This is a genomic window from Planktothricoides raciborskii GIHE-MW2 (assembly GCF_040564635.1).
In the GTDB taxonomy this organism is placed as follows: domain Bacteria; phylum Cyanobacteriota; class Cyanobacteriia; order Cyanobacteriales; family Laspinemataceae; genus Planktothricoides; species Planktothricoides raciborskii.
Window position 1 is genome coordinate 4,730,878 of record NZ_CP159837.1, and the last position, 57,671, is coordinate 4,788,548.

General features: G+C 43.5%; 52 protein-coding genes and 1 pseudogene (2 of these 53 only partly in view). 32 read left to right on the forward strand and 21 right to left on the reverse strand.

Going from position 1 to position 57,671, the window contains the following annotated elements; translation table 11 throughout:
* Together ABWT76_RS20360 and ABWT76_RS20365 are read right to left on the reverse strand one after the other, a co-directional pair.
* Positions 1–671, reverse strand: the beginning of a protein-coding gene (locus ABWT76_RS20360; protein ID WP_354634872.1) for an Ig-like domain-containing protein. It extends 1,489 nt beyond the left edge of the window; 671 of the gene's 2,160 nt are visible here — the first part of the coding sequence; the start codon lies at positions 669–671; its stop codon lies beyond the left edge, outside the window.
* A 231-nt stretch (positions 672–902) separates the two neighbouring features.
* Positions 903–1,040: pseudogene (locus tag ABWT76_RS20365) on the reverse strand (FG-GAP repeat domain-containing protein); the annotation flags it as partial.
* A 370-nt stretch (positions 1,041–1,410) separates the two neighbouring features.
* Here ABWT76_RS20365 and ABWT76_RS20370 point away from each other — a divergent pair.
* Positions 1,411–2,328: an IS4 family transposase gene (locus ABWT76_RS20370; RefSeq protein WP_054470481.1), complete on the forward strand. Its 918-nt coding sequence runs from the start codon at positions 1,411–1,413 to the stop codon at positions 2,326–2,328.
* Between the two features lie 10 nt (positions 2,329–2,338).
* Positions 2,339–2,629 (forward strand): hypothetical protein, encoded by a 291-nt coding sequence (locus tag ABWT76_RS20375; protein ID WP_054470484.1) that lies wholly within the window; start codon positions 2,339–2,341, stop codon positions 2,627–2,629.
* A 10-nt stretch (positions 2,630–2,639) separates the two neighbouring features.
* On the opposite strand, the gene ABWT76_RS20380 is transcribed toward ABWT76_RS20375, so the two are convergent.
* Positions 2,640–4,211 carry an FG-GAP-like repeat-containing protein gene (locus tag ABWT76_RS20380; RefSeq protein WP_354634873.1) on the reverse strand — a complete coding sequence of 524 codons (1,572 nt, stop codon included), beginning with the start codon at positions 4,209–4,211 and terminating at the stop codon, positions 2,640–2,642.
* An 895-nt stretch (positions 4,212–5,106) separates the two neighbouring features.
* Between ABWT76_RS20380 and ABWT76_RS20385 the strand changes: the two genes are divergently transcribed.
* Positions 5,107–5,283, forward strand: a complete 177-nt coding sequence (locus ABWT76_RS20385; RefSeq protein WP_156331648.1) for a hypothetical protein — start codon at positions 5,107–5,109, stop codon at positions 5,281–5,283.
* Positions 5,284–5,285: 2 nt separating this feature from the next.
* On the opposite strand, the gene ABWT76_RS20390 is transcribed toward ABWT76_RS20385, so the two are convergent.
* The 4 genes from ABWT76_RS20390 to ABWT76_RS20405 form a co-directional block, all read right to left on the reverse strand.
* Positions 5,286–7,115 carry an ABC transporter ATP-binding protein gene (locus ABWT76_RS20390; RefSeq protein WP_231636716.1) on the reverse strand — a complete coding sequence of 610 codons (1,830 nt, stop codon included), beginning with the start codon at positions 7,113–7,115 and terminating at the stop codon, positions 5,286–5,288.
* Between the two features lie 90 nt (positions 7,116–7,205).
* Complete coding sequence (locus tag ABWT76_RS20395; RefSeq protein ID WP_054465816.1) at positions 7,206–7,910, reverse strand: Uma2 family endonuclease; 705 nt, start codon at positions 7,908–7,910, stop codon at positions 7,206–7,208.
* A gap of 178 nt (positions 7,911–8,088) precedes the next feature.
* Positions 8,089–8,262: a hypothetical protein gene (locus tag ABWT76_RS20400; protein WP_190879895.1), complete on the reverse strand. Its 174-nt coding sequence runs from the start codon at positions 8,260–8,262 to the stop codon at positions 8,089–8,091.
* Between the two features lie 693 nt (positions 8,263–8,955).
* Complete coding sequence (locus ABWT76_RS20405; protein ID WP_054465814.1) at positions 8,956–9,972, reverse strand: ABC transporter substrate-binding protein; 1,017 nt, start codon at positions 9,970–9,972, stop codon at positions 8,956–8,958.
* A 285-nt stretch (positions 9,973–10,257) separates the two neighbouring features.
* Between ABWT76_RS20405 and ABWT76_RS20410 the strand changes: the two genes are divergently transcribed.
* From ABWT76_RS20410 to ABWT76_RS20430, 5 genes are all read left to right on the forward strand, one after another.
* The gene (locus ABWT76_RS20410) at positions 10,258–10,404 is read left to right on the forward strand and encodes a hypothetical protein (protein ID WP_354634874.1); all 147 of its coding nucleotides are present in this window, start codon (positions 10,258–10,260) and stop codon (positions 10,402–10,404) included.
* Between the two features lie 87 nt (positions 10,405–10,491).
* Entirely contained in the window at positions 10,492–11,004 is a 513-nt protein-coding gene (locus ABWT76_RS20415; protein WP_354634875.1) for a sensor histidine kinase, read from the forward strand.
* Between the two features lie 13 nt (positions 11,005–11,017).
* Positions 11,018–11,395, forward strand: a complete 378-nt coding sequence (locus ABWT76_RS20420) for a response regulator transcription factor (RefSeq protein WP_054465812.1) — start codon at positions 11,018–11,020, stop codon at positions 11,393–11,395.
* 477 nt (positions 11,396–11,872) lie between these two features.
* A complete protein-coding gene (locus ABWT76_RS20425) occupies positions 11,873–13,015 on the forward strand; it encodes a response regulator (protein ID WP_054465811.1) in 1,143 nt (380 codons plus the stop codon).
* 540 nt (positions 13,016–13,555) lie between these two features.
* Positions 13,556–14,191, forward strand: a complete 636-nt coding sequence (locus ABWT76_RS20430) for an HAD hydrolase-like protein (RefSeq protein WP_054465810.1) — start codon at positions 13,556–13,558, stop codon at positions 14,189–14,191.
* A gap of 132 nt (positions 14,192–14,323) precedes the next feature.
* Here the strand turns inward: ABWT76_RS20430 and ABWT76_RS20435 are convergent, their stop codons facing one another.
* The 6 genes from ABWT76_RS20435 to ABWT76_RS20460 all read right to left on the reverse strand — a co-directional run bounded on the left by ABWT76_RS20435 (position 14,324) and on the right by ABWT76_RS20460 (position 20,008).
* A complete protein-coding gene (locus ABWT76_RS20435; protein ID WP_354634876.1) occupies positions 14,324–15,058 on the reverse strand; it encodes a metallophosphoesterase family protein in 735 nt (244 codons plus the stop codon).
* A 126-nt stretch (positions 15,059–15,184) separates the two neighbouring features.
* A complete protein-coding gene (locus ABWT76_RS20440) occupies positions 15,185–15,922 on the reverse strand; it encodes a DUF1995 family protein (RefSeq protein ID WP_054465808.1) in 738 nt (245 codons plus the stop codon).
* A 64-nt stretch (positions 15,923–15,986) separates the two neighbouring features.
* On the reverse strand, positions 15,987–16,544 hold the full coding sequence (locus ABWT76_RS20445) for a hypothetical protein (RefSeq protein ID WP_054465807.1): 558 nt from the start codon (positions 16,542–16,544) through the stop codon (positions 15,987–15,989).
* A complete protein-coding gene (locus ABWT76_RS20450; RefSeq protein ID WP_354634877.1) occupies positions 16,541–17,872 on the reverse strand; it encodes a hypothetical protein in 1,332 nt (443 codons plus the stop codon). Before ABWT76_RS20450 ends, ABWT76_RS20445 begins: the two co-directional genes overlap by 4 nt.
* A 179-nt stretch (positions 17,873–18,051) precedes the next feature.
* On the reverse strand, positions 18,052–19,257 hold the full coding sequence (locus tag ABWT76_RS20455) for a cysteine desulfurase family protein (RefSeq protein ID WP_054465805.1): 1,206 nt from the start codon (positions 19,255–19,257) through the stop codon (positions 18,052–18,054).
* Between the two features lie 349 nt (positions 19,258–19,606).
* The gene (locus tag ABWT76_RS20460; RefSeq protein WP_054465804.1) at positions 19,607–20,008 is read right to left on the reverse strand and encodes a hypothetical protein; all 402 of its coding nucleotides are present in this window, start codon (positions 20,006–20,008) and stop codon (positions 19,607–19,609) included.
* A 659-nt stretch (positions 20,009–20,667) separates the two neighbouring features.
* Between ABWT76_RS20460 and ABWT76_RS20465 the strand changes: the two genes are divergently transcribed.
* The 3 genes from ABWT76_RS20465 (at position 20,668) to ABWT76_RS20475 (ending at position 23,626) form a co-directional block, all read left to right on the forward strand.
* Positions 20,668–22,344, forward strand: coding sequence for a phospholipase D-like domain-containing protein (locus tag ABWT76_RS20465; RefSeq protein ID WP_322096577.1), 1,677 nt, complete (start codon positions 20,668–20,670; stop codon positions 22,342–22,344).
* 512 nt (positions 22,345–22,856) lie between these two features.
* Complete coding sequence (locus ABWT76_RS20470; protein ID WP_354634878.1) at positions 22,857–23,177, forward strand: hypothetical protein; 321 nt, start codon at positions 22,857–22,859, stop codon at positions 23,175–23,177.
* Positions 23,178–23,380: 203 nt separating this feature from the next.
* Positions 23,381–23,626 (forward strand): hypothetical protein, encoded by a 246-nt coding sequence (locus ABWT76_RS20475; protein ID WP_354634879.1) that lies wholly within the window; start codon positions 23,381–23,383, stop codon positions 23,624–23,626.
* 524 nt (positions 23,627–24,150) lie between these two features.
* Here ABWT76_RS20475 and ABWT76_RS20480 read toward each other — a convergent pair.
* Positions 24,151–24,546 (reverse strand): hypothetical protein, encoded by a 396-nt coding sequence (locus ABWT76_RS20480; protein WP_354634880.1) that lies wholly within the window; start codon positions 24,544–24,546, stop codon positions 24,151–24,153.
* A 109-nt stretch (positions 24,547–24,655) separates the two neighbouring features.
* On the opposite strand from ABWT76_RS20480, the gene ABWT76_RS20485 reads away from it, so the two are divergent.
* Positions 24,656–25,105, forward strand: coding sequence for a hypothetical protein (locus ABWT76_RS20485; protein ID WP_354634881.1), 450 nt, complete (start codon positions 24,656–24,658; stop codon positions 25,103–25,105).
* Positions 25,099–25,410: a hypothetical protein gene (locus ABWT76_RS20490; RefSeq protein ID WP_354634882.1), complete on the forward strand. Its 312-nt coding sequence runs from the start codon at positions 25,099–25,101 to the stop codon at positions 25,408–25,410. The genes ABWT76_RS20485 and ABWT76_RS20490 overlap by 7 nt, the downstream gene beginning before the upstream one ends.
* A gap of 208 nt (positions 25,411–25,618) precedes the next feature.
* Here the strand turns inward: ABWT76_RS20490 and ABWT76_RS20495 are convergent, their stop codons facing one another.
* Positions 25,619–26,542: a cation diffusion facilitator family transporter gene (locus ABWT76_RS20495; protein ID WP_354634883.1), complete on the reverse strand. Its 924-nt coding sequence runs from the start codon at positions 26,540–26,542 to the stop codon at positions 25,619–25,621.
* 190 nt (positions 26,543–26,732) lie between these two features.
* On the opposite strand from ABWT76_RS20495, the gene ABWT76_RS20500 reads away from it, so the two are divergent.
* The 6 genes from ABWT76_RS20500 to ABWT76_RS20525 all read left to right on the forward strand — a co-directional run bounded on the left by ABWT76_RS20500 (position 26,733) and on the right by ABWT76_RS20525 (position 32,327).
* Positions 26,733–27,092 carry a hypothetical protein gene (locus tag ABWT76_RS20500; RefSeq protein ID WP_054465799.1) on the forward strand — a complete coding sequence of 120 codons (360 nt, stop codon included), beginning with the start codon at positions 26,733–26,735 and terminating at the stop codon, positions 27,090–27,092.
* 191 nt (positions 27,093–27,283) lie between these two features.
* A complete protein-coding gene (locus ABWT76_RS20505; protein ID WP_054465798.1) occupies positions 27,284–27,706 on the forward strand; it encodes a DUF29 domain-containing protein in 423 nt (140 codons plus the stop codon).
* Positions 27,707–27,877: 171 nt separating this feature from the next.
* Positions 27,878–28,885 (forward strand): UDP-N-acetylglucosamine 4,6-dehydratase (inverting), encoded by a 1,008-nt coding sequence (gene pseB / locus ABWT76_RS20510; protein ID WP_354634884.1) that lies wholly within the window; start codon positions 27,878–27,880, stop codon positions 28,883–28,885.
* Between the two features lie 10 nt (positions 28,886–28,895).
* Entirely contained in the window at positions 28,896–30,086 is a 1,191-nt protein-coding gene (gene pseC, locus ABWT76_RS20515; protein ID WP_354634885.1) for a UDP-4-amino-4,6-dideoxy-N-acetyl-beta-L-altrosamine transaminase, read from the forward strand.
* 225 nt (positions 30,087–30,311) lie between these two features.
* Positions 30,312–31,067, forward strand: coding sequence for a glycosyltransferase family protein (locus ABWT76_RS20520; protein WP_354634886.1), 756 nt, complete (start codon positions 30,312–30,314; stop codon positions 31,065–31,067).
* A 483-nt stretch (positions 31,068–31,550) separates the two neighbouring features.
* Complete coding sequence (locus ABWT76_RS20525) at positions 31,551–32,327, forward strand: hypothetical protein (RefSeq protein WP_054465794.1); 777 nt, start codon at positions 31,551–31,553, stop codon at positions 32,325–32,327.
* Positions 32,328–32,484: 157 nt separating this feature from the next.
* On the opposite strand, the gene ABWT76_RS20530 is transcribed toward ABWT76_RS20525, so the two are convergent.
* Entirely contained in the window at positions 32,485–32,970 is a 486-nt protein-coding gene (locus ABWT76_RS20530; RefSeq protein WP_054465793.1) for a DUF29 domain-containing protein, read from the reverse strand.
* 42 nt (positions 32,971–33,012) lie between these two features.
* Here ABWT76_RS20530 and pseG point away from each other — a divergent pair, with 42 nt between their 5' ends.
* From pseG to ABWT76_RS20565, 7 genes are all read left to right on the forward strand, one after another.
* Positions 33,013–34,059 carry a UDP-2,4-diacetamido-2,4,6-trideoxy-beta-L-altropyranose hydrolase gene (gene pseG, locus ABWT76_RS20535; RefSeq protein WP_354634887.1) on the forward strand — a complete coding sequence of 349 codons (1,047 nt, stop codon included), beginning with the start codon at positions 33,013–33,015 and terminating at the stop codon, positions 34,057–34,059.
* A gap of 30 nt (positions 34,060–34,089) precedes the next feature.
* A complete protein-coding gene (locus tag ABWT76_RS20540) occupies positions 34,090–34,284 on the forward strand; it encodes a hypothetical protein (RefSeq protein ID WP_197285254.1) in 195 nt (64 codons plus the stop codon).
* On the forward strand, positions 34,281–34,787 hold the full coding sequence (locus ABWT76_RS20545; RefSeq protein WP_354634888.1) for a GNAT family N-acetyltransferase: 507 nt from the start codon (positions 34,281–34,283) through the stop codon (positions 34,785–34,787). The genes ABWT76_RS20540 and ABWT76_RS20545 overlap by 4 nt, the downstream gene beginning before the upstream one ends.
* Before the next feature lie 102 nt (positions 34,788–34,889).
* Positions 34,890–35,942 (forward strand): pseudaminic acid synthase, encoded by a 1,053-nt coding sequence (gene pseI, locus ABWT76_RS20550; protein ID WP_354634889.1) that lies wholly within the window; start codon positions 34,890–34,892, stop codon positions 35,940–35,942.
* On the forward strand, positions 35,942–38,797 hold the full coding sequence (locus ABWT76_RS20555; RefSeq protein WP_354634890.1) for a TylF/MycF/NovP-related O-methyltransferase: 2,856 nt from the start codon (positions 35,942–35,944) through the stop codon (positions 38,795–38,797). The genes pseI and ABWT76_RS20555 overlap by 1 nt, the downstream gene beginning before the upstream one ends.
* A 57-nt stretch (positions 38,798–38,854) precedes the next feature.
* On the forward strand, positions 38,855–42,682 hold the full coding sequence (locus tag ABWT76_RS20560) for a glycosyltransferase (protein WP_354634891.1): 3,828 nt from the start codon (positions 38,855–38,857) through the stop codon (positions 42,680–42,682).
* Positions 42,683–43,153: 471 nt separating this feature from the next.
* On the forward strand, positions 43,154–43,654 hold the full coding sequence (locus ABWT76_RS20565) for a DNA-binding protein (protein ID WP_354634892.1): 501 nt from the start codon (positions 43,154–43,156) through the stop codon (positions 43,652–43,654).
* 16 nt (positions 43,655–43,670) lie between these two features.
* On the opposite strand, the gene ABWT76_RS20570 is transcribed toward ABWT76_RS20565, so the two are convergent.
* On the reverse strand, positions 43,671–44,903 hold the full coding sequence (locus ABWT76_RS20570; RefSeq protein ID WP_354636427.1) for a DUF4336 domain-containing protein: 1,233 nt from the start codon (positions 44,901–44,903) through the stop codon (positions 43,671–43,673).
* A gap of 489 nt (positions 44,904–45,392) precedes the next feature.
* On the opposite strand from ABWT76_RS20570, the gene ABWT76_RS20575 reads away from it, so the two are divergent.
* Both ABWT76_RS20575 and ABWT76_RS20580 read left to right on the forward strand, forming a co-directional pair.
* Positions 45,393–46,148 carry an HIRAN domain-containing protein gene (locus tag ABWT76_RS20575; protein ID WP_354634893.1) on the forward strand — a complete coding sequence of 252 codons (756 nt, stop codon included), beginning with the start codon at positions 45,393–45,395 and terminating at the stop codon, positions 46,146–46,148.
* A 265-nt stretch (positions 46,149–46,413) separates the two neighbouring features.
* Positions 46,414–46,575, forward strand: a complete 162-nt coding sequence (locus tag ABWT76_RS20580) for a UPF0175 family protein (protein ID WP_255353173.1) — start codon at positions 46,414–46,416, stop codon at positions 46,573–46,575.
* A 60-nt stretch (positions 46,576–46,635) separates the two neighbouring features.
* Here ABWT76_RS20580 and ABWT76_RS20585 read toward each other — a convergent pair whose 3' ends face one another.
* The 4 genes from ABWT76_RS20585 to acsF form a co-directional block, all read right to left on the reverse strand.
* A complete protein-coding gene (locus tag ABWT76_RS20585) occupies positions 46,636–46,881 on the reverse strand; it encodes a hypothetical protein (RefSeq protein ID WP_354634894.1) in 246 nt (81 codons plus the stop codon).
* A 21-nt stretch (positions 46,882–46,902) separates the two neighbouring features.
* A complete protein-coding gene (locus ABWT76_RS20590; protein ID WP_354634895.1) occupies positions 46,903–47,106 on the reverse strand; it encodes a hypothetical protein in 204 nt (67 codons plus the stop codon).
* A 166-nt stretch (positions 47,107–47,272) separates the two neighbouring features.
* Positions 47,273–47,977 (reverse strand): hypothetical protein, encoded by a 705-nt coding sequence (locus ABWT76_RS20595; protein WP_354634896.1) that lies wholly within the window; start codon positions 47,975–47,977, stop codon positions 47,273–47,275.
* A gap of 291 nt (positions 47,978–48,268) precedes the next feature.
* Positions 48,269–49,348: a magnesium-protoporphyrin IX monomethyl ester (oxidative) cyclase gene (gene acsF / locus ABWT76_RS20600; protein ID WP_054465781.1), complete on the reverse strand. Its 1,080-nt coding sequence runs from the start codon at positions 49,346–49,348 to the stop codon at positions 48,269–48,271.
* Positions 49,349–49,850: 502 nt separating this feature from the next.
* Between acsF and groL the strand changes: the two genes are divergently transcribed.
* The 4 genes from groL to ABWT76_RS20620 form a co-directional block, all read left to right on the forward strand.
* Positions 49,851–51,530 (forward strand): chaperonin GroEL, encoded by a 1,680-nt coding sequence (gene groL / locus ABWT76_RS20605; protein WP_190879863.1) that lies wholly within the window; start codon positions 49,851–49,853, stop codon positions 51,528–51,530.
* An 877-nt stretch (positions 51,531–52,407) separates the two neighbouring features.
* A complete protein-coding gene (locus ABWT76_RS20610) occupies positions 52,408–52,644 on the forward strand; it encodes a NifU family protein (RefSeq protein ID WP_054465779.1) in 237 nt (78 codons plus the stop codon).
* 584 nt (positions 52,645–53,228) lie between these two features.
* Complete coding sequence (locus ABWT76_RS20615) at positions 53,229–55,523, forward strand: glycoside hydrolase (RefSeq protein ID WP_054465778.1); 2,295 nt, start codon at positions 53,229–53,231, stop codon at positions 55,521–55,523.
* 118 nt (positions 55,524–55,641) lie between these two features.
* Positions 55,642–57,671 carry the 5' portion of an ATP-binding protein gene (locus ABWT76_RS20620; protein ID WP_190878522.1) on the forward strand. 40 nt of this gene lie beyond the right edge of the window, so the window shows 2,030 of its 2,070 coding nt (coding positions 1–2,030); it begins with the start codon at positions 55,642–55,644; its stop codon lies off the right edge, out of view.

The following is a 57,671-nucleotide window of genomic DNA, read 5'->3' on the forward strand; positions in this document are numbered from 1 at the left end:
CCATCAGCAGCGGGAGTAACATCAAAGGTGTAAGTAGTGGCGTTAACTGCCATAAAGTTACTGGCAGTTCCGTTGCCAACTGTGATATCTGAGATATCAAAACCGGTGACATTTTCACTGAAAGTGGCAGTAACCGTAAATAACCCGTTAACAGGAGTTGCAGCAGTGGAAGTTAAAGCAACAGTTGGGGCAGTTTGATCAAAAGTGACACTACTGGAGTTGGTAGTAGCCGTTACCGCCGTTCCCGCATTGCCCGCAGCATTCGTAAAGGTAATATTAATCGGTAAATTTCCTTCGGTATCTGCGGCTTGCAGAGTATAAGTGGCGGTGTAGTTGTTCCCGCTATTCGTCACTGTGGCAGTTTGACCACCAATGGTGACAGTGGGTGTACCACCGAGGGTTTCACTGGCGGTAAAAGCAACTGTCACTGCATCCCCAACTTTGGCTAATGCGGTGTTGGCATTATTGGATGCAATGGTGACTGGGGTTAAGGTGGGGGCAACTGTATCAATAACTATGGCTTTGCTGCCACCGAGGGAGTTGTCAGAACCTAAGGCAGGGAGGGTTAAGATGGCATCTACAGTTAAATTATCTTTAATCGTCCCCCCATTTAGCTCTAGGGCAGTGGTGCTGAAATATTCTAAGTCCGCAGAACTATCCCCAACTTGCACTACATAGTTAAAGGTGAGGATATTACCGCCATTACCACTATCATAAGTAGCATATTGGTCAGTGGTGCCGGTTTCTAGTTGCAGGCGGGGGGTGCCACCTGTTGTATCAACCGTGACAGCCGCATCAAAGGTAACGGTAATAGCAATGGTGTCACCGGCTTTGTAACTACCATTAGCAGTGGTGGCGGTGACTGAGGTAATTTTGGGGGGATTGTTTAGCAGGACTGAGACGTTGTTGTTGCCACCGTTCGCTACCGCTAAGTCCTGTTTGCCATCGCCGTCAAAGTCTCCTACGGTAACGGAAAACGAATATCTTCCCGCAGCAAAGGTGGTTTGGGTGCTGAAGCCGCCACTGCCGTCCCCTAACAGCTAATCTTGTAGGGGTTTGCTCAACACACTCACGGTCTTAAGCAAACCTCTGCGTGTAGATCCGCGATTGATCCGATATAGCAGTCCTATATCAGTTGTGGAATTGTAGGGGTAACAGGTTTGGCAAGCGTGAGCTTACCCCTAAACGCGCAGGGGCTTGCCACCGCGCAAAAGGATTTGCCCCGACAAAAATATTACGATTGAAATAGGATTGCTATATCAGCTAAGATGAAAATTCCCGGAGTGCTTGAGGCAATCATCCCATGACAGAGTTTATCACCCAAGGAAAATTTCGACCCCAGGTAAAAAAAGTCTAGAAAAAGCATACAACTTGGCGATTAACAAGCCGAATCTATCTTTTTCCCAGTGTATGGGTAACAGTTTTCGTCAAACAGTAGCGGGTATATTTGCTCATCCAGAAATGAATCAAGAGATCATGTTGTCAGGACACATTCAGGCAACGATGGAACGAGCCGAAGCAACGGTTGGGGAATATGTGATCGCCGCGCAAGACACAACTTATTACAACTACTCAGGACATAAAAAAATGTCTGGGTTAGGGGTAATACAAGGGAATGTCCGAGGATTGATGCAACATAATGTACTACTGCTCAATGAACAAGGTTTACCCCTAGGACTCTTAGGACAACAATACTGGACTCGAGACGGAGGTTTAGACCTGCCAGAAGGAGAAAAAGAAAGTAGTAAATGGCTCAAGGGGTTGAATGCCATCAATCAGCAAGCCAGTCAATCGAGCAAACGCTTTGTGACCGTAGAAGATAGAGAAGGAGATGTTTTTAGTTTTTTTAAAGCCGAACGAAAGACAAATGTAGATCTGCTCGTCAGGGTATATCAAGCTCGTAATTTGGAAATCGTCAGCAGTAATATAGTCTGCCAATTGCCCGATGTGTCGTCTCACTTGCCCGACTATGGAACCCAACGAGTACGCATTTATCGTCAAAACCGGGAAGTAGAACTGATTCTTCGCTTACGGGCAGGGGCAGTCAATGTTTATCCAGATAAAAATTTGAGTGCCAACAAGCATAAAACCCAAGGTTTATCTTTGGTGGTCGCCCAAGAGATCGGTTGTATCGATCCCAAAACAAACGAAGATATCTTCTGTTCAGAAGATGCAGCCACATGGTATTTACTGACCAGTCTTCCGATTGCCACTACCAGTAATGTCCAAAGGGTGACTCGATTTTATGCCCTGCGATGGCGGGTAGAACGCTTTCATTACACTCTTAAGTCTGGTGCTTTACAGGTGGAAAAATTACAAGCAAGATGATATTCAGACATTGATTAACTCCTTGGCTTTTTATTCGGTCGTGGCTTGGCAGATTCTCGCTCTTACTTATGCCGTCAGAGAAAACCCAGACCAAAGTGCCAGTATTCTGTTTGATGAGTCTGAGGTGATTCTGTTAGAAAAAGTATCTTCTAAAAAAATCATCTCTATACGTGATGCTGTCTTAGCTGTGGCCAAAATTGTCGGCTTTGCACCTACCAAAAAGCAACCATACCCTGGGGTTAAAGTCCTAGCTACTGCAATCGAAAGATTTTTCTTTATTAAGCTTGGTTCTACTGCATGAATCAAAACCCCTACAAGATTAGCCCTAACAGGACTGAGACGTTGTCGTCGCTAACGTTCGTTACCGCCAAGTCCTGTTTGCCATCGCCGTTAAAGTCTCCTACGGTGACGGAAAACGAATCTCCTCCCGCAGCAAAGGTGGTTTGGGTGCTGAAGCCGCCACTGCCGTCCCCTAACAGGACTGAGACGTTGTCGTCGCTAACGTTCGTTACCGCCAAGTCCTGTTTTTTATCGCCGTTAAAGTCTCCTACGGTGACGGACTGCGGATCGTCTCCCACGGCAAAGGTGGTTTGGGCGCTGAAACCGCCACTGCCGTCCCTTAACAGGACTGAGACGTTGTCGCTGAAACGGTTCGCTACCGCTAAGTCCTGTTTTTCATCGCCGTTAAAGTCTCCTACGGTGACGGAAACCGGATTGGCTCCCACGGCAAAGGTGGTTTGGGCGCTGAAGCCGCCACTGCCGTCCCCTAACAGGACTGAGACGTTGTCGCTGCCACCGTTCGCTACCGCCAAGTCCTGATTGTTATCGTTGTTAAAGTCTCCTACGGTGACGAACAGCGGATTGGCTCCCACGGCAAAGGTGGTTTGGGCGCTGAAGCCGCCACTGCCGTCCCCTAACAGGACTGAGACGTTGGCGCTGCCAAAGTTCGCTACCGCCAAGTCCTGATTTTTATCGCCGTTAAAGTCTCCTACGGTGACGGAAACCGGAAGGGCTCCCACGGCAAAGGTGGTTTGGGGGCTGAAGCCGCCACTGCCGTCCCCTAACAGGACTGAGACGTTGTTGTTAATGAGGTTTGTTACCGCCAAGTCCTGTTTTTTATCGCCGTTAAAGTCTCCTACGGTGACGGACTGCGGACTGTCTCCCACAGCAAAGGTGGTTTGGGCGCTGAAGCCGAGGGTGTGGGGGTAGGTGGTGAGGGTGTGGGGGGAGAGGGGGGAGGGGGAGCCGCCATCGAGCAGGGGAGCAGCGGTTCGGCTTCGCTCACCGACCGGGGGGCAGGGGTGAATTTGTTGCAGTTCCCAGGTGCCGCCTAATGCGGTGTTGCCGGTGAGGTGGGGGTTGGCGTAGATTGAGGTTTGGGTGATGTGATGTAGTTTTTGCAGGAATTCTGCCCCGGCATCACCGGCTGCTACCTCACATCCATATATATATAGATGGGCGATATGCCATTTTTCCAGTTGGGAGCGATATTTTTCTAGGTTGCCCAGTTCTAGGGTGCTGTTGCCTAGGTAGAGGGTTCCCGGTGACCCGTGGGAGATTAGGTGCAGAGAAAGAGGAGAGAGAGAAGAGGGGGAAGAGGAGGGATGAGGGGGAAGAGAAAAGATACTCTCTTTTCTCTCTCCTCTCCCCTCTTTTCTCTCTTCAAGGATTTCATTGATTTGCTCGACACCATTCCGGTTGGGGTCAAGGATATGGACAAAGGTGGCCGGTTTGACTCCGGCGGCGAGGATTTGCCATTGGTCAACGTTGGGGTCAATGATGACCAATTCGCGCCGCTGCCCACTAAGGTGGGCAGCGGCGCCCGGGCCGCCATATTTTTCCTGGGGTGAGTTGGGGTTGGTGATGTGATTGATTGTAGACATGACTGATGTATCTTTAACTAATTTGAACGCGCCTTGTGAGGCATAAAAGCCATAAATTTATTTACCCAAGACACACCCTGATATATATATAAGGAGTTTGTTGTATGTCAATTTATTTGACAAAGCTCCTCTGGAATAAGCTGTTTAAATTTATAGCAGGTTTTTCTGATTACATCAAGAATCTTTGATAATTTTTTTTTCATCCAGTATCGCGGTTCGTTCAAAAGTATCTCAGCGGCTTATATTGACTTGTCAGGAGGAGCAAAAGTCTTTATTTACAAAGCGTTATAGCTATTTATAGCTTAATATTTATTAAGTTTTATTTTTCGCTTTTAGGTGATTTTACGATGAATTTTGTTCACTTCGAGGGACGGTGAAGCACCAGTATTTAGGAGAGGAAACAATAGGTTACAATAGGGAACAATATGGATCATTAGAGGTGACAATAGAGGGAACTATAGGGAGCATTAGAGAGAACAATAGGGATTATTAGAGGTGACAATAGAAAACAATAGGGATTATTAGAGGTGACAATAGGGAATAGAAAAGATAAAAAAGAACTGTCCGGTTTTTATGGCTTATTTTAATTAGATTGGCAACGGGCTGGCAGGGGTATTGGTGACTATTTTATGTATGATATGTTGTCAATACGTTATATATTCTAAATAAGAAACCCGGTTTCTGGGTGGTCTGCGGGGAATAAGAAACCCGGTTTCTGGGTGGTCTGCGGGGACTAAGAAACCGGGTTTCTTTTTTGGATTCCACAGATAACTGTGATATGCCGAAAAGAAACCCGGTTTCTGGGTTAGCTGCGGGGATTAAGAAACCCGGTTTCTGGGTTAGCTGCGGGGATTAAGAAACCCGGTTTCTTGTTGGGATTTAACAGTAGGGGCGAATGGCCATTCGCCCCTACATTTTCACCAAAGAAACCCGGTTTCTAGGTTATCTGCGAGGACGAAGAAACCGGGTTTCTTGTTTGCTTAAAACAGATAACTGTGATATGCCGAAAAGAAACCCGGTTTCTAGCTGGTCTGCGGGGAATAAGAAACCGGGTTTCTTTTTTGCATCCTAAAGTTATTTATGAGATTCCGAAAAGAAACCCGGTTTCTGGGTTGCTTTTACTCCGGTTTGAACTCCCCACAATTTAGCGTAGATACCCTGAATCTGTAGGAGTTCTTCGTGTTTGCCTTGTTCGACTAATTGGCCGTTTTCCATGACATAAATACAGTCCGCATTGCGAATGGTGGAAAGACGATGCGCGATCGCGATTGTGGTGCGATTTTTGGTGATTTTTTCTAATGAACGAGCGATCGCTGCTTCGGTTTCATTGTCCACTGCGGAAGTGGCTTCATCGAGAATTAAAATCGGTGGATTTTTCAAAATTGCGCGGGCGATCGCTAACCGTTGCCGCTGACCACCGGACAACTTTTGGCCCCGTTCCCCGACAATGGTATTATAGCCATCTGGTAACTGCATAATAAATTCATGGGCTTCGGCGATCGTGGCAGCGGCGACAATTTCTGCAAATTTAGACTCAAAACTACCATAAGCAATATTATCCGCTACGGTGCCATGAAATAAAAACACATCTTGACTGACTAAACCAATAGCTTGACGTAAGGATTTTAAATGAATTTCTTGTAAAGGAATGCCATCGAGGGTAATAGTTCCCGAATTCACTTCATAAAGTCGCAATAACAATTTAACCAAGGTACTTTTTCCCGACCCGGTAGCACCGACAATGCCAATAGTTTGGCCAGCGGGAATATGCAGGGAAAGATTTTGCAGTACGGGCAGCCGATTTTTATAGGCAAAGTTGACATTTTCAAATGCTAATTCACCGCGAACCGAGTCTACGGGTAAATAGCGATCGCCGGAGTGAATTTGCATCGGCGTATCTAATAAATTCATTACCCGATTTGTAGACGCCATTGCCCGTTGATACTGGTCAAGAGTTTGACCTAATCGGGTTAAAGGCCAAAGTAACCGTTGGGTTAAAAAGACCAAAACACTATAAGTACCTACGGATAAATTGCCCTTAATGGCTTCCATGCCCCCGCCGAGTAAAATTCCCGTAAATCCAATTAAAATCAGGATTCTAATTAAGGGAATAAACGCCGCACTGAGCGCGATCGCCCGCCGATTACTTTGTTGATATCCCTCACTTTCTTTAGTAATTCGGCGAATTTCATAATCTTCAGCGGTAAAGCTTTTAATCGTCGTAATTCCTGAGATATTATTCGCCAATTGACTATTGAGCAAACTGACTTTTTCCCGGACAGTGGCATAACGAGGGGCTAGTAATTTCTGAAAGGCGATCGCCCCCCAAATAATCAAAGGAATCGGTAAAATCGTCATCCATGCCACCGTCGGCGCCAGGGCAACAAATGCCCCGCCAATCACCACCACCGTAGTCATTACTTGGATAATTTCATTAGCGCCAATATCCAAAAATCGCTCTAATTGATTAATATCATCACTGACAATAGATAGCAAAGCGCCGGTACTGCTTTCTTCAAAAAAAGCTAATTCTAAATCCTGCAAATGACGATAAGCATCCTGACGTAAATCATGCTGGATTTGCTGGGCTAAATTCCGCCACCATGTGGCATAAGCATATTCAAACAGAGACTCTAATAGCCAAACAATAATTGTAATTAAACTTAAAACTAAAAACTGGCTAAAAATATCGGTAATTCCTAACTGTGCGATCGCCGATTTTTCTTTTTGCACCACCACATCAACTGCGGCGCCAATTAATGCGGGTGGTGCCAAATCTAAGAGTTTATTTGAAATCGAGTAAAGACTAGCCAGCCAAATCTTTTGGCGATATTTTTCGGTATAGTCTAATAACCGTTGTAACGGATGAGTTTCAGCCATAGATTTCGCCATAGATTTCGCCATAGATTTCGCCATGTTTTATAGAATAAAAATTAAATGCCGTTGGGGGATCATCCCAATCAGGGATGCTGATTGGGATGATCTAATTCCATTTTAGGTATCAAGTTCTTCGGGATTGATGCCGAGACTTTTTAGCTTTTCTGCCAATTTAGCGGCCTTTTCTTGGGCGATTAAAGCTTCTTGCTTCGCCGCTAAAATTTGCTCCTCTGGAGTTAAATATCTTTGTCCTTGGGCATCATACCAATATAACCATTCTCTAGTAATTCCTTGGTAGGTTCCCTCACTGCGACCGATACCTAAATTTATTTCGGCTAACCAGACAGGTTCACCGCTTAATAATTGATAACCCCCTGGTTCTAGTTTATACACCTCTAACCGGGCTTTTCTCTTTCTCAGGGGGTTATAAATTACATAATATAAAATCCCCAGTTCGGCGTATTCTTTTTTCTTGTATGTATATTCTCCCCGACGGGTTTGGGAGACTACTTCTAGCACCAGAATCGGTCTTTTTTGTTCTTCCCACAAGACATAAGATAACCGTAAATCTGAGTCAATAATCCGGGGGACTCCGATAGAAAGAAATCCATCGGGGACGATCGCTGGTTGATTCGGATCGGAATAAATCCCCATATCGACCCCAAAAAACCAGTCCATTCTTTCTGACCAAATTAACGCGAGAATGGCTTTGAGCAGTCCAGGAATTAAGTTTTGTAGTTCGTTATCCACAGGTGTATCGTCAGAATCAGGTAAATCTTCAGCGGAGGGCAAGCAATCTCTAGGATTATATTCTAGTAGCATAGCCGGTAAAAGAGTTTAGGTAATTTTTTTATTTTAGCACAGGACTTATTGGGGTTGGATGGGTGCAAAAAAAAACAACTTGACAATATTGCCAAGTTGAGAAGGAACTTATATAGTCAGGAGCAGAGGAAAAAAACGGTAATTTTTTATATATTAAAAGGATATTGAAATGCGGGGTTTAAGGTTGAGGGATGACAGAAGGTTGATCGAGAAGATTATAAGTCATAATCCGATAGCTGAAGTTAAATTCTTCAGGCTGAATCTGTTTTTGGCCGACATGAAGTTGATAAATCAGGCCACCATGTCTACCATGAGTTTTTGGTGAATCATTAAAATTTCCTTGATGGTTCACGATTGACTCCCCCATGATGTGCAAGCTTTATGATTTTTTGCTTGCAGTTTTCTTTATATTTTTATTCTCAGCTATCTTTGGGGAAAAATCTGTGATTTCAATCCGCAAAATCTGTGAATTTGATCGCTGAAATCCGATGATTTAGGTCATACTTAAGTATGACTTAAATCTCCGCTCGTTTATGCCTGATATTACCAAAGTGTAGTGATTTCGCTCACCAATAAGTAATTTATTGCTTATTGGTTATTATTTATAATATGGCGATTGGCTACTTGATGGGGAAAGTCTGGGTTAATGATGGGTGACGGGTAAGTAGGGAGCGGGGGAGCGGGGGAAGAGAGGGTATAGGGTGTAGGGTGTAGGGTGTAGGGGGAAGAGGATGTAGGGTTTAGGGTGTAGGGTGTAGGGGGAAGAGGGTGTAGGGTTTAGGGTGTAGGGTGTAGGGGGAAGAGGGTGTAGGGTGTAGGGAAAAGTGAATGGTGAATAGTGATATTTCTTTTGTACGGGCGTCCTTGCGAAGCATAATCCGTCAGGCTATATGGCCATTCGGCTTTTGTACGGGCGAATGGCCATTCGGCTTTTGTACGGGCGAATGGGCATTCGGCTTTTGTACGGGCGAATGGCCATTCGCCCCTACGACTTTTCACTTTTCCTACCCAACAACCAACAACCAACAACCAACAAAATTCAGGCTTAGGATTGAATCGCTCGCAGGAATTTAGGCTCAATTAATGTCTCTAAATCAGGGATTTGTTGAATTTGGTTGCGTTCTTTGAGGAATTCAGCCAGAGATTTCATGGATTTTAATAAAGACTCGCTACTGTTATGGTCGGTGAGAATTTGTAGGTTTTTAGCTAGGTTGGGGAGTTCAATGCCTTGGATATCTTTGGCTAGTTCTTCTGGACTAACTCCGATCGCACTAGCTGCGATCGCCATTCCTTCTTCTTTGTTGTTGTTGTAAAATTCCAATCCATCGAGAATGCCTCGAATAAAGGCATCGACTGTTTGGGGACGGTCTTGAATGAACTGGGGGGAAAAAACATAGAGGTCGGCGATCGCACCGGGCAAATCAGAAGAGGTAAAAATAATCCGGCCATCCGGTTGGGCTTGATCCGCTTTGGCTAAATAAGGAGAATATGTCACCGCAATGTCAATTTGCCCCGATTGATAGGCAGCAGCAGCGGCATCCGGTGGCGTATTGACTAGGGTAAAATCACCGGCTTTTAATTTAACTGTTTCTAGGGCTTTTAACAAAAAGAAATGGCTGACGCTATCTTCTTCTACGGCAATTTTTTTACCTTTAAAGTCTGCCAGATTCTTAATACTATTCCGGGCTAAAATTCCATCAGCCCCGTTAGAAATATCCTGGACTAAGACAATTCTAAATTCCGAAACTACCCCGCCCTTTGCTGCCAGGGCTACGGCTTCCGATGTCACTGGAGACCAGCTATCTAACCGACCGGAGATATAGGCGGAGTTGGCGTCGCCGGTGCCGCTAAATATTTTAACTTCTAAGTTTAAACCTCGCTTTTGAAAAAAACCTTTTTCTTTGGCAATATGCAACGGGGTACTGCCCACCCAAGGATTTAAACCGATCGCGGCGGTGTTTTGATTCTTCTGGTTGCCAAAGGTACAAGCGTGCAAAACTAAGCTACCAGTCATCCCGGTGAGCATCCAGAGAGTTTGACGACGAGTCCAAAGTTGATTCATTCTATTTATACCTAGTCCTACCTAGGAGCAAAATTTGATCGTAGCGCATTCACGATCGCGATCGCCTCTAGGTGTGGCAAAGTAATGTCTAGTAAGGAAATTTACGCTTAATGGCGGATTGTATGTTGTTTAATCTAGAAGTTAAATCTAAAAGGAAATAAGCCTGATCCCACCGACAACATCCCACCGATAACATTTTACCTAAAACATCCCACCGACAACGTTTTACCTACAATATCCCACCGATAACATCCCACCCACAACATTTTACCTACAACATTTTTTATGTCAGTTTTTCCTAATTCACCGATTCTCTTGTCATTAGAAACGGCCATTGATTACCACCCGGTGACGGTGACGCCACAAACTCTTCTATTAGAAGCGATCGCCACCCATGAATTTCGCACCCCTTTAACCAGTATTTTAGGCTGAAGTAGACTGCTGGAAAACTATGGGGATAATTTATCCGAAAGCCAAAAAAGTAAGCATTTTCAACGAATTCAAAGAGCCGTGAAGGAAATGAATTATTTACTCGAAGATATCCTGATGTTGGAAAATGCAGAATATCAGAAAATTTACTGTCATCGTAAAACCATAGAAATGGTAAAGTTTTGTGAACAAATTTTAGAAGAACTAGAGGTGATGTATCCGGGTAGAACCGTTTATTTACAACATGATTATCCCATGATGAACGCGGAATTAGATCCAATTATTTTGCGACATATCTTGCTCAACTTGCTGTCCAATGCTTTAAAATATTCTCAACCAGATAGTCCAGTCTATTTTCAGCTTGATTTAACCAATGAATCCGTTATTTTCAAAATTCAGGATCAAGGCATCGGCATTCCTAGTGAAGACTTAGAAAATTTGTTTAACTCATTTTATCGAGGAAAAAATGTCGGCAAAATTCCCGGAACCGGACTAGGACTTTCGATTGTGAAAAACTTTATTCAACTTCATCGGGGTCAGATTGAATTTCATAGTGTAGTTAACTCAGGCACCACTGTAACGGTGACTTTACCTTTAGAATAGGAGATATTCATCTATGCTAAGAATCTTAACTATTGAAGATGAAGAAAATATTCGGGATACGATCGTGGAAACTTTGAGTATGGAAGGGTTTGAAGTCATTCAGGCGGAAAATGGTAAAGTTGGACTTAAATTAGCCCAAAAGCATTTACCGGATTTAATTCTTTGTGATGTACTCATGCCCGAATTAGATGGCTATGATGTGCTTAGGCAACTCAATCAGAATCGACAGACTCAGGGAATACCGTTTATTTTCCTCACCGCTAAAGATACTAGCGATGATTTTCGCTATGGGATGAACTTGGGGGCGAATGATTATCTAATGAAGCCATTTACTACTCAAGAGTTAGTGATGGCCGTGAAGAGTCGATTACAAAGATATAGAATGGAGTAAACGTGAAACGTGAAACGTGAAACGTGAAACGTGAAACGTGAAACGTGAAACGTGAAACGTGAAACGTGAAAGTGCCGCCATCGGATAACTCAGAAACCGGGTTTCTTTTCTGGATATGACAGTTATCTGTTTTAAGCAAATAAGAAACCCGGTTTCTCGGTGCGCTTTCGGTGCGATCGGTCTATGGCAAGGGGTCTCTCCCCTAGCATCCAGGGATTGACTCAGATATGCTAAGGAATTGATTCAAATTTCCTAAATGACTTTTTTAGATCGCATTTGATCTATTAGATCGCTAAAAAGCCCCATGATCGCCTGGGAGGGAATTGACCACCTTCCCTGATATCAAGAGAGTACCTTCCGGGGACTGATGTACGTCTTGGAAGATTTAAGTGCTATCCAGGTTTTACAGTTTAATTGTATGCTATGGATTATCGATCAATTTCGCAGTCATTCTGAAGATGTATCAAACCAGTAACAATGAGTAAAATTTTAATCATAGAAGACGAAGACGACATTCGCGATATTATTATTCAACTACTGACCGCCCACAATTATCAAGTGATTGATGCAAAAGATGGGGAAACCGGAATCAAATTGGCGATCGCCCATCATCCGGATCTGATTATTTGTGACATTATGATGCCTGGAGTTGATGGTTATGAGGTGTTAAGGCAATTACATAACCATCCCTCAACTCAGATGATTCCTTTTATATTTTTAACCGCTAAAGCGACGAAAGAAGATATTCGTCAAGGAATGGAACTGGGGGCGGACGACTATTTAAGCAAACCATTTACGAGATCGGAATTACTCGGTGCCGTGAAAATTCGCTTAGAAAAAAAAGTGCTTTTGCAGCAACAGTCGGAGAAAAAACTAGATGATTTACGCAAAAATTTAACGCGATCGCTGCCCCACGAACTACTCACCCCGTTAAATGGAATTCTGGGTTTTGCCAAACTTCTGGGGGATCATGCGACAGAAATCACACCGGATGAGATCAAAGAAATGTCAGAAATGATCGAAACTTCAGCGTGGCGATTGCATCGCACGATTCAAAACTTTTTACTCCATGCACAACTAGAAATTATCCGTCAAGATCCGCAACGACTCCAATCTTTTTTGATGGGAGAAACCGGCTCGACTCAGTTTATTTTGCAAGTTTTAGCCCAAAAGAAAGCCCAGGAATTCAACCGCACCGAAGATTTACATTTAGACATGGAAGATACCCCATTGCCCGTTGCGGAAAACTGGTTGAGCAAAATTGCCAAAGAACTGATTGATAATGCGTTTAAATTTTCTCAACCGGGCAGTATTGTAGAGGTGAAAACTCTAATCAATGCACCAGAATTTATCTTGACTGTTTGCGATCGCGGTCGGGGAATGACTGCCCAACAAATTGCTAATGTAGGAGCTTACGTCCAATTTGAACGTAAGCTTTATGAGCAACAAGGCTCCGGTTTAGGTTTAGTAATTGCCCAAGAACTCACCGAATTGTATGGGGGTCGTATCTCGATCAAGAGTTCTCCAGAACAAGGCACTACAGTTAGCGCCATATTTCCCCTAACTAAAAACCAAGAATTAATCAACAAGTCTAATTACTATGAAACTTTTTTTAATTGATGGTTTTATCGATGGTTTTCTCTGACCAAACCATCCGAATCGAATAACCCATTTATTATGCGATATTAAAAGTAATTGTCAAAGTAACCGTCAAAGTAATCGTGAAATTAATTATTGCCAGTAATTATTGCAATTGCTGAAAATACATTTATAGGACTTATTAGAGTTATTAAATACCAAAAAACCTGTCATTGCCGCGCCCTCTATAGCAATCCTATTTAAGTTGTAATATGTTTTGAAATGTCACCCTGTAGGGGCAATTTATGAATTTCCCCTACCACAACCCCTAAACCGATTGCTATAGAATTCAGAAAAACTCTGTAATTCTGACAATAACCGCTATATTTAGGGCTGATCTATATTTTTGCTATAACTTGCTATAACTTGCTATAACTTGCTATAACTTGCTATAACTTGCTATAACTTGCTATAACTTGCTATAACTTGCTATAACTATAACTTGCTATAACTATAACTTGCTATAACTATAACTTGCTATAACTATAACTTGCTATAATATATTGCTTGAATAGGATTAAAATGTCTAAAAAAATTCTCATTTTTGATTTTGATGGAACTTTAGCCAATACTCTAGATGCTATTATCGAAATTACTAATCGATTTTCTGATGAATTTGGCTATAAAAAAATCACGGATGAAGAAATAACAACGCTGCAAAATTTAACTTCTAGAGACATTATTAAAAACTCAAAAATACCCTTAATCAAAATACCCATTTTAATTCATTTAATCAAAAATGAATTAAATCATAATCTGCCAAAAGTGCAGCCCATAGAAGGAATTGATTCAGTATTAAAAAATCTTAACTTAATGGGATATGACCTGGGAATTGTCAGTTCTAACTCCTCAGAAAATATTCATCAGTTTATTCAGATAAATAATTGGAACCACCTGTTTAAAATCATATGTTGTGGGGCGACGATTTTTGGTAAAGCTAAAGTGCTGCATAAACTCCTACACACCCAAAACTTATCCCCGAAACAGATAGTTTATTTTGGCGACGAAACCCGCGATATTGATGCAGCTAAAAAGGTAAATATTCCCGTGGTTGGGGTGAGTTGGGGGTTTAATTCTCGTTCAGTTTTAGCGGCACATCATCCAGATTTTTTAATCGATCGCCCCGCCGAAATTTTGGATGTCATTTCCCAGTTATAAAGCCGCAGAATATGATATTAATAATAATAATGATAATATTAATGATAATAGCCTGATGGTTCCGCATCGGGGAAAAGGGGGAGATCGGTCTCCCGACTCTTCTCATTTGATGCTTAAAGCTTGTGCATATTTTTAACGATGAACCGCAATGCGATCGCCTTGAATTTTTTTCACTGCCTGAGCCAGAGGTAAAGCGCGAATGCACCTTTGAAAAACATTGACTTGGTAAACTTTGCGTTGAGTAATATCTAGGGCAGTTAACCAACCACTATTAGAATTGTACACGCCCGTATCAATGCCAATCCATCCTTGACCGAGTGCAAGTTGTCCCGGTTCTATGCCCTTGAAAGTAAAGGTCATTGTATGACCAATGACAATTAATTTATCAGGGAAATACGGCTTAGACATTTGATGAAATTCGCTGCGAATCCAACAGAAATCTTCCGGTCCTTGGGCTTTAATGGGCAGTTCCGGGTGAACTCCCGCATGAACCAACCAAATATCCCCTAAATCAATATAAGCCGGCAGAGTTCGCATCCATTCAATATCTTCCAGGATTTGTTGGGGGTTGCCATAACTCGCTACCGTGGTATGTCCACCACTGTAAAGCCAAGATTGGAATGCGGCTTTATTAATTTTATTTTGACGCAAACTCTCCAGGAGGAGTTGTTCGTGGTTTCCTAATACGCATTGATAGGAACTTTCTTTGATAAATTTGACCACTTGGGCGCTCTTGGGTCCGCGATCGATTAAATCGCCGACAAAGTAAATTTGATCGCTTCGATCAGGGGCGATCGCCTCTAGTAACTTCATCAAACCGTCATAGTGGCCATGCACGTCACCAATAAAAATACGTCGATCAGTCATATTAATAAATTCTGCCTCCTAGATCGCCATCATCGGTAGTTGCACCAACAGTTTCACCACCGCATCCCAACTTATCCGGGAAAAATTTAGCACCTGAATCGCACTCATATTTTTATTATGGCGCGATCACTGGCTCAAAGCACGCAAAAACCGCTGAAGATTGGTTAGCAAACCGGGTTTTTTCCGTTGGGGTGTAGCTACTGGGGTCGCTTCAGTTTGATCCACCGATGGGGAAGTGCCTTTTTGTAATATCTCTTCTAAGACTTCTCCCACTGGTTTTTGGGTCGTTTCGGAAATCAGTTCATAGCCTTCTTCTTTTTCCAGCCAAACTTGCCAGGGGTTAGGGTAACAGCGAAATAGGGCCGCCCCTTCCAGAGGACGGATATAGTAGCAAGATTCAAAAGTGCTGATGAAGCGCTCCCGCAGTTGTCGGGCTGCGTAGCCAATGCCAATGGTGGTAATACTTTCTAGTTTAGGGATGAATAGCACCACGGGGCGATCGCCTGCTTGCTCACACATCTTTTCCAAATCATTCACTTCCACCGCAGACGGTTCAATAAAGAAAAATAGGCGATCGTCCGGTTGAATTTTGCCTTTGGGTTCCGTCATCCCCCGCACCACATAAGGGGTTTCACCCCAATCCCGTCGAGCCAAAGCCGCCGCCCCCGGATCGGGAAAATACACTTTCAGGTGCGAACCGTACTCTTCAAAGATGGGAATAAATTGATGAGCCGGATCCTGAACTTTCAACTCTGGAATCAGGATTTCTACTTGCAGACGGTGCAAGCCATCTTTGAGAGCGGCAGTGGTCGCCGTCTTTGCTTGATCTAATGCCTCTTCAATACTGTTAGGGAGTGTCACCATAATTTTACTTTATTTATTTTTAACTTTTAACTTGGCTTGGTTGGGTTTTGTGGGTTTTGAGACTTCAAGGACTAATTCTATATTGATTTCTTCTCTGCTTCAACCAAGCCTGCAAATCTACCCCAGTGGCTTGTTGAATATATTCATAAGTTTTTGCCCCGGTTTTAACCGTCCACCCTCCCTGAACACAAGCGGCGATCGCGTTCGGTAAATTATCCTCCCGAAGAATCAGCATGATCGGTTCATATCCTTTCTCTTGCAGCCTTGAGGCATAGTTCTTGAATTTCTTTAACGTGCCTGAATCACCAGAACCAATTCTATACTTGGTATCAATGGCATGATTGCCAATTACTAAATCACATATCTCATCTTTTCCTTCTCGGATCCCCTCGGCAAAGTTCTCACACTTTTGCTGACACAATTCTTTAACCAAACGTTGCCAGCACATTCCCAACTCTCTGCCCCAATATTGTTTATTTTCCGCCTTCATCTCTTGAGTCAATCCGAAGACTAGCATCAAATCATCTTCCTCGGCAGATTCCTCCCCAAAGAGTTTGGCCGAAAATGACTGTTGGTATTCTTGTAAAATCGCCTCTAAAGATTTTGATTTAGGATCATTCATCGATTAGGCTTCTCCAAAACTACGATAGTGTCATGTTTGATACTCCCAGCCCATTCTAGATTTCTCGGTAAATTTAATTGCCGATTTTTCAAAATTAAATGAAATTTAAATTTTTCCTTAAATCCTACTTCATTCGCTAGATCAGTTAACAGAGAAGCTACGGGGATTTCTACGCCACAAATTTTACTGACATCTCCCATTGAAAAACAGTAGTAACCTCCGGGACGTAACCGCAAAAAACTACTTTGAAAATGCTGGATCATATCCATAAAATACTGATAAACAACTCTAGCCCTGAGTTGATTTTGACCTTTACTTGCTTGATATTTTTTGCCCGTGTAAATATCCTCGATCAACCGATCTAAATTAGGATGTCCTGTTTCACCCAGTTCTTGACATTGTTTTTTAGGAATTCGTTCTGTGCCAATTTCTCTAGCATACAAATCTAATCTTTCTGTATTATTTTTCACCAATCCTAGCCAGTGTAATTCAAATTTTGCCGCCCAGACATAATCGATCGCATTAATATAAGGAGGAGAAGTCACGATCGCAGACGCACGAAAATCGCCGGTTAAATTTCTGGCATCATGCAAAGGTAATTCTTTTGCGGTCCCTTTTGATTCTTTGAAAATTGGTTGCCATTCTGCTACCGCATCAATGGCTTTATCTAAGTAAAACTGAAAATATCTAAAAACATCTTCTCTCGATCGCTGGGGAATTTCTGCAATATGAGTCCGACGGGCAGCCAGCAGCATTCCATCATTCATATTGGAAGTTTTTCTCACCGTGGAGGCGAAAGCTAACCAAAATAACGGTTGATTTTTTACATTAGATTTTGAAATCAAAGATTTGAGAATTTCTAAACCGGCTTGGACTGACGGTTGAAACCAAAAATCTTTATTGCTAAAATTAACCGTATTCGGGGCAAATTTCTCCGCGATCGCTTCTCTCATCATCCTTGCCGCTTCTTCCCGCACTTCTGCCACCGCAAAATCACTTGTTTTAACCTGACAAATTAGCCGACTTAAAGGTTGATAATCCAACCAATAAACTGAGCAATCGTGTTTCAATGATTCAATAATTGTTGTCCCAGAACCGGCAAATGGATCGAGAATATTCATTGAATTTTGAGCATACTTTTGTAAGAACCAACGAGGTATTTCGGGAATCGATTTGGCAGGTTGAAAACCTAAAGAGTAAATTTTTAATGGTTGATTTCTCGTCAACGAAATAAACGTATCATTTTCTAAGTCTATGGGGATATCCCCTTGAAAATGTTGGTAGGAAATAAACTGTGGTTCTACCTGAGTTACTCTGGTCTGGATCATAAGTTTTAAATAAGTTTAAAATTTAGGCAAAGTAAGTAATTTTATTGGTCAAAAGGTTGTCGTTCAAAAGGTCGTCAGGCCATTTGAATCACCAATAATTATAACCATAACCATAACCAACAACAACCAAAGAATCCCTACCCAACAACCAACAACAACCAACAACCAACCAACAACCATTAACGAGCGATGCCGTGCAGCGGATCCCTTACGGGAATCGCGCATTCTGGCCTTAACCGTTGTAAAACTTGCTTAAATACCATTGCGGTCCAGTCAATATCCTCCACGGTGGTATGACGGCCTAAAGTCATGCGAATGGCGGCAGTGGCGGCTTGCGGCGAATATCCCATCGCCAACAAGACGGGACTGGGATTTAGTTGACCACTGCTGCAAGCGGATCCCGAACTAATGGCAATGCCCGCTAAATTCATTTGCCGAACTAAGGTTCTACCACTGACCGCACCTGTTTCGGCTTGATAGGGCGAATTTTCTTGGAGGCAAAAGCTGACATGGTGGGGTAAACGGTGCAGCCGATCGCCTGTGGGGGTTAAACCGGGAATATCCGCCAATTGGTCAAACAGGCGATCGCGCAAACTGCGTAACCGGGGGGTTTCCGCAGCCATGTCTGTCCTTGCCAACTCTGCCGCTACCCCAAAACCAGCGATCGCTGCCACTGCCTGAGTTCCCGATCGCCAGCCTCCTTCCTGACCGCCCCCACAAAGCCAGGGGACCAACTCCACCCCAGGGCGAACATAAAGCGCCCCAGCCCCTTGGGGACCATAAAATTTATGACTGGACAAAGACAGCAAATCCACCGGCAACTGTTCTAAGTCCAAAGGCAAGCGACCCGCCACTTGTACCGCATCCGTATGAAATAAAACCCCGTGCGATCGGGCAATTTCCGCCAAAGCTTGAATCGGTTGTAGGGTTCCTACCTCACTTTGGCCATAAATAATCGACACCAATACCGTATTTTCTTGAATCGCTGCGGTTAAATCTGCGGGATTAACTCGTCCCTGAGCATTCACCGGCAACCGAGTCACTTGCCACCCGGACTTTTCCAACCATTCCACCGGCTTACTCACTGCCGAATGTTCCACCTGAGAAATAATTAGATGTTGCGGTTGGGCATAACGTCGGGCCACCCCCATAATCGCCAAATTATCCGACTCCGTGCCCCCAGAAGTAAACACGATCGCCTCTGGCACCACATTCAACAATGACGCCACCTGCATTCGGGCGACTTCCACCAAAGTGCTGGAACGTCCACCCCACTCGTGAATACTGGAGGGATTGCCCCACTGGTCAAGTAACGCGGTTTGCATAGCGGCGATCGCTTCCGCACGGGGGGGAGTTGTGGCGCTGTAATCTAAATAAATCTGCATCTTTTTCCTGGTTATCCGTTATCGGTTATTCGTTATTCGTTATTTGTTATTTAGCTGCAAATAACAAATAACAAACAACCAATAACAAACAACCATTAATTTAGATCGTCTAACTAAATCGTCCAGATTGGACCTGGACTAATGAACCTTAAAAGTCTATACAGACTTTGTTGCCTGACTCTATGGAATCGATCGCAATTCCTATCAATAGAGTGCAAGAGTAAGCTCCTCTGGATAAAAATCTCGACAATTTGAGAGAAAAACCTCTGAGAAATCATCCGGACTGAGAGAGTTTGAGCGGCATTGATCATGGTTAATTGCTTGTTCATAATTCTGACACTTATTGTTTCTATCCACCGGGTTTGCACACATTGTAATCCTCATGGGATAACACTGCTTGAGGAATCGCGATCGATCCATTATCGTGGCAAATCATCCGATAGTTGCGGGTCACGGGAATACTAATAATTTGACGATTATGGCGCAAACGCTTACCGCCGAAATCTCGATAATTTCGTTGATCGTTAAGACCCGCGATAATATTTCGAGCTTTCAAAACCACGTATTCCGGTAACTCTCTTAAATCAATGGGATCCGCTTCAAAGCTAGTTTCCCATTCGAGTTTTTGCTGTCTTTTTTCCGCTAGGGATCGAATGGCTTCCTCTTGTGCCGCTTTTAACTGGGCACAACGATGGCATATTTGACCATATCCCTTATGACCGCATGTAAATGTTTTTTTTCTTCTCGGCATAAGTTTCACCAATCAACTCAACAAGTCATTCTGATTGAGAATTAACACTTCTTAACAGGGAATCAGTCAAGCAGGACTTTTTGATTAAGTTTGTTATAGATTCATTGCGTTATGTAAAGTAAGGATTAGGAATCAACCACAATCCTCAACCGGACAATATTTCCGCATTGTTGAATCTAGACCGCCCTAAACAGGGCGAAATAACCTAACTTAATTCTCAATAAGATTCCAGAGGTAATGAGTAATTACTCTTAATATACCTCTGTATATTTGGCGTAATGCCTAACCTAATCCTGTTTGACGAGCGCTGAGAGCGACACTTTACAGGTGGAAAGAATCAGCATTCTTTGTGCCGTAGCCGCAAGTCAGCAAGATACAAATATTATCGTACTCTAATTTCTGCACAAAGCAAGATTTTTTCGGTGGTTTTTGTGTTAATCTCAGACAGTCGGTGGTGCTTGATTTTCTCAGGCGGCTTTCTCAGTCAGGCGATAAACCATCCACCCTGAAGAAAAGTGAGCCCAAGGTGCCGATTCCGAAAAAGTGCTGACCTGCCGAGGATCTTGATTTAATATCCTTAGCTGTGCCGGTAATTTTTCCAGCCAACCGATGATTCCAGCGGTTAACTTTTTCCCGATTTAAAGATATCTCCTTTGTTTGTGATCTCACGGATTTATCGGCGTATTTTCTGGACTGCCTTTCTGACAGTCACCGTCACAGGTTGTCAACGGTGTCAGGCACCAATTAGCCAGCCAAAGCCCCTTAGCCAGCTAAAGACTGCCCCACTGCCCCAAGACCCCTTTGTCCAGGTCTATTTTAATCAGCATCAAGGGGCTGAGTATCAGGAACCCTTCAGACCCCAGCAGCGTTTTGGGGATGATTTGGAACAAGTGATGGTGGAGGCGATCGCCGCTGCCAATTCCACCGTCGAGGTAGCAGTGCAAGAGTTACGCTTGCCGAAAATTGCCGCTGCTTTGGTGGAACGTCATCAAGCGGGGGTGCAGGTGCGGGTGATTTTGGAAAATAACTATAGTCGTCCTTTTAGTGATTTTACCCCTGGAGAGGTGCAAGCCCTGGATGAGCGATCGCGCCAACGTTATGAAGAATTTCGCCAGTTAGTAGATCGGAATGGGGACGGAAAACTTAGCCCCGATGAAATTGCCCAAGGAGATGCCCTGGTCATTTTGCGGCAAGGGGGAGTTGCGGCGATCGATGACACCGCTGATGGGAGTAAGGGCAGTGGTTTAATGCATCATAAATTTGTGGTGGTGGATGGATCGACGGTAATTGTCACTTCCGCAAATTTCACCACCAGTGATATTCACGGGGATTTTCAGTCTCCGAGTAGTCGCGGTAATCCGAATAATTTATTGAAAATCAACAGTCCTGAACTCGCTACCAGGTTTCAGGAAGAGTTTAATCTGATGTGGGGTGATGGTCCGGGAGGTAAAACCGATAGTCGGTTTGGGGTGAAAAAACCGCCGCGTCAGATCGATCCTTTGCAGGTGGGCAATAATCAGATTACGTTGCAATTTTCCCCCTCTGGGGCAAAAGTTCCTTGGGCCGAAAGTGCCAATGGTTTGATTGGCCAAACTTTGGCTACCGCAGCCACTTCCGTCGATCTAGCCTTGTTTGTTTTTGCGGAACAAAGGCTGGTGGATCTGCTGGAAACGCGCTATAGACAAGGGGTGATGGTGCGATCGCTCATCGATGCGAGTTTTGCCTATCGTGACTACAGCGAAGGTCTGGATATGTTAGGGGTAGCCTTGCCGGATCAAAAGTGTCGCTATCCCATCGATAACCAGCCCTGGCAAAATCCCATTACCACGGTAGGCATTCCCCAACTGCCACCGGGAGATTTATTGCATCACAAATTTGCCGTTATCGACGGTGAAACCATCATTGCTGGTTCTCATAATTGGTCAGCTAGTGCCAACTATAATAATGATGAAACTCTCTTAGTTATTACTAATCCCACGGTGGCGGCGCATTTTGTCCGAGAATTCGATCGCCTCTACGAAGGGGCAACCCTGGGAATTTCACCGAGTCTTCAGGAAAAAATTGACGAAGCAGCAAAAGATTGTCCCGCCCCGGTTTCACGGAATCAAGCGGAAGATACCGGGTTATCAACCGGGTTATCAAGCAGTGCAAAAGTGAATGTAAATACGGCTACCCAGGAAGAATTAGAGACTTTACCAGGGGTCGGCCCAGTGTTAGCCCAACGAATTATTGCTGCGAGAAATAATCAACAGTTTAGTTCTTTGGCGGATTTGGATCGAGTGCCGGGAGTTGGGCCAAAGATGTTGGAAAATTTGCGCGATCGCGTCACATTTTAAGTTTATCATATTAATAATTATTCAATATTTATTAAAACCAAATTAAACCAATTTTGCGATAATTACAATGGTGATTTTACTGCAAAAAATGCGATCGCAACCCGAAGCGTTTCTACTGGAAAATTTTTGTAAATATTATTATATAATTATCAATTTCAAAATAATCCAGAGTCGGTTTTAACCGACTTGCTTGCGCTATTAGCCGGAGGTTTTAACCTCCGGCGGTTTATGTACCCCTGCAATTAACCGACGATTGCGGGGATTAAAGTTCGGCGGGGATTAAAGTTCGGCGGGGATTAAAGTTCGGCGGGGATTAAAATCCCCGTAGGGGTCAACGGCCGTTGACCCCTACGGTCGGTTTTAACCGACTATTTTACCAATTTGAAAAACTACTGCTACAATTTCAAGGTTTACTTTGATGCAAAAATTGCGATCGCAATGCTTGTGATCGCAACCCGAAGCGCCCCTGCTGTTGAATTTCTGTAAACAATATTTGTAAACAATATTATTTTATGGAAAAAATCTGGATTTGGGCTTTAGTATTATTCTGTGGTGGTTTGTTCACCTTTTGCGACTCTTTAAGCGCCAATTGGGGAAAAACCGGAGATTGGAAAAGCATGGCCGTGGTTTGTCTGCTTTCGCCCACAACTTATTTAATTTTTGGCATATTAAATCAGAAAATAGACCTGGGAATTGCCGGTTCTCTGGTAAATCTTCTGATTATGATTGGCACCGTTTTAGTGGGGATATTTTATTTTCACGAAGTTTTGACATCTACCCAACTTCTAGGGCTATTTTTGGCTTGTCTGGCCATTGTTTTACTTAACACTTAAACCCGGAAATGCGATCGCTTCCTGCCGCCCCCTGCCGAACCCAGCCGCCCCTATTCCGGCAAAACCGGGAGACAGAAAAACTTATAGAAATATCAAGGATATTATATGGCTTGTATCGAGATCGGTATAAAAGCACTCTTGTCTAATCCCTAGATTAAACTAGAAATAGATTGAATGCCTATTCAACAACTCCATCACCGACTATGAAAGCAATTGAAACCACAGCCACTATTAACGAGAGAGGAGAACTCACCCTCGATCGCACCCTAGATGTCACCAAACCTCAGCGAGTCCGCGTTGTCGTCTTAATGATGGAAGAAGACGAGGAAGACCCGGATGAGACACCTACCGAAATCGCCATAGAAGGCATTCGGCAAGGGTTACAGCAAGCCTTAACCGGACAGACTATCCCCCTGGCACAAATGTGGGAGGGCATTGATGCAGAGTGAACCCTCACCCATCCAAATCGCCTTAACTCCGCGCTTTAAACGGGACTTGCGAGAACTTGCTAAACGCTATCGGTCAATTCGTAGCGATATCCAACCTTTAACCCTTACAACTACAAGCTGGTCAAACTCCCGGCGATAGAATAGCAGGTGTCAAATATCAGGTCTTTAAAGTTCGTCTCCAAAATAGCAACATTCAAAAAGGAAAAAGTGGCGGCTACCGAGTCATCTATTATCTAAAAAACGAACAAAATATTATCCTAGCCACCATTTATTCCAAATCCGATTTGTCAGATATTAGCCTTCAAGTGATTTCTGAGGTAATTTATCAATACGACCAACAAAGTCAAATAGAAGAAGATTCCGAATAATCCTGATTCTGACCTAACCTTTGTACTATAGCAATCCTATTTCAATCGTAATATTTTTGTAGGGGCAATCCCAATTGGAATTGCCCCTATAATTACCACAACTCCTGCACGAATTGCTAGATCAAGTATTCCCTTGGAATGATTTATTTTGATAGCTTAGTAGTAACGAAATTCCAGAACTTCCTGATTGAGAATCATCGAATTGATGCCGCCAGACGTAAGCTCTCTAATTTGCAACCTAATTTCTCCGTTAGGCAGAGAAAGAATATGATATTTATAGTTCCCGTTATTAGCAGCGTAACCCGTCACTCCCTGATTTTGGATACGGCTGGCATCCAGAACAGTGCGGAATTCTCTATCTTCCCGTGAGAAACCAACATAAAATAGCCCTTTACCATCTTCGCAGATATTGACAATAAAATCGCTGGTTTGATAGCTGGCTATGGGTCGAGAACTATACTCTGATTCGCATAAATTCGGAACTTCGGCTTTAGCAATACCAGTTCTTAGTAAGATATAACTCGCTAAAGTGGTCATAAGTATTTTTTTCATAACTATTTGCCCTATTTGGCTGCTATGAGTGTTAATATCTTAGCTTGCGACTTATTCAGTGGGAATACTCGTTGACAGTTATCTGCCGGTCAGTAACGAGATCGCAACTATGCCCAAACTTCCCAAATGCAACTCCTGTCAATATTATGCCCACCATTACGCGCTAGTCTGTGCGCTGCCTCCATTGGGTATTGAGGGCGAGAATTGCCAAGACTGCGATCTAGACCTCAACTTACAAAGCCCTCAATTTCAAAACTTGCTGGGACTGGGTGAACCCTTTGAGACTAAGGCGACAATCAACAATCCCTACAGCGATGATTCCGAAAATTTCCACCACAGAAACCCGGTTTCTGGGGTATTTACGGGAATCGCCTCGTGTCAAAGTATATTAAATAGCTGTAAATTTACTAATCTAAATTCGATGTTAGATGAAACATATCCTTGTCCGGTTTGTCGCTACGGCGAAATATCCGGCTTAACCTTAATGAATGCCTTTGGCTGTCATTTTTGCCAGCATATTTTTACCGCCGATCTCAGCAAAACTGCATCACAATGGTAGACGGAGAACAACCCCTTACCTGGTATTGGAATGGCCGAGGCTGGCAAGGCATTGGGGCAGAGGTAGAATTTGGCTGGGGACTTTGGCTGGGGGCAGGCTTGCTGGTTTTGCTGCCACCGGCAATGATTTGGCTGACTTCCCGGATTTTTCCCCCGTTACCGGATAGTCCCTGGGCTTGGTTCCCGGATTTTTGGGCAGTTTCCGCTTTTTTCGGCCATATGACTTTGGTAATCTGGTTGTGGATCAAGGCGGTAGAATTCCCGGTACTTGCTTTTATCAAGGCTTGGGGCAGGAGAATTAGATAATTTTTGTTGTTGGTTGGTGGTTGTTAGTTGTTAGTTCTTTGTTGTTTGTTGTTTGTTGTTTGTGGGTATGTCAACCAAACAAAAAACAACCTCCCCCTACCCCCCCTTTCAAAGGGGGGCAACCAACAACAAACAACGAACAACAACCAACAACCCCCCCAACCCCCCGTCAACGGGGGGCAAACAACCACCAACAAACAACAAACATCTAATGCAGATAAGTATCGAATGTGATCTGATCCGATTGATAACCGGGGGGTTCAATGTGAATTAAGATGCGGGCGGGGGCTAGTTTGGCTTGTAAACGGGCTTCTACTTCTTCGGTGATGCGGTGGGCGGTTTCCACGTCTTTGGCATTGACAATCATGTGCATTTCAATAAAGACTTGGCGACCCAAGACCCCACGGGAGGCGATGTCGTGACAGTTGAGCACTCCAGGAACTTGCATGGCGATCGCCTGTATTGCTTCTGGTGCCACAGCCATTTCATCCACTAACCAAGGCAAATTTTCCGTCAGCACTTCCCAACCACTTTTAAACACTAATAAGGCGACGGGAAATGCCAGCACCACATCCAGCCATTGCAACTGGGGCAAGTTCCACATATTCCCTTGCCAAACGCCGATTAATCCGGCAATCACTAACATCGTCACCCAAACATCGCTCATGGTATGTTTGGCGTCTGCTACCAAAATACTGCTACCAATGCGAGTGCCTACTGCCCGTTCATAAAAGGCGACAAAAATATTTATCCCCAAAACGATTAGCAGCAGCCAAAGTTCGTTAGGGGCAATTTTTACCTGATCGCCCCCATTCAGCAGGCGATCGACCGCCCCACGCAAAATTTCAAAGCAAGCAACCCCCAAGAAAGCGGCAATCCCTAGGGCGCCCACCGCATCAAATTTTTGGTGTCCATAGGGGTGGTGGCGATCGGGTTCGGGGGAAGCCAGACGATTGGTAATTAATCCTAAAACATTGTTGGCGCTGTCGGTGACACTATGTAGCGCATCCGCAAGTAAACTCAGGGAACCCGTCCAAGTTCCCACCACCACTTTAATCATCATCACCAGTACATTCAATCCTAGGGTGATGAGTAATACTTTGCGGACTTCTGTCCGATTATCGGTAGTCACAGATTTTTCCTTAAAACCTATATATTATTTTATGACAATTTATTAACTGGGGGACGGGCGCTACGTCCAAGCACCCATATCGAGGATGGGGGGTCGCGATCGCGGATGGAAAGAAATTTGCTTGCGAAAGTAAAGAGCGTTTCCGTTCACCATTACTATAGAGTAGCAAGGCTATTAGGATAGAGCATCCATGTCCGAAACTCAACTTACCCTCAATCTCTTACAGGGCTCAGTGAGCTTTCGCTTCACCCCCGAATCCGCAAAACAGCTACAAAAACACATTGCTGAATTGATGGAGAAATTAAAAGCGGTGGCCGCCAAATCTACACCTGGGGCAGCGCCAGGAAAACCGAGTCCCCAAAAACCGATGGAATATCAATATACCGGGGATGTGTTTCTGGAAATTTTCTGTAATCCCAATATTTATCCCAGTCCTTTTGCGGCTAAAGTGCTGATTACCCTGCGAGACGATCGCATTCGCCTAAGTAGCGAAGCCGAATTGACTCGCTTAATAGAAGATATTAACCAATATCTCGAACAATTTGGTTAAGATTAGTTAAATTTATATCGGGGCAACCACCCGCGATCGATTGCCCCTAATAACTTCAATTAAATCACTCAGCGGAAATTCTAGAAAAGTCTAATTATAATTGTGCTATAATCACACTGGATTCATCCGCTGATACTTATCACAAAATTATCACAAAGTTATCACAAAATTATCAGAAAAATTAAGCAATTATGAGTCAATGGAAAGATTTAGCAATGACTTCTCATTACCAAACCGCGATCGCGATTAAAAATGAACTAGCATCAAATCATATCGAATCTGCCCAATCCGGAATAGAGGAGTTAATTGAAGCCTTGAGCCGTGCAGACAAAAGAGCCTTAAAAAGTCAAATAACTCGCTTAATAATGCATATTATTAAATGGAAAACTCAGCCGGAAAAACGCACGCCCAGTTGGGTTTACTCCATTGAAAGTGCGCGAATGGAAATCCAGGATTTACTGGCCGATGAACCCAGCTTAAAATCTTATCTGGAGACTTTGCCCGATGAATTATTTGCCAAAGCTAAGAAATTAGCCGAAGCGGAAATGAATGTGAAATCTGATATTGCCAATATTACAGAAGTTGAATTATTTGAAATGGAATATAAACTGTAAAAATTAGATTTAGATTAACATATAAAAATATACAGCACTTTGCGGAGTTATGAAGTACAAAAAAACTGTCATTCCCGCGCAGGCGGGAATCTATAAAACCTCTGTACTTCATCCTATAAAAACCGCTATAATCAAAATATTTATCAAAAAAATATTAAACAAATATTTTCTATGAATCAAAAAACAATTTTAATCACTGGCGGTACTGGGTCATTTGGCAAAGAATGTATTCGACATATTCTCCAATCATATCAACCGAAAAAAGTCATTGTTTACTCGCGGGACGAACTCAAACAATATGAAATGGCTCAAGAGTTTAACTCCCCAGTCATGCGATATTTTATTGGTGATGTGCGAGATGATCCCCGACTGCAACGAGCCATGCATGGAGTGGATTATGTGATTCATGCTGCCGCGCTCAAGCACGTTCCGATCGCCGAATATAATCCAATGGAATGCATCAAAACCAATATTCACGGATCGAACAACGTTATTGATGCAGCCATTGAAAATCAAGTAGAAAAAGTCATTGCCCTATCCACCGATAAAGCAGCAAATCCGATTAATCTTTACGGTGCCACTAAATTAGCTGCTGATAAATTGTTCGTGGCTGCTAATAATATTGTCGGTCGTCCAAAACCTCGCTTTTCTGTGGTTCGTTATGGAAATGTGGTGGGTTCTAGAGGCTCCGTGGTGCCATTTTTTCAAAAATTGATTCGGGAAGGGGCGAAGGAATTACCAATTACCGACCCCCGGATGACGCGGTTTTGGATTACCCTTCCCCAAGGAGTAGATTTTGTGCTCAAATGCTTTGAGCGAATGCAGGGGGGAGAAATTTTTGTGCCGAAAATTCCGTCGATGAAAATTAGCGATTTAGCCGCCGCTTTAGCCCCAGGAATGCCTACTAAAATTATTGGCATCAGACCAGGAGAAAAACTGCACGAAGTTTTATGTCCTGGGGATGATTCCCATTTGACGGTAGAATTTGCGGATCATTATGTGATTAAGCCCACGATTCAGTTTACACAGCCGGTAGATTTTACTCATAATCCTTTGGGTGAAATCGGGTCATCGGTGGGCGAGGGATTTCAATACAGTTCCGATCAAAATACCCAATGGCTCAGTGCCAGTCAACTGTTAAATATTTTGAACCAATCAGTCGAAGCAATCAGTCAATGAGTGATTTTCAATGAGTGATTTAATGAGTGATTTTATTCCTTACGGACGACAAGATGTTAACCAGCAAGATATCGATGCGGTGATTTCTGTTTTGCGCGGAGATTGGATTACCCAAGGGCCGACCATAGAACGATTTGAGCAGGCAGTCGCGGCGTATTGTGGGGTTAATTATGCGGTGGCGGTTTCTAGTGCTACCGCAGCTTTGCACCTTGCTTGTTTAGCCCTGGGACTGGGGGCGGGTGATATCTTGTGGACTTCGCCGAATACTTTTGTCGCTTCGGCAAATTGTGGTTTGTATTGTGGTGCAGATGTGGATTTTGTGGATATTGACCCCCAGACCTACAATCTGAGTGTTACTGCCCTGGAACAGAAACTCTCCCAGGCTGAACGAGACGGTAAACTGCCCAAGGTGGTTGTACCCGTTCATTTGGCAGGACAGTCTTGCCAGATGGATAAGATTGCCGCTTTGTCTGAAAAGTACGGTTTTACAGTTTTGGAAGATGCCTCTCATGCTATTGGTGCGAAATATCAGGGCAGTCCGGTAGGAAATTGTCAGTTTTCAGATATGGCGGTATTCAGCTTTCATCCGGTGAAGATTATTACCACTGGAGAAGGGGGTATGGTGGTGACAAATCGTGCCGATTTGTGGGAAAAGCTGATGCGGTTGCGGACTCACGGCATTACCCGCAATCCTGAGTTAATGCAGGGTGAGTCTCATGGGTTGTGGTATTACCAGCAGTTAGAGTTGGGGTTTAACTACCGGATGACTGATATTCAAGCGGCATTGGGTGCAAGTCAGATGAAACGTTTGGATGAATTTGTGTCCCGTCGTCGATTTTTAGCCGAACGCTACAATCAATTGTTGTCAGATTTTCCCCTGGTTTTACCTTGGCAACATCCTGATACTGAATCTAGCTGGCATCTTTATATTATTCGGCTGAAACTGGATCAAATTGCTCAAACTCATCGCCAAGTCTTTGAGGATTTACGACAGGCTGGGATTGGAGTAAATTTGCACTATATCCCGGTTCATACTCAACCTTATTATCAAAAACTAGGGTTTGCTTCGGGGGATTTTCCTGAAGCTGAAGCATATTATCAAGAGGCGATTAGTCTTCCTTTGTATTATGGTTTAAGTGAAGAAAATCAAAACCGAGTTGTGGCAGTTTTGCGGGATATTATTGAATGTTGTGATTTCTGATGTTTTTAAATGATGTTTTTCAATATAGAGGTAAGGGCGAAGCATTCGCGCATCAAGATGCCCGGTTAACCGACAGATTATCTCCGCGAATGCTTCGCCCCTACAGGAAATTTTGATATGATGTTTCTCAATATAGAGGTAAGGGCGAAGCATTCGCGCATCAAGATGCCCGGTTAACCGACAGATTATCTCCGCGAATGCTTCGCCCCTACAGGAAATTTTGATATGAAAATTGCGATTATTGTTCAAGCCAGAATGACTTCTAACCGCTTACCGGGGAAAGTTCTTAAGCCAGTATTGGGAAAACCTTTGCTGGCATATCAAATTGAAAGATTGCAAAGGGTAAAATTAGCGGATGAAATTGTTATTGCTACCACGACTAATCACAGTGATGAACCTATTGTTGAGTTATGTAATAGTCTTTCTGTGGCCTATTTTAGGGGTTGTGAAACTGATGTTTTAGCTAGATATTATCAGGCTGCCAGAATACATAAAGCCGATGTGGTGGTTCGGGTGACTTCTGATTGTCCTTTCATTGACCCGGATGTGATTTCATCAGCGATCGCTTATTATTTGCAAAAACCGGATGCTTTAAACCAACCCGGTTTTTATGATTATGTGTCTAACTGTTTAGAACGCAGTTATCCCAGAGGGATGGATACGGAAGTGTTTTCTTTTTCCGTATTGCAAGAGGCTTTTTTAGAAGCCACAGCACAACCAGACCGCGAGCACGTTACCCCCTTTATTTATCGACAACCAGAACGATATCGTTTAGGTTCTATGGTTTATGCGGAAGATTGTAGTCACCATCGTTGGACGGTAGATACTCCCGAAGATTTTGATTTAATTGAGAAAATCCTGACAATAATTTATCCAGAAAAACCGCATTTTACTTTAGCCGATTGCTTGAGTATAATAAAAAAGTATCCTGAGTGGTATTTTATTAATAGTCATATAGAACAGAAAAAATATGGGCAGTAAATCAATCAATCCCCACAATAATCTAGTGCGATAATCTAGTGCGATAATCTAGTGCGATAATCTAGTGCGATCGCCGCTTTTGTACTTCATAACCATGACAATTGCTATATTTGATTTTACAGTTGATGGAAATACATCTGTTTTATGAATATGCCTGACTAAGTAATTTTCCTTATTTGCAAGAATTGAGTCGGCGCTCTTCTGTGAGCCATTGGCGCTAAGATTTTCTGCCAGAGACTCTTGTTGAGTCAAATGTAAAGTTTTATGTCCACATTCCACACTGCTGTGATATTGCATATTAAAATAAAATGAGTTTGATTGCTGTATAGATGCTGTTGGGTTTCGTTTTCAGATTAGCGACCGACAAATCTGGAGAAGGTTCTCAGCAAAATTGTCTTAAATTGAGTAATAGTAAGGTTTTTCAAACCTAAATTACTCAGTTATCCAAAATGAAAATCACCGTTTTATTGAGGTAAAGCAAACATGACTGTTGACAAGTCAACTAAGAATGATGCCCTAAACTATGCTTTTAGTTTGACGTTTAATCCAGAAATTCTTAGAATTATTTCCTATGTGTCATTGATTATCATACTGCTTGTCGGAGCGATTTTGACTAAAACATTGGTTGACGTTGATCCTCATACCACTGCAATCTATAAATTGTTTGGGTTTAATCACTCCTGTAATTGGTTGGATCATGAACCCAGTAGAACGGTTTCGGCGATGCTTCTACCCTTGTGGGAAGTTCCTTTTCTCTTTTATCTAATTTTCAATTTTTTGAGAATTCAAGATGCTTATAAGGAAAACAAAGCTCCACGATATGCCTATGTCGTATCGGGAATTTTCTTGCCCATTGAAATTCTCTTGACTGTCTGGTTCAGAATTGTGTTTGTCTGGAGTCCAGAAGTCAACTTCTTGTATCATTATCTCCCCTATATCGGCTTTCAGTTTCTTCTGTTTTTGGTAGCCTTCGAGAATGCCCTGTATTTCTATGCGATGAAGGCACTACCCTTTAAAAATAGCCGACTCATGGCCATTGGCTATCTTGTGGTGTTATTCTTAGTAACAGTAGCCTATACGGTCATTGGACTATCAAGTGCCTTTGGACATCCTATTCTCGATCTTATCCACGATCCCGGACAACGCTTATTCTTCAGATCCCTAACCAATTTCTATACGGTTTTAGTTCTTCCTGTTCCTATCATCCTATCTATATTGGAATTGAAGCGATCGCCCAATCATAAACTATCCTTTGAGTAAGCCCTTCAGCAATGCCAATTTTGTCAGGTGTGTTAATCTACATAACACACCTTTTTATTTTAGGATTGTAGGTGTAGGGTGGGCAAAATGCAAGCCCCCCCTACGAATGTTATAACTAATGGGGTCTGTGGTGCATTTATTTCTGCCCGTAAACTTATTATTCCCAATCTTGGCTGGTATCGCACAGAAAACTATCTGCGATCGCGAAGCGGCGCGGATGCGCCATCGCGTCCTCAAACTTATAGGGACATTTTTCTGGAAAAGTTTTTAATGGCAAGTTTGTTTCTCGTAAAGCCAAATCAACTCCTGCTTCAAAGCCATCTTCTAAAGCGTCAAAGATGCGAGACTTTAAGCTAGGATTGCGATAAAAATGGCGATTAATTGCCCGCCGTTGTTCTCGTATAGTCAAAAACAAACTGCGAGAACGGTTTTCTGGTTGATACTCCCACTTGAGAAGATGCCCTAACAAGACAGTAAGACGACTGACTAATTCTCGGTATTCCTGTCTCCCCAAAGCTTCTAACTCCTCCTGTAAATTTTGCCAATCTAACTCTGATACTTGTCTTTTTGCGAGTACCTCTACTTGCCACTGTGTCCAGCCATAAAAATCTTGTTCGTATTGTGAAACTGTTTTAGAATTCATTATGATTAAGGATTTGAACAATAATAAGTTGTACTATTTGCTATGATATCCAAAAATATCATCATCCGCGTAGATGCGTCCACTAAGATCGGTTCAGGTCATCTGATGCGCTGCTTGGCACTTGCTCAAACATGGCAAGATACCCAAGGACAGCCTATTTTTATCATGGCAAATTATGTCCCAGCCTTGGAGGAACGCCTCCAGTCAGAAGGAATGAAATTTGGCCAATTGACCACAGAACCAGGAAGTTTAGCAGATGCCCAGGAAACTGCGGCATTAGCGCATCAGTTTGAGGCGAATTGGGTTGTGCTTGATGGGTATCATTTCGGGGGAAAATATCAGCAAATCCTTAAGCAATCTAAATTAAATTTATTATTTATCGATGATTATGGACACGCGGAACACTATTATGCTGATTTGATCCTGAATCAAAATATATCGGCTGACGAGCAATGGTATCAGCATCGCGAACCTTATACTCAGCTATTACTTGGCACTGGTTACGCCCTATTACGGCGGGAGTTTTGGCCTTGGCAGCAATGGCAGCGAACGGTATCACCAGTAGCTAAAAAAGTTTTGGTGACATTGGGAGGATCGGATCCAGATAATGTGACGTTAAAAGTGATTCAGGCTTTGCAGCTTTTGGCAGTTGAGGAACTAGAGGTAGTAGTGGTGGTGGGGGGAAGTAACCCCCATTATAACTCTTTAGAAATAGCGGTACAAAATTCACTAATTCCTATTCGTTTGCAGCGGAATGTCACTAATATGCCAGAGTTAATGGCTTGGGCAGATATAGCAATTTCCGCTGGGGGTAGCACTTGCTGGGAATTAGCGTTTATGGGTTTGCCGAGTATTGTGTTAGTTTTGGCGGAAAATCAGCGGGCGATCGCGGCTGAATTAGATAGTCAAGGTGTAATTATTAATCTGGGTTGGCATCAGGATGTGACTATCGATAAAATTGGTTTGGCATTGCAAGAATTGCTATGGGAAGGTCTCAAGGTTGAAACCATGAGGAAAAAAGGACAAACGTTAGTTGATGGCAATGGCGCAAGGCAAGTTGTCTTAGAAATTGTCAATATGTTAGTCTAGTTTTGAATCGGGTTTTATGGGGTCTAAATTATGACAACTTCCCTAAGATACTCACTTTTTGATGTTACTTATCCTGATAGCGATGGTTTGCCAATGGCTGAGAGTGATGCAACTAGAGATTACTTGATTTATGGTGTGGAAAAGTTTGTTCGCGAAGCGTTGTGGACGCAACACGAAAGCGATCGCGTGATTCCAATGATGCAAACCAATGATGCAAACCAATGATGCAAACCCAAATGTTACGCTTAATAACAGTGCAAGAAAGTGATGCTCAATTACTCTGGGAATGGGCTAATGACCCCCAAGTGCGTGCGGCTTCTTTTTCATCAGAGCCTATTCCTTGGGAACAGCACATTCAATGGTTTGATGCTCAAGTCAAAAATCCAAATTGCATCATTTACATTGCAATAAATTTAGACAATATTCCCATAGGGCAAATTCGTTATAAAATTCAGGATAATCAAGCGGTAATCTCTATCAGTATTGCCAGTGATTATCGCCATCAAGGTTATGGCAGTGAGTTAATCAAACTAGCCTGCGATCGCCTATTTCAAGAATTGAAAATTTCCCAAATTCATGCTTATATTAAACCAGACAATCAGTCATCCATCCGGTCTTTTATCAAAGCCGGTTTTGCAGAAATCGGTACAATCAATTGGCCGCAATCAACGGGAAATAACCAACTAGCCATGCATTTAGTCAAAAACATCCGCGCAACAACTACTTGATATAATCGCTCCCCCCAAACCCCATTAAAAACGTGGGTAACGAATCTTGGATTTTTTTATAATTAAATGATATAATTGCCTGATATATTTACAGGATAATTTATGAAAAATATCGTTATATATGAGAAAAATATCGGAGTCAGTCATCCACCGTTTATCATTGCCGAAATGTCCGGCAACCACAATCAATCTTTAGACCGAGCATTAGAAATTGTAGAAGCAGCAGCTACAGCGGGGGTACAGGCGATTAAACTGCAAACTTACACCGCCGATACGATGACTTTAGATATTAAGAAAGGGGAGTTTTTTATTGATGACCCAAACAGCTTATGGGCAGGTTATTCTCTCTATGAACTCTATCAACAAGCTTATACTCCGTGGGAATGGCACAAACCGATTTTTGATCGCTGTAAAGAACTGAATATCATTGGATTTAGCACTCCCTTTGATGAGACTGCGGTGGATTTTCTCGAATCTTTAAATGTCCCTTGTTATAAAATTGCCTCGTTTGAAAATACGGATTTACCATTAATTCGTAAAGTCGCGAGTACCGGCAAACCGATGATTATTTCTACCGGCATGGCAACCGTAGCCGAATTGGATGAAACAGTTCGCACCGCGAGGGAAGCAGGTTGTCAGGATATCATTTTACTCAAATGTACCAGCACCTATCCGGCCACCCCAGAAAATAGCAATATTTTGACGATTCCCCATTTACGAGATTTATTTAATGTCCAAGTGGGATTATCCGATCACACGATGGGAATTGGGGTCGCGATCGCCAGTATTGCCCTGGGTGCAACGGTGATTGAAAAACACTTTACTTTGCGTCGTGCTGATGGGGGTGTGGATGCAGCTTTTTCTATGGAACCCGAAGAAATGGCGCAATTAGTTGTAGAATCACAAAGAGCTTGTCAGAGTTTGGGAAAAATCCAATATGGGCCAACCAGGGCAGAAGAAAAATCTTTAATTTTTCGGCGATCGCTCTACATTTCCCAAGACATGAAAGCTGGGGAAATTCTCACCCCAGAGAATCTGAGAATTGTTCGCCCCGGATTGGGTTTACCCGCTAAATATTACGATATTCTGTTGGGGAAAACGATTAAACAGGATGTTAAAATCGGCACGCCAGTCACCTGGAATCTATTAACTTAATGTCAGTAAAAAAACAAATGCTCACCTTAGAACAAACCCTGGAACAGCAAAAAAATCTGACTCAACTCTGTGCAGATAGACCTCAAAAAACTTCGGAATTTTTTGCCGGTAATGCTTTCTATGGCATCGATCTAATTATCAAGCAATATGCGAATCTATCCCCGAACTATCCCCTAAAAGCGATCGTGCCTCACGGGGTTAACTTAAGTGATGATAAAGTTTGGGAAGCGGAGTTACAATCACTCCTACCCACAATCTGGGCTTACCCACCTTATCGAGTTAAAAGTTATCTAAAACAACTGCCTAATGACTATCCTCGGAAACAAGTTATCCCGGCGGCTTCTCCATTTTTATATTTAATAGAATTATTAAAAAATCAGCCAAAACCCAAGCGCCAGGGAACGATTTTTTTCCCTTTTCACTCTACCCATCACATCATCGTGAAAATGGATGATGAATCTCTGGCCGAAAAGCTAGAACAACTGCCTGATACTCTCAAGCCGATTACCGTCTGTATTTACTGGAAAGATTATCATTTAGGCCGGCACATTCCTTTTGAAAAAAGAGGGATGCGAGTTGTATCTGCCGGTCATATATATGACCCGGATTTTTTATTTCGCTTTTATCACTTGTGTTCTCTGCATCAATATGCCTCTAGCAATGGGTTAGGCTCTCATTTATTTTACGCGGTTAAGGCAGGGTGTGCTTATTTTCACTTGAATCAAGCGCCGGATTATGAACTACAAGGAGATGATAAGTTTTTAAGACATTTCGCCCCACCTCCGGCGATGAGAGAAGAACAATTAAAGAAGTTGTTTACCAATGTTCATCCTGAAACAAACCTAGAACAAATGGCCATAGTCGATGAATATTTAGGAGCAAAATTTTTGCTATCTCCAGAACAAATGCGTTCTCAACTATTAGCCGCCGAAACTGAATATAATTATTTCCTGGTTCAGTCAGCAGTCAAATACTTGAATCAGGGTAAAAATGTCGAAAATTTAAAAGTTCTGGAAATGGCGATCGCCGCTTTACCGAATGAACCGGGACTGCACTATGGCAAGGCGATCGCCTTAGCGCGAATGGGGCAAAATCAGGCAGCCATAGAAAGCTTAAATATCTTATTAGCGGCTATTCCAGAACATCCAAAAGCCCGACAGTTACTCATGGAAATTCAGCCCAGTTCTGCACAAGGCATTTCTGCCGCCAATTTAGTTGAACAAGCAACCGAAGCCATAAATACGCAAAATCATACCCAAGCATTTGACTTATTAAACCAAGCCAAAAAACTGCAAAACACAACGCAAAAATACACGCAAAACATCGATTATTTGCGAGGAATTTGTTTTCTCAATCAACATCAACCAGGCGCTGCCCTCCAAGCGTTACAAGAAGAACTCCGCTATTTTCCCCAAAATACCGCAGCGCAAACCCTGAAAAATCAACTAATAGATCAATATCCGCAGCTAATCACCAAGAAAATTAACGATCCAGAATTTCAACAATTACTGGAAATTGTTCGCCCATACACCATGTTAAGCGAAGCTCGTTTATATTCATTATTTTCTTTGGTCAAGCAAATTTGTCAAAAAAATATTCCAGGGAATATTGTTGAATGTGGCGTTGCTGGAGGGGGTTCCACCGCATTAATGGCCGCAGTGATTAAAAACTACAGTAAACAACCCCGTTGGTTATATGCCTTTGATTCTTTTAGTGGAATGCCAGCCCCCACAGAAAAAGATCGACATCAGGGAATTCCTGCGGATCAAACCGGCTGGGGAACCGGCACCTGTGCCGCACCAGAAACTACTGTTCAAGAAATTTGTTCTAAGTTAAAAGTGCGGCAAATTGTTAAAACCGTTAAAGGTTATTTTCAAGAAACTTTGCCCAAAATGCGAAATATGGTGGGCATGATTTCTCTGTTGCACGTCGATGGTGATTGGTATGAATCAACCCAGGTAATTTTTCAGAATTTATATGACCGAGTGGTGAATGATGGTTATATTCAAGTCGATGATTATGGTCACTGGGAAGGTTGTCGCCAAGCGGTTCACGAATTTGCCGAGCAAAAACAAATTACATTGAATCTTCAACCCATTGATGAAACCGGCGTTTTTTTCATAAAACCAGATAAATTTCCTTTGAATCCGATGATTCCAAGCGATCTGATCCGCGAGTTTTATCAAGATGACCCGGTGGCTTATGGAATTGAAAGTCAAATGTCATTAAACGAACGGTTTCAACTTTACTATGTTTTACGCCAATTGCTACCACAAAGCTCATCCCCATTGCGGTTTGTGGAAATTGGCTCTTATGCGGGCAGTTCTTTGTTTTTAGAATGTCAAACATTTAAACTAATTGTGCCACAGTGCCAAGGATTTGCGATCGATCCCGGTGGACATCCCCAATTACAAACAGTTCTCCAACATTTTAAGAATGAAGTGACACACTTGCAAATGTTATCTCATCAAGCAGCCCCGCAATTACAGTCTTTATTTGATCGGGATGGTCAACAGCCTGTATTTATCTTTGTTGATGGAGATCATAGTTATGAAGGGGTGCGGCAAGATATTCTGAATTATTTTCCGCTATTAGCCCCTGGGGGAATCATGGTATTTCACGATTATTTACCACCCCTGAATGATGAAAATCGCACGGCAATTTTATTTCATCATGGAGGCAAAGAGCCAGGAATTCGGCAAGCTTGTCAAGAGTTAATGGACAAAACTTATCATTGCGAACGGGTGGAAGTCCCCTTATTATATCCGACGGATCCTACTCAAACTCAGGCACATTTGCCCATTATTCCCGGCGTTTTTTCTACGCTTCGGGTTTATCGTAAACTTTTGTCTTAAGATTATTCTAAAGTTTTCACTTTCTGACTTTCTCAAATTCAGCAACCCATGAAACAAATGAAAATTCTACATATAATTCATCAGTTATCGCGAGGGGGCGCAACCCGGTCAGCGATCGCGATCGCCAAATACTCTGCCCATCTTGGTAATTTTCAGCATCACATTATTTCTTTGCAACCTTGTGCCGATCCGTTGCCTTTAGAATTAGCCCAAGCAGCGGGAATGACTGTCATCAACGGTCCCGATAAATCTCAACGCGATCGCGAAATTGCCAGCGCCGATATTGTCCATATTCATTTTTGGAATAATCCCGATCTTTATGACCTGCTTACGTCAGAACTGCCCCCCTGTCGCTTGCTGATTTGGTTTCATATTGCTGGTGAATACCCACCCCACATCATCACCCAGGAATTAGTAGAATATGCAGATTTTGCCATTCCTTGTAATCCTTATACCGCTGAACTTCCCGTATTTCAGAATCTCTCACCAGAGGTAAGACTGGAGAAAATTGGCATGGTTTATGATGCCGCAGACTTTGCCAGAGTTGAAAATATCCAAACCAAACCTCACGACACATTTAATGTCGGTTATATTGGCACTGTGTATTTTACCAAAATGCACCCGAATTATGTGCCAATGAGTGCTAAAATTGAGATTCCCAATGTGAAGTTTATCGTCTGTGGTGGCAGAACAATTGAAGCTTATCTCAAACAACAAGCCCAAGACCTTGGGGCTTTAGCAAAGTTTGACTTTCGGGGGTATGTAGATGATATTAAATCAGTCATAGAAATATTAGATGTTTATGGCTATCCCCTTTGTGAAGATACTTATGCTGCTGCGGAGTTAAATTTACAAGAGGTAATGTATGCCGGAATCCCCCCGGTGGTCTTTCCTTATGGCGGGGTAAAACGCCTGATTGTCGATAACTTTACTGGGTTAATTGTTGACAGTGAATTAGAATATAAACAAGCGATAGAATATCTTTATCATCATCCTGAAGAACGGCAAAGATTAGGTCAAAATGCGCGGGTTTATGCTCAACAAATTTTTGGGGCAGAAAATGCTGCCAAGCAAATAAATCCCATTTACGATCGCCTGCTAAAATTACCGAAAGCCAAGAAACCCGGTTTTTTGAAAAAACCGGGTTTCTCCGGTTTCTCCACTGGCAGTTTGCTGCAACAACCCGTGACTTTTGACGACTTAATCGGCGATCCTTTTAAACCCTCTGGGGCTGAATTATTTATCAAATCTCTTGGGCAAACTGCTCCCCAATTTAACACGAGCATGACTTCAGATGATATTCAAGAACTTTTTGACAGCGATCGCCAAATTTCTGAATCATCAAAATTAATTTATACCTTGGGTGGAGGCGGACTATTAGATTATCAAGCCTTCTATCCCAATGATGGTTACTTGCGGTTATGGGCTGGATTAGTCCGACAACGGCTAGGACAATATGAGCAAGCACTTGCTGACTTATTAGCGGCCATTAATTTAGGCTGTAATCATTGGCGAGTTAGCTGGTACATTGCTCAAATTGCCGAAAAAGTAAACAATATTCAATTAGCGGAAAACTCTCTGAAAACCGTGCTGCAAGCAGTCCCAGATTTTGCCCCAGCCCAAGCAATTTTGCCGCGAATTAAATCCTTAAAAAATTCTATTTATTCTGCTTATGGAGAACTCACTCAGATAGATCCGCAAAATATTACCAACTTCCAGCAAACGCGGCAAAAACTAGCGCAACAATGGTTGGTCATCAGTGATGCTCAACTGGAAACGGCTTATAGTGAAGTTATGGGTAAAATACATCAAACAATAATGAACAGTCGAATCAAAAATGAGCCGATCGCCGAATCAGAACAGCCATTTGTCAAGCAATTAATTGACAATATTGCTCAAGGATTAGGGCAACCCCAAGGTATCCAATCACTCTTGGCAGTCATGCTTTACACGCGATCGCATCAATTGCCGTCACGGTGGTATGAAAATGCGCCGATTCCCCAATGGCTGTTAAACGATTTTGTCAATTTTTTAATCGACTATCCCGAACTGTTCAACCAAATTGGTGAAACCACTGATTATGCCAACTATATGCAGGGATTAGTGGATTATCTCCATCAGCGCATATTCAGCAATCAAAAATCAACGATTTGGCAAAATATAGCTCGTCTATTCACCCAAAATGTGAATCTGGTTCCCTTATACTTTAATGCCCTAAATATCAAGGATATCATTATCAAAACTAGCGAGATTAATGAGTTTGCCCTAAGTGAAGCATATCAGCTAGATTACTGTTTCCCTGAACGACCCCAGCGGCCAAAAATTCGCGTTGGTATTCTGAAAAGCAATTTCCAAGCATCGACGGAAACTTTTGCCACTTTGCCGGTTTTTGAATATCTCGATCGCAGCCAATTTGAAGTAATTCTTTATGCCAATCATTTTAAAAATCAGCCCCTCGAACAGTATTGCCAGAGTCGATGCGATGCTAGAGTAAAACTGCCAGAAAATATCCATGACCAAGTAAAACAAATCCGGTCTGATGACTTAGATATTTTATTCATTGGCATGAATGTCATAACTCGTTTGCGGGAAAGAGGGTTACTAGAAATGCATCGTCTAGCCCGCGTACAAATCACCTCATTCTGTTCTCCCATCACCACCCGTATGCGGCATATCGACTATTATATTGCCGGGGAATTAACCGCACCAGCGCCAACTTATCAAGACCAATATCGCGAACGCTTAGTAAACATTCCGGGGTCGGGAATTTGTTTCCGTTTCCCCACAGAACATCCCCCAGCCACCGTCAAACCAGACCGGCAAAGTTGGGGGGCAACCAGTGAATCGATTGTATTTATCTCTGGGGCAAATTTCCACAAAATTGTACCCGAACTCCGGGAAACTTGGGCTAAAATTATCGCCGCAGTCCCGAATTCTATATTAGTATTATATCCCTTTGGTCCAGCATGGAATCCGAATTATCCCACGATTCCTTTTATTAATCTGATGCGGGCGGTATTTAGCAAATATGGCATCGATTCTAACCGTCTGGTGTTCATTAATACTTTACCCAGTCCGACGGATATTAAAGAATGTCTGAAAATTGCGGATATTTATCTGGACTCTTACCCTTATGCGGGCGCAACTTCTTTAATTGATCCCTTAGAAATCGGTTTACCTCCCATTGTTTGGGAAGGCAATACTCTGCGATCGCGCCAAGGTTCCGCATTGCTACACGAACTGCAAGTTCCCCAACTAATTGCTAACAGCGAAACAGCTTACATTAACTTAGCTGTCACCTTAGCAAATAGCCGACAATTGCGTCAGCAATACCGGCAGCAAATTCAGCAAAAAATGCAAAACCAACCCCCATTTTTGGATAGTCGCAGCTATTCGGCTAAAATGGGCAACCTATTTCACCAGCTTTTCCAAACATGGCAGGAAAAACAAAAATCTGTCCAGGTAGAATCTCTGAATTTAGGGTCTAATCCGTTACTCCAAGATGTCACCACAACAGAATTTATTAACCGGGCGATCGGTTGTGCCAATCTCTATTATATTGACCCTACCGATCAATCAATTATCGAGGAATTGCGGCAAATTCGCCGACAAATAGCCGAATTTTGGTTAAATACCGCACCGGAACAACTGCAACATTTCTACCAAAGTAATTTGGGGCAAGCTTATCAAAAATTAGTCAACAGTCAGATGCAAAAAGAACCCCTGACCTCAATGGAACAAACTTTTGTTCAACAATTAGCCAATGAACTGATGCTGGGGATGAAGTCCCCCAAAGCAATTAATTATCTTCTCGCAGCCCAACTCTACCGACCCGTTCAGATCCCGCCAAATACTCAAGGAATTCCTGATTGGCTGGTTTTATAGCGTTTTTTGCTTTCTGGAGATAATCTGGACTTAGAAGCAGATAATCTGGACATAAATAGATCGCCCCACCCTAGCTTTATCCCGATTAAAAATAGGCTAATGGTGGGGTTTTTCTGGAATTCATCAATCAGTTCAACGGGGCTATTGTTTTTATTTGAGAAGGGAGGGCGCTGTAAAGAAATTTGTTTATGAATATCAAAATTATCTGTCGTTAACCAGCCCATCCCCTTTTACTATTACGATGTAGTTAAATGACATATCCGCAATTTGAGTCACCAAGGCTAAAGAGGCACAAAGATTAACTGAGAGCTTTACAGAAAATCATCTTTTATCTTTTATCTTTTATCTTTGCTCATCCGCTACTCATATTTACTATTGCGATGTAGTTACTGCAAAAGTAGCTAAAGCCTTTGACGGTTTGATTTATCCCAGCTATATTACTATTACGATGTAAAAAGAGAGACCAAACAAATGAGCAACCCAGACAGCACCCCAACCCATATCGGCACAACCGAAGCCGCCCACTACCTAGGTATTTCCACCGTCAGACTCCGCATCCTGCTCCAACAAGGCCGAGTCAAAGGCGCCGAAAAACAAGGCCGCGCTTGGATTATCCCCTTATTTAACGGAATGCCCGTTATCGAAGAACGCGGCAAAGGTCCCAAAGGCACCTGGTACAAGCGCCGCCGGGAAGCGGAAACCTGTATTCTAGTGAACCGGCAAATTATCGGCAAAAACGCCAAAGAAAATCAGAACGAGCCGCCGATTGTGGTCAAAGAAGGCAAAAACCAACACGAATGCCACGAACTAGAAATTAATGGCCCCTGTCGGATTGTGTACACTCCCCACGAAACAGGCCCCTGCGGTGCTCGCCTGTGGATTGAAGCAGCGGCTCATGTACCCTTAGTAAGAAAGATTTTTGCCGCCTATCAGCCAGTAAATCAACCGACGAAAGCGGTTTTTGAGCTTTGATGATTTGAGAGACTCTTTATACTTTCTCTTTGGCTGGGGGAACAATGCCCCGCTGATTTAAGGTTGCATCGATTTCTTGAAGTAATTGAAAGTCTTCTTCTGGCAAAGGATAAGTATTACTATTAAACGCTCCTGCACTAATTGCTGGATACTTTTCTAGGAAAGAAAATGCTTGACGAAATTGCTGGGGAGTCGCTTCTATGGGCGCTTGTAAATGGCAGGGAATAATCCGTTCAAATTGCCAGAGAGCGACTTTACTTGCCCAGTTTAAAGTTTCTTTTGGTGCGCGGTTAAGGATAAGGGTCTGAAGAATTGGGGCAACAAAGAGATGACCATTACCTCGCAAGGCTTCAAACGATCGCATCCAACCCGGTTGCCACTGAAACGGATATAAGCCAAAGTAATTTTTCCGAGAGCGATCGCTTGCTTGTCGGGCATCTTTTAGCATGGGGTTCCATTCCATCACATTTAGGACATGAGGACGGAAATAAAAAGCAAACAAAGTAATTCTTTGCCATCCTTTGCGGCGATTTTCTGGGGTATCTTTGATGATATCTGCCGAACTATCTTTAGCATGGAATAACAACGGATAAGGATCGAGTTGTGCGATCGCTGGTGGATCGGCGGGCACCGAAACCACCGTATCCGTAACTAATAAAGTGCGCGATCGCTTATGGAAAAAAGCCACTTCTCCAAAGCGACCAGTCCCCAAATTAATCGGCCCCAATATCTCATAATCAAACTCATCGGCAAACGGAGTTTGACTACTATTTTCGGGCAAAATTTGCGTGCGTTTACGGGGAAACCCCAACCAACTCAGGGGCAAATTCAAGGGAAAACTCCACTGACTTGGGGCCACATATATTTGTGCGGTGGGAAAACGACGAGCAAACGGCCCCACAAACACCTTATGTTCTAATCCCGAAACTGTGGGCAGAATAATATATTTTACTGGACCATATTTTGCCACCAACTCCTGCATCAAACTCACACATTCACGAGTCGGCGCCACGGGAGCATAAACCAACAAACCCCCTTGTGCCAACCGGACTACGGTCATCCGAATGGGCACCACCACATAAAAAATCCCCTGAAGTTGGTCAAAAGTCCAAATCGTATCTTGAATAACTTCTTTGCGAATTGTCCGCCGCTGACCATAAGGATACAGTGGCACCAACGGCCACCAGGGCCAAGAAATATCCCTGGAATCACTAAATTCTAGTTGTGGATTTTGCGCCTTATGGTTAATTCCCGCCACTTCCTGACCCCCTGCGGACTTGCTATCTATCGACTCTGGAGTTTAGCAAATTTTGGTCTATTCTGTATATTTTCCTCGCAAGGGCGAAGCATTCCGGTAGGGGCGAAGCATTCCGGTAGTGTACGGGCGTGATCTTTCCGGCAGATAATTGATTGCTTGGAATATTGTAGGGGCGAATGGCCATTCGCCCCTACTGCCGGAATGCTTCGCCCCTACTGTTGGATGAATTTTTGTAAATTGTATAATTTATTTATCATACAAACATTAAATTTTCGTAAAAATTTCGTAGGGGCGAAGCATTCCGGCAGTCTATTTAATATTACCAACCATAACCTATATACCGGAATGCTTCGCCCTTGCCTGCTTCAGGGCGGCGTTGCATTCCGGTATATAAGTTAATGTTTCCAGCGGATACGATCTGCCGGAATGCTTCGCCCCTACTGTTGGATGAATTTTTGTAAATTGTATAATTTATTTATCATGGAAACATTGTTTTTAGCTTGGCAAGATCCACTGAGCCGTTCCTGGTTTCCCATTGGTCGGCTAACCTTTGATGGAAATTGGTATCAGTTTCTTTACACTTATGGCGCGAAATATGCCGAAGAAAATTGTAAATTTCTGCCACTTCATTCATTTCCAGAACTAACCAGAGAATATAAATCTTTTGGTTTATTTCCCTTCTTTGCTAACCGCTTGATGCGTCCTTCTCGCCAGGAATATAGGAATTATCTTCAATGGCTGAATATTCCCGAACATCAAGACGATCCAATGGTCATTTTTTCTCGGAATGGTGGCCGTAAAGCCACCGATACTTTTGAGATTTTTCCCTGCCCTAAGCCCGATGAAAATGGACTTTATCACATCCATTTCTTTGCTCATGGCTTACGGTATTTACCCAAAGGATCCGTGGAAAGAATTAGTGAATTGCAACCTAATGAACTGTTGTATTTAGCGAATGAATTCCAAAATCCTTACGACTCTCGCGCTTTATTGCTATGTACCAGAGACCACCATATTGTCGGTTATTGTCCTCGGTATTTAGTGGCAGATGCCCTGGAACTTGTGCGAGAAAAGCCAGAGTTAGTAAATGTACAAGTTGAGCGAGTTAACCCAGCACCAACCCCCCTGCATTTTCGCTTATTGTGCAACATGACCGCTGAATGGCCAGAAAAATTTATTCCTTTCTCTGGAAAAGAATATCAACCCATTCTATCGGAGGTATGGGAACAGCGATAGCGCATCCGCAACGGGAGAGCGATCGCACCGAGTCTCAGTTACTTATTTAAACGGATATCCGCTAAAATAAGCCTTTAAAGAGCGATCGCCCTCCGCGATCGCTTCGCTAACGCGCATCTGGCGTCAGCTAAAATCGACCAATAACTCAGATCGCACGTCAAGTAACCAGAGATACATCTATGCCTAATCTATCTCTTCCCTATCCCGAAGACTTACTGATTACTTCGGGCAAATCACCCCAAGCTTTAGAAGCTGAATATTTTTACTGGCAGTCAAATTGTTTGAATTACGCCGGTTATCTCTGGGCAAAGCCGCTGAGTTTTGCCATAAGAACAAACTGCAATTTATGTACGAACTCGGACGTTTACAAGTTCCGGTAATTAACCTGGCCGATGACCAAATTGCTGAGGAATTGCGTGATGATTAATTGCCAAATTTTTTTACCACAGAGACACAGAGAAACACAGAGAAACAGCGATCGTCAGGATCAAGAATTATAATTAGGGACTTGAATAAATCCCATCCCAACTTGATTAAAATGATCGTCTCCCGTCAAAATAAAGGTAATTCCATATTCTTTCATTACCACCATTGAGGATAAGTCCGTAAATGAACTTCGTGGTTTGTCTATATAATATTTACTACGCAGTGAACAGGTTTTTGCAAATCGTGCTTCATTGATAAAAATTTGATGAAATTTCTGATTTTCAAAACTTTTAAATAGGGTTTGCATAGCCTGATTTGCTTGATCTAATCAAGATTGATTCATTTCTCGATCGCAGTTTTGAGCTAGAGTGCCATGATCTACTTGACCGATGAAATCTGCCAGAGGATCGGTCATGGTGTTTTCTGAAGGTTGGTTAACCTGATTAATAAATTGTAGAACTTGGTTCAGTTGTGGCTCGGAGATGTGACTAATTTTTTTTAATATTTCTTGACGGATTTCAGTGGTGGTCATGGTTTTTATGGGTTTTTACTGTTCTCTTCAATTATATATAGCGAGTATGTAGGGTGGGCAAAATTTTGCCCACCCTACCGATGGGGTCTTGGAGTTTATCAAATAATTTTTGTCATTATTTTCCCTATCTTCTTCTCTGTATCCTCTGTGTCTCTGTGGTGAATTTTTAAGGCATCAACTCCAAAACAATCCCCACCCGACTATCATCATCCCCGTCAGCAATTTGCCATTGTAAATCCGTGGCTAACCGCACATTCCGACTCACCGCATAGCCCACGGAAAAACTAGCCAAACCCACCGACTCATCCCCACCAATCCCCACTTGACTATAACCCAGAGAAATATCCCCGGCGCCGCCACGGGATAAAGCCAACATCAACCTGCCACCAACTTCTAACCCATTGGTAGAATAAGCTTCAGTTTCTAAATGGCGATAGCCTACCACTGGGGCAATATTCACATAGTTACCCAAGGGTAATAAATAGTAACGCAATTGGGCGCCAGCGGAGGTGCGATCGCCATTCCCACTTGCCTGATAATCTCCGCTTACCGTCAGACCTGTGCCACCCAAAAACAAATCCTCCACTCCCACATTAAACCCACTGGCATCATCAGTCGAAGGAAACTGAGAATATCCCGCCCGGACTCTGGTGCGAAAACTCGGATCGGAGCGAATATCTTTTAACACATCCGGCACTTCCTGTAACCAGCGCTGCAACACCGGACTTTCCTCAATAATTTCTGGGCTTAAATCCAAATCTGCGGGATTAACTTGGGAAGAGCGATCGCCCTGACCCCAAACTGGCATCAGGTGACAGCCTAAACCCAACAAACTACCGACCAATCCCAGACCTAACTTTTGTAATAGCATTCTAATTATTAATTTAAGCGATAAATATCCCCCAGGTGGGGTTCGGAGAGGCGCAAGCATTGCGCCCCTACATAAAATAACGATTTTTCTTCTTAAGCGGTTTCAAAACCCCTGCAAGAATAGCTTCTTAAGAGAGGCTCTCATGCGATCGCAATAATAGCAAGGCGATCGCCTTACATCAACACACCCCAAATCCCCAAATCCCCAAATCCCCAAATAAAAACGGCCCTGGTAAAACCAGGGCCGATAACACGAAACAACAGAGGAGCGAAAACGAAAACAGAAACTTACTTAACGAACAACTCCCTGGGCAGTAGCAGCATCCAAAGGCTTCATCAGATAAAGCCGCAGCAGTTGCCAGCCCATAGAAACAAACAAGGGGAGTTTTTGGAAGAACTGCAAAAACTTCGGAGTGTTGGAATTTGCAATTTCAGCTAGTTTAGCATTATTTGCCGCACAAATATCCAGCCGCTGATAAAATTCTGGATCGTTCACATTCAGCATCACCGGGAACACCCGACCAGCGGTTTCATTGGTTTTCTCGATCACGTGAATATCGTACTCGCGAGCATTCAAACCAATGGAAGCATAGAAATCAGCCCGTTGCAAGTCATTCAGGTACATAGTGACAAACACGGACAGCAAGAAGAAGCGGCACCACAGTTTAGCTTTCCAGTCATTTAAAATACTGGGCTGAGACTTCATAATCGCATCAAAGAAATCTCCGTGGCGGTTTTCATCCTGACACCAGTTTTCAAACCAGCGGAAAATCGGATAAATCCGGTTTTCGGGATGGGATTCTAAATGACGATAAATGGTGATATAACGCCAGTAACCAATTTTTTCCGACAGGTAGGTGGCGTAGAAAATGAATTTTGGCTTAAAGAAGGTGTAATTCTTGCTTTTGGTCAAAAAGCCTAGATCCAACTGTAAGTTGAAATCGGACATAGCTTTATTCAAGAAGCCAGCGTGACGAGCTTCGTCCCGAGACATCAGGTTAAAGCATTCCGCTAACACGGGGCTTTTGTCTTTAAGACGACGACCCAGTTCTTTGTATAGGAGGAACCCGGAAAACTCAGCGGTACAAGAACGCTCCAGAAATTCGATAAATAACCGGCGAGTGTCTCCATCAATATGATCGAAGGATTGATTAAATTCCTCATCCCGCACGAAGTGATGACGGTTATAGTCGGCGCGGAATTCTTCAAGGATAGCTTGCAGTTCATCCTCATTCGGTGAGATGTCCATTTTTTCCATCTCATCGAAGTCAGTGGTATAGAAGCGGGGGGTGAGGATGGTGTCCTTAGCAGGGATTTTGACCCCAGGTCTGAGTTCTTCAAAGGACGCTGGTTTTTTGAGGGAATCTACCATAGATCGATTTCTTGAGAAAATTTTTCAATGAATAACGGACAGAAACTGTGCAGGCGGATCCATCCAGTTCCGACTGAATGGATCTGACTCATGCTTTCCCGTTGAGGGCAAGGGGCGTTTAGGATTTCCCCGGTAATCTAGGGTTAAAGGATTGATTAATAAAAATCATTCCTAGTCTAGACTAAGGGTTCCTTTACCCCATCCGCATCTCCCCAATCCGCAGGAACGGAATTTGTTCGGATATTTATGAGAGCAGTATTTGCTAATAAGTTCCAGTGTATCAGTGCTTCTTGGACTAAGATACGACAAAATCGTTAAGATTCACAACAGTTTGTAAAGTTATGTAAAGAAACACGCAGTAAATCTTTATATAGGGCGTATATAAGGCGGGAAATACTGATTACCGAAATATTCAGGATGTTGATGTACGGTTTCCGCGACTTAGCACTCAGTGCCAGAGAGTGCTAAATTTTCTATTTGGAAAGCTACACAGTAAGAATCTATGGCTAAAATTGTTGCATTTGATGAAGAGTCTCGGCGATCGCTGGAAAAAGGAATTAACGCTTTAGCTGATGCGGTGCGGATTACGATGGGGCCGAGAGGACGGAATGTAGTTCTAGAGAAAAAATTTGGCGCCCCACAGATTGTCAATGATGGGATTACCATTGCCAAAGAAATCGATCTAGAAGATCCTCTGGAAAATACCGGCGCCAAGCTAATTCAAGAAGTCGCTGCCAAGACCAAAGATGTGGCTGGAGATGGCACCACCACCGCTACGGTTTTAGCCCAGGCCATGATTCGCGAAGGGTTAAAAATTGTGGCCGCAGGAGCTAACCCCGTGTCAGTCAGACGGGGGATTGAAAAAACTGTAGCCAAGCTAGTGGAAGAAATCAAGGCGATCGCCAAACCCGTAGAAGGGGCTGCGATCGCTCAGGTAGCCACAGTTTCCGCTGGCAACGACGAAGAAATTGGTCAGATGATTGCCGAAGCAATGGACAAAGTGACCAAAGACGGAGTAATCACCGCCGAAGAATCCAAATCTTTGACCACGGAATTAGAAGTAGTCGAAGGGATGCAAATCGATCGCGGCTATATTTCTCCCTACTTTGTCACCGACAACGAACGGATGGTAGTGGAATTTGAAAATCCCCTAATCCTGATTGCTGACAAAAAAATTAGCTCCATCCAAGACCTCGTAGGCATTCTAGAAAAAGTTGCCCGCCAAGGCAAACCCTTATTAATCATTGCCGAAGACGTAGACGGGGAAGCCCTAGCTACCTTAGTGGTAAATAAAGCTCGCGGAGTCTTAAATATCGCCGCCATCAAATCTCCTGGATTTGGCGAACGCCGCAAAGCCATGCTGCAAGACATCGCCATCCTCACCAGTGGGCAATTAATTTCTGAAGAAATTGGCCTCAGCTTAGATACCGCCACCGTGGATATGCTGGGTACTGCCCGCAAGATCACCATTAGCAAAGACAACACCACCATCGTGGCTGAACCCGATGCGAAAACCAAGGGTGAAATTGCCAAACGGATCGAGCAACTGCGGAAAGAATTAAGCAGAACCGATTCCGAATACGACAAAGAAAAACTGCAAGAACGGATTGCCAAACTTGCCGGTGGTGTAGCAGTAATTAAAGTTGGCGCACCCACGGAAACCGAACTCAAAGAGCGCAAGCTGCGGATTGAAGATGCCCTCAACGCTACCAAAGCCGCTGTAGAAGAAGGTATTGTCCCTGGTGGTGGCACCACTTTACTGCACTTAATTCGGAAAATCGATGCAATTAAGGCTGATTTCAATGCGGAAGAAAAACTCGGCGCTCAAATCCTGCAAAAAGCCTTAGAAGCACCCGTGCGTCAAATTGCCGAAAATGCTGGGGTTGAAGGTTCGGTGATTGTGGAGAAAGTCCGCGAAAGCGCTTTCAACGTTGGCTACAACGCCATTACCGGCAAATTTGAGGATATGATTGCCGCTGGAATCATCGACCCGGCGAAAGTTGTTCGTTCTTCCTTACAAAATGCTGCTTCGATCGCCAGTATGGTCTTGACTACGGAAGCTTTAGTCGTTGAAAAACCAGAACCCCCGTCTCGGATGCCCGCAGGGGATCCAATGGGCGGCATGGGCGGCATGGGCGGCATGGGCGGCATGGGCGGCATGGGCGGCATGGGCATGATGTAGTTCAATGGGATGCCATCAATCTTTAATAAAGAGAAACAGAGAGAGGCGAAAACCATTAAGTCGGTTCTTGATGGAAAGGTGATGGATCGAGACGTAAATGGCGCTCGCGGGATATTCTTGCGGGCTTTGGTAGATACGCCCTGGATGCGTGAGCATCTTGCATTTGTTAATGAAAGTTAGCAAAAAGGTATCGGTAGAGAGAATATAGAGATTGATGGCACCTCGCTGCTCATTTATCAAGATGCAGAAAGATGTGGATAAAACCTCTGCATCATAACTGCTTGATGCGTACCCGGCTGTATTAGGATATACCAAGGGAGATGTTCTATTGTGTCTTCAGTTCAATATCTCTTATAGGGCAACTCTGAGACTGTTGACGAAAGTTTTAGTGAGAGAAAAGCTTTCTGTTTAACAGTTAACGGCCAACGATGAATGAAAACCAGCAGCTTGTCCTAAAGGACAAGCTGCTTTTTTATGGGGAGCGGGGTGTGGGGTGTGGGGGTGCGGGGGTGCGGGGGTGCGGGGCAAGAGAAGTGAAAAGTCGTAGGGGCTTTCTGGCCATAAGGCCTGACGGATTATGCTTCGCAAGGACGCCCGTACAAAAGTCGTAGGGGCTTTCTGGCCATAAGGCCTGACGAATTATGCTTCGCAAGGACGCCCGTACAAAAAAAATATCACTATTCACTATTCACTATTCACTATTCCCTACACCTCTTACCCTTCGGCAGGCTCAGGGCTACACCCCGCTCCCCTGCGCCCAGGTGTAGAGGAGAAAAGGAAAAAATTGGGTTTTTTTCGGAAGGGAGGCGATCGCGCTCTAACACTAAACAAACGTTAAAATTAAACTCACAACCAGCGTTTACAAGAGGAAATTTGTATGGCCTTGGCACTCACACCGAATAATGTGGAAACGGTTTTGGATGAACTCCGCCCTTATTTAATGTCAGACGGCGGTAATGTGGAACTGGTGGAAATCGATGGCCCGATTGTCAAATTGCGTTTGCAAGGAGCTTGTGGGTCTTGCCCCAGTTCAACCATGACTTTACGCATGGGCATTGAGCGCAAACTCCGCGAGTCAATTCCAGAAATTGCCGAAGTGGAACAGGTAATTTAAATTTCTTTCCGTTGACCGTTGACCCCCTTCTGCACGGGGGCTAACCCCTAAATGTAGGGGCGATTCGCTTGCTCGCCCCTACATTTGTTATAACAGATGACAGATGACAGATAATTTAGTTGGCGCGATCGCAAATCAAACCATATATAGACGAAATATAGACGAAAAGTTAAATAACACCGAATATAACCGATAATATAATCATCTACCAGAACGTACACCTGATTGGGTAGAGCAAATTAAAAGGTTATCCGGGCTGCGTCCGAAATTAATCATTTATTCTGAGGAGCAATCGTGAAGCGAAGCCCCGAAGCGCTACTCGAATCGCGGCTGGTTGATCTAAATGTAGCGTCCCTGCTGTAGGGGTCAACGGCTGTTGACCCGAAATTCTGGCCATTTCTAACGAAAGGAAAGAAAAAAAATCCTTAGATTTTACTTAGATAAAAATTCAATCTATTTATAAAATTTAGATGTAATTTTTATCTAAAAAGCGGCTTCAAAAGCACAAAAAATAGCAGGTAAAATACTTACATAATTGGCGTTTTGGTTTGATTTTTCAAGTGAAATTATCCTCACAGTGAATTATGACTCATCCTTTATACGTTGCTTTTATTTGGCATCAACATCAACCCCTCTACAAATCCCGGATTGCCAATCAATACCGTTTGCCGTGGGTGCGTTTACATGGCACCAAAGATTATTTGGATTTGGTACTGTTATTATCTCGATATCCCAAATTGCATCAAACGGTGAACTTGGTTCCCTCTTTGATTTTGCAGATAGAAGAATATATCGAAGGGAAGGCATTCGATCCTTATTTGATGGCTTCTTTAACGGCGGCGGATCAACTGACTCTGGAACAGAAACATTTTATTGTAGAGCATTTCTTTGATGCTAATCACCATACTTTAATTGATCCGCATCCTCGCTACGGGCAACTGTATCATCAACGACTTTCCAAAGGCCCAGCTTGGTGTCTGGAAAATTGGAACCGCCAAGATTATGACGATTTGCTGGCATGGCATAATTTGGCCTGGATCGATCCGATATTTTGGGATGACCCAGAGATTTCTCAGTGGTTGGAAAAAGGGCAGAATTTTACTTTGAGCGATCGCCAACTTATCTATTCCAAGCAACGGGAAATCATGGGGAAAATTGTTCCCCAACACCGACAAATGCAAGATGCCGGTCAATTAGAAGTAACCACCACTCCCTATACTCACCCGATATTGCCCTTATTAGCGGATACGAATTGCGGACGGGTTGCGGTTCCCAACATGACCTTACCCCAGCAACGTTTCCAATGGGAAGAAGATATTCCGCGCCATTTACGCAAAGCTTGGGAAATGTATCAAGACCGCTTTGGTCGGACTCCTCGTGGGTTATGGCCATCAGAACAAGCGGTGAGTCCGGCAATTTTACCCTATATTGCAGACCAAGGTTTTCAGTGGATTTGCTCTGATGAAGCGGTGTTAGGCTGGACAATGCAGCACTTTTTCCATCGTGATGGGGCGGGGAATGTACTAGAACCGCAGTTACTTTATCGTCCCTATCGCTTAGAAACCCCTCACGGGGATTTGGCGATTGTCTTCCGCGACCACCGTTTGTCGGATTTGATTGGCTTTACTTATGGTTCAATGGAGCCAAGACGGGCAGCTTCCGATCTGGTGGGTCACTTGGAAGCGATTCGCTATCGTTTGCAGGAGCAACAGTCAGATCCTGTAGGGGCGCAATGCTTGCGCCCGGAAAATTATGACGGGGGTAGTGGGTTACAAGCCCCTTGGTTGGTGACGATCGCCCTAGACGGGGAAAATTGCTGGGAATTTTATCACCGAGATGGGGAACCGTTCTTAAATGCCCTTTATACCAATTTGAGCGATCATCCCGATATTAAATTAGTCACCGTCTCAGAATTTTTAGATAAATTTGGCACGACGGCAACTCTGGAAAGCGATCGCCTGCATAGTGGGTCTTGGGTCGATGGCAGCTTAACTACTTGGATTGGCGATCCGGCAAAAAATCGGGCTTGGGACTTGTTAACCGCAGCGCGGCAAGTTTTGGCGAATCATCCCGAAGCGACGGAAGAAACCAACCCCGAAGCCTGGGAAGCGTTATATGCAGCGGAAGGCTCTGACTGGTTCTGGTGGTTTGGGGAAGGTCATTCGTCCAACCAAGATGCCATGTTTGACCAGTTATTCCGAGAACATTTATATGCCATTTATCAGGCATTAAATGAACCCATTCCCGAAGAGTTGCGGCGACCTGTAGAAAAACATGAGGCAACAGGCGTTCGCGGCAGCGTTGCGGAGCAAAATCGCCGTCCTGAAAGTTTCATTCACCCGATTATTGATGGGGTTGGGGACGAACAAGACTGGGATCGCGCCGGTCGGATTGAAATTGGCGGCGCCCGGGGCACCATGCATCGCAGCAGTGCATTACAACGCCTCTGGTATGGAGTCGATCACTTGAATTTTTATCTGCGCTTAGATTTTAAAACTGGTGCCAAACCGGGGAAAGATTTTCCTCCAGAATTGCGCTTGCTTTGGTACTATCCCGATAAACCAATGTGCAATAGTCCCATTCCCCTGGCAGAATTGCCCCATGAAGCGCCGTTAAATTATTTCTTCCATCATCAGTTAGGGATTAATTTACAAACGCGATCGCTTTGGTTCCACGAAGCGCGAGAAAATCATCAATGGCACGCCCGACCCACACGGGCGCAAATGGCCTTTAATAAATGCTTAGAAATCGCTATCCCTTGGGCTGACCTGCCCACGGATCCTGATTGGTCTTTGCATTTGTTATTAGTGATGGCTGATATGGGTCGCTATCGGGAAGCAGCCCCAGAAAATGCTCTTGTACCGATTTCTGTCCCATAATATGAATAATTGATAATTGATAATTGATAATTGATAATTAATCAGTGAAAAAATCTAAATTGTCCATTGTGGATTATAAATTGTCCATTATCAATTGTCCATTATCAATTGAATAATTATGGTGCCAATCAAATCATTAAGAACTAGCAATTGGTTAGAGGATAACCAGGAATATTTGGGGCGATCGCTCGACCGGGTGCGGTTGTTGTTGCAACAAAAGCTGCAACGACAATTGAACGATGATGCGGAAATTGTCCCAGAGGAAATTGACCGCGAGTTATTCGAGGATGAGATAAGCTGGCAATGGCAAACCTCACCAGCCCTAGAACAACTTTGCGAAACTTTTGGTTTATCGGATTTTGATCGCGATTTATTGCTGCTATGTGCGGGCATGGAATTAGATAGAAATTGGGGCAATCTTTGCGCCGGAATTCACGGAGATACGCAAAGTAATTATCCGACATTTGGTTTAGGATTAGATATTTTTCCTAATAAAAATTGGCAAGCCTTAACCGCAAACAGTCCCCTGCGTCGCTGGCGACTAATTTCTGTAGGTGCGGGGAATGCCTTGACTACGGCGCCGTTGCGAATTGAAGAGCGAGTCTTGCATTATTTGATGGGGGCTACAGCTTTCGAGGAACAGTTGCGATTTATTGTCCGGCCATTTTCTGTAAAAGCGACTCGTTTTTCGCCCTTAAACATTGCGGATTTGCCGCCATCTCATCGCCAAATAGCTGAGGAAGTGGCGGAGATATTGGGCAACGAAACCAGGGAGGGTTTTACCCTGGTACAACTTTGCGGCAGTGATGTGGCTAGTAAGCGATCGCTGGCTGGGGTAGCTTGTGAATTGTTGGGATGGAATCTGCATATTATGGCGGCAGATGTGATCCCAATTCATGCTAACGATATTGCCGAATTAATTCAGTTGTGGGAACGAGAAGCTATTTTAAGCAATAGCGCTTTATTGCTTGATTGCGATGAGATTGATAGCAATGATTTGGCCAGAGAAAATGCGATCGCCAGGATGATTGAAAACTATCATCAACCGCTGATTGTCACCAGCCGCGATCGCCGACATCCTCGACAAAGACCTTTTGTCACCTTTGATGTCAAACAACCCACCCCCGCAGAACAGCGCCTCCTTTGGCAAAATGCCCTCGGTAGCGATACGGAATTAAACGGTTATGTGAATAAATTAGTGTCTCATTTTAATTTAAGCGTTCCAGAGATTTATGCCGCTTGCATTAAAGCCGGGAAAGCGATCGCTGATCCCCCCCCTTTTCAAGGGGGGCCAGGGGGGGATCTCGAAAATAACCAGGATAACAATGAGTTGGGCGATCGCTTGTGGGATGCTTGCCGGATCCAGGCGCGATCGCGTATGGAAGACCTCGCCCAACGCATTGATTCCGGCAACACCTGGGATGACCTAGTGCTACCCGAAGCCCAACGCAACACCCTGCGGGAAATAGTCAGCCATGTGCGACAACGGGGGAAAGTCTATGAAACTTGGGGATTTGGCGGCAAAAATGAGCGAGGTTTAGGGATTAGTGCCTTATTTGCCGGTTCCAGTGGCACGGGAAAAACAATGGCTGCCGATATTATTGCCCAACAATTAGAACTAGATTTATATCGGATTGACCTAAGTTCAATTATCAGTAAATATATCGGTGAAACCGAGAAAAACTTGCGAAAAGTATTCGATGCGGCGGAAGCAGGGGGATCGATATTATTATTTGATGAAGCCGATGCTTTATTTGGCAAACGTAGCGAAGTCAAAGATTCCCACGATCGCCATGCGAATATCGAAGTTGCTTACCTATTGCAGCGGATGGAAGCCTATCGGGGATTAGCCATTTTAACCACTAATATTAAGAGTGCTTTAGACTCAGCATTTCTGCGGCGGATTCGTTTTGTCGTGCAGTTTCCTTTCCCGGACTTAAATCAAAGAAAAGAAATTTGGCAGCGAATTTTTCCGCCCCAAACTCCCACGGAAGGCTTGGATTATGACAAATTAGCCAAGCTGAATGTAGCGGGGGGAAATATTAGAAATGTAGCATTAAATGCGGCGTTTATGGCCGCTGATGCCGGGGAACCTGTGATGATGAAACATATTTTAGTTGCTGCCCGCAGCGAATGTATGAAATTAGA

Excerpts from the sequence above, each read along its gene's own strand:
- ABWT76_RS20370 (WP_054470481.1), top strand. The coding sequence starts at position 1,411 with ATGGGTAACAGTTTTCGTCAAACAGTAGCGGGTATATTTGCTCATCCA.
- ABWT76_RS20380 (WP_354634873.1), bottom strand. The coding sequence starts at position 4,211 with ATGTCTACAATCAATCACATCACCAACCCCAACTCACCCCAGGAAAAA.
- ABWT76_RS20385 (WP_156331648.1), top strand. The coding sequence starts at position 5,107 with ATGGCCATTCGCCCCTACATTTTCACCAAAGAAACCCGGTTTCTAGGT.
- ABWT76_RS20390 (WP_231636716.1), bottom strand. The coding sequence starts at position 7,115 with ATGGCGAAATCTATGGCGAAATCTATGGCTGAAACTCATCCGTTACAA.
- ABWT76_RS20395 (WP_054465816.1), bottom strand. The coding sequence starts at position 7,910 with ATGCTACTAGAATATAATCCTAGAGATTGCTTGCCCTCCGCTGAAGAT.
- ABWT76_RS20405 (WP_054465814.1), bottom strand. The coding sequence starts at position 9,972 with ATGAATCAACTTTGGACTCGTCGTCAAACTCTCTGGATGCTCACCGGG.
- ABWT76_RS20410 (WP_354634874.1), top strand. The coding sequence starts at position 10,258 with ATGTCAGTTTTTCCTAATTCACCGATTCTCTTGTCATTAGAAACGGCC.
- ABWT76_RS20415 (WP_354634875.1), top strand. The coding sequence starts at position 10,492 with ATGAATTATTTACTCGAAGATATCCTGATGTTGGAAAATGCAGAATAT.
- ABWT76_RS20420 (WP_054465812.1), top strand. The coding sequence starts at position 11,018 with ATGCTAAGAATCTTAACTATTGAAGATGAAGAAAATATTCGGGATACG.
- ABWT76_RS20425 (WP_054465811.1), top strand. The coding sequence starts at position 11,873 with ATGAGTAAAATTTTAATCATAGAAGACGAAGACGACATTCGCGATATT.
- ABWT76_RS20430 (WP_054465810.1), top strand. The coding sequence starts at position 13,556 with ATGTCTAAAAAAATTCTCATTTTTGATTTTGATGGAACTTTAGCCAAT.
- ABWT76_RS20435 (WP_354634876.1), bottom strand. The coding sequence starts at position 15,058 with ATGACTGATCGACGTATTTTTATTGGTGACGTGCATGGCCACTATGAC.
- ABWT76_RS20440 (WP_054465808.1), bottom strand. The coding sequence starts at position 15,922 with ATGGTGACACTCCCTAACAGTATTGAAGAGGCATTAGATCAAGCAAAG.
- ABWT76_RS20445 (WP_054465807.1), bottom strand. The coding sequence starts at position 16,544 with ATGAATGATCCTAAATCAAAATCTTTAGAGGCGATTTTACAAGAATAC.
- ABWT76_RS20450 (WP_354634877.1), bottom strand. The coding sequence starts at position 17,872 with ATGATCCAGACCAGAGTAACTCAGGTAGAACCACAGTTTATTTCCTAC.
- ABWT76_RS20455 (WP_054465805.1), bottom strand. The coding sequence starts at position 19,257 with ATGCAGATTTATTTAGATTACAGCGCCACAACTCCCCCCCGTGCGGAA.
- ABWT76_RS20460 (WP_054465804.1), bottom strand. The coding sequence starts at position 20,008 with ATGCCGAGAAGAAAAAAAACATTTACATGCGGTCATAAGGGATATGGT.
- ABWT76_RS20470 (WP_354634878.1), top strand. The coding sequence starts at position 22,857 with ATGGAAAAAATCTGGATTTGGGCTTTAGTATTATTCTGTGGTGGTTTG.
- ABWT76_RS20475 (WP_354634879.1), top strand. The coding sequence starts at position 23,381 with ATGAAAGCAATTGAAACCACAGCCACTATTAACGAGAGAGGAGAACTC.
- ABWT76_RS20480 (WP_354634880.1), bottom strand. The coding sequence starts at position 24,546 with ATGAAAAAAATACTTATGACCACTTTAGCGAGTTATATCTTACTAAGA.
- ABWT76_RS20485 (WP_354634881.1), top strand. The coding sequence starts at position 24,656 with ATGCCCAAACTTCCCAAATGCAACTCCTGTCAATATTATGCCCACCAT.
- ABWT76_RS20490 (WP_354634882.1), top strand. The coding sequence starts at position 25,099 with ATGGTAGACGGAGAACAACCCCTTACCTGGTATTGGAATGGCCGAGGC.
- ABWT76_RS20500 (WP_054465799.1), top strand. The coding sequence starts at position 26,733 with ATGTCCGAAACTCAACTTACCCTCAATCTCTTACAGGGCTCAGTGAGC.
- ABWT76_RS20505 (WP_054465798.1), top strand. The coding sequence starts at position 27,284 with ATGAGTCAATGGAAAGATTTAGCAATGACTTCTCATTACCAAACCGCG.
- pseB (WP_354634884.1), top strand. The coding sequence starts at position 27,878 with ATGAATCAAAAAACAATTTTAATCACTGGCGGTACTGGGTCATTTGGC.
- pseC (WP_354634885.1), top strand. The coding sequence starts at position 28,896 with ATGAGTGATTTAATGAGTGATTTTATTCCTTACGGACGACAAGATGTT.
- ABWT76_RS20520 (WP_354634886.1), top strand. The coding sequence starts at position 30,312 with ATGAAAATTGCGATTATTGTTCAAGCCAGAATGACTTCTAACCGCTTA.
- ABWT76_RS20525 (WP_054465794.1), top strand. The coding sequence starts at position 31,551 with ATGACTGTTGACAAGTCAACTAAGAATGATGCCCTAAACTATGCTTTT.
- ABWT76_RS20530 (WP_054465793.1), bottom strand. The coding sequence starts at position 32,970 with ATGAATTCTAAAACAGTTTCACAATACGAACAAGATTTTTATGGCTGG.
- pseG (WP_354634887.1), top strand. The coding sequence starts at position 33,013 with ATGATATCCAAAAATATCATCATCCGCGTAGATGCGTCCACTAAGATC.
- ABWT76_RS20540 (WP_197285254.1), top strand. The coding sequence starts at position 34,090 with ATGACAACTTCCCTAAGATACTCACTTTTTGATGTTACTTATCCTGAT.
- ABWT76_RS20545 (WP_354634888.1), top strand. The coding sequence starts at position 34,281 with ATGATGCAAACCCAAATGTTACGCTTAATAACAGTGCAAGAAAGTGAT.
- pseI (WP_354634889.1), top strand. The coding sequence starts at position 34,890 with ATGAAAAATATCGTTATATATGAGAAAAATATCGGAGTCAGTCATCCA.
- ABWT76_RS20555 (WP_354634890.1), top strand. The coding sequence starts at position 35,942 with ATGTCAGTAAAAAAACAAATGCTCACCTTAGAACAAACCCTGGAACAG.
- ABWT76_RS20560 (WP_354634891.1), top strand. The coding sequence starts at position 38,855 with ATGAAAATTCTACATATAATTCATCAGTTATCGCGAGGGGGCGCAACC.
- ABWT76_RS20565 (WP_354634892.1), top strand. The coding sequence starts at position 43,154 with ATGAGCAACCCAGACAGCACCCCAACCCATATCGGCACAACCGAAGCC.
- ABWT76_RS20575 (WP_354634893.1), top strand. The coding sequence starts at position 45,393 with ATGGAAACATTGTTTTTAGCTTGGCAAGATCCACTGAGCCGTTCCTGG.
- ABWT76_RS20585 (WP_354634894.1), bottom strand. The coding sequence starts at position 46,881 with ATGCAAACCCTATTTAAAAGTTTTGAAAATCAGAAATTTCATCAAATT.
- ABWT76_RS20590 (WP_354634895.1), bottom strand. The coding sequence starts at position 47,106 with ATGACCACCACTGAAATCCGTCAAGAAATATTAAAAAAAATTAGTCAC.
- ABWT76_RS20595 (WP_354634896.1), bottom strand. The coding sequence starts at position 47,977 with ATGCTATTACAAAAGTTAGGTCTGGGATTGGTCGGTAGTTTGTTGGGT.
- acsF (WP_054465781.1), bottom strand. The coding sequence starts at position 49,348 with ATGGTAGATTCCCTCAAAAAACCAGCGTCCTTTGAAGAACTCAGACCT.
- groL (WP_190879863.1), top strand. The coding sequence starts at position 49,851 with ATGGCTAAAATTGTTGCATTTGATGAAGAGTCTCGGCGATCGCTGGAA.
- ABWT76_RS20610 (WP_054465779.1), top strand. The coding sequence starts at position 52,408 with ATGGCCTTGGCACTCACACCGAATAATGTGGAAACGGTTTTGGATGAA.
- ABWT76_RS20615 (WP_054465778.1), top strand. The coding sequence starts at position 53,229 with ATGACTCATCCTTTATACGTTGCTTTTATTTGGCATCAACATCAACCC.